The sequence below is a fragment of the Streptomyces sp. NPDC048612 genome, from assembly GCF_043199295.1.
GTDB lineage: Bacteria > Actinomycetota > Actinomycetes > Streptomycetales > Streptomycetaceae > Streptomyces.
In genome coordinates, this window is record NZ_JBICVV010000039.1 from 1 (window position 1) to 44,491 (window position 44,491).

41 protein-coding genes and 1 pseudogene are annotated in these 44,491 nt (G+C 71.3%); 27 read left to right on the forward strand and 15 right to left on the reverse strand.

Going from position 1 to position 44,491, the window contains the following annotated elements; translation table 11 throughout:
- Both ACGFN2_RS34385 and ACGFN2_RS34390 read left to right on the forward strand, forming a co-directional pair.
- Positions 1-225, forward strand: a pseudogene (locus ACGFN2_RS34385) (hypothetical protein); the annotation flags it as partial.
- Between the two features lie 225 nt (positions 226-450).
- Complete coding sequence (locus ACGFN2_RS34390; RefSeq protein ID WP_393366777.1) at positions 451-1,449, forward strand: serine hydrolase; 999 nt, start codon at positions 451-453, stop codon at positions 1,447-1,449.
- Between the two features lie 120 nt (positions 1,450-1,569).
- Here ACGFN2_RS34390 and ACGFN2_RS34395 read toward each other — a convergent pair whose 3' ends face one another.
- From ACGFN2_RS34395 to ACGFN2_RS34415, 5 genes are all read right to left on the reverse strand, one after another.
- Positions 1,570-1,806, reverse strand: a complete 237-nt coding sequence (locus tag ACGFN2_RS34395; RefSeq protein WP_393366779.1) for a hypothetical protein — start codon at positions 1,804-1,806, stop codon at positions 1,570-1,572.
- 252 nt (positions 1,807-2,058) lie between these two features.
- A complete protein-coding gene (locus tag ACGFN2_RS34400; protein WP_393366781.1) occupies positions 2,059-2,940 on the reverse strand; it encodes a hypothetical protein in 882 nt (293 codons plus the stop codon).
- Between the two features lie 101 nt (positions 2,941-3,041).
- The gene (locus ACGFN2_RS34405) at positions 3,042-3,491 is read right to left on the reverse strand and encodes a hypothetical protein (protein ID WP_362614283.1); all 450 of its coding nucleotides are present in this window, start codon (positions 3,489-3,491) and stop codon (positions 3,042-3,044) included.
- Between the two features lie 212 nt (positions 3,492-3,703).
- A complete protein-coding gene (locus tag ACGFN2_RS34410; protein ID WP_393366784.1) occupies positions 3,704-4,465 on the reverse strand; it encodes a nucleotidyltransferase domain-containing protein in 762 nt (253 codons plus the stop codon).
- Between the two features lie 65 nt (positions 4,466-4,530).
- Positions 4,531-6,069, reverse strand: coding sequence for a hypothetical protein (locus ACGFN2_RS34415; RefSeq protein ID WP_393366786.1), 1,539 nt, complete (start codon positions 6,067-6,069; stop codon positions 4,531-4,533).
- 222 nt (positions 6,070-6,291) lie between these two features.
- Here ACGFN2_RS34415 and ACGFN2_RS34420 point away from each other — a divergent pair, with 222 nt between their 5' ends.
- The 4 genes from ACGFN2_RS34420 to ACGFN2_RS34435 all read left to right on the forward strand — a co-directional run bounded on the left by ACGFN2_RS34420 (position 6,292) and on the right by ACGFN2_RS34435 (position 10,242).
- Positions 6,292-7,347, forward strand: a complete 1,056-nt coding sequence (locus tag ACGFN2_RS34420; RefSeq protein ID WP_393366788.1) for an NUDIX domain-containing protein — start codon at positions 6,292-6,294, stop codon at positions 7,345-7,347.
- A 206-nt stretch (positions 7,348-7,553) separates the two neighbouring features.
- Positions 7,554-8,747: a DUF418 domain-containing protein gene (locus tag ACGFN2_RS34425; RefSeq protein ID WP_393366790.1), complete on the forward strand. Its 1,194-nt coding sequence runs from the start codon at positions 7,554-7,556 to the stop codon at positions 8,745-8,747.
- A 174-nt stretch (positions 8,748-8,921) separates the two neighbouring features.
- Positions 8,922-9,944, forward strand: coding sequence for an alcohol dehydrogenase (locus ACGFN2_RS34430; protein ID WP_362614271.1), 1,023 nt, complete (start codon positions 8,922-8,924; stop codon positions 9,942-9,944).
- A 1-nt stretch (position 9,945) separates the two neighbouring features.
- Positions 9,946-10,242 (forward strand): hypothetical protein, encoded by a 297-nt coding sequence (locus ACGFN2_RS34435; protein WP_393366793.1) that lies wholly within the window; start codon positions 9,946-9,948, stop codon positions 10,240-10,242.
- A 41-nt stretch (positions 10,243-10,283) separates the two neighbouring features.
- Here ACGFN2_RS34435 and ACGFN2_RS34440 read toward each other — a convergent pair whose 3' ends face one another.
- The gene (locus tag ACGFN2_RS34440) at positions 10,284-10,589 is read right to left on the reverse strand and encodes a hypothetical protein (protein ID WP_362614267.1); all 306 of its coding nucleotides are present in this window, start codon (positions 10,587-10,589) and stop codon (positions 10,284-10,286) included.
- A gap of 307 nt (positions 10,590-10,896) precedes the next feature.
- Here ACGFN2_RS34440 and ACGFN2_RS34445 point away from each other — a divergent pair, with 307 nt between their 5' ends.
- The 3 genes from ACGFN2_RS34445 to ACGFN2_RS34455 are packed head-to-tail and all read left to right on the forward strand — an operon-like array spanning position 10,897 to position 12,322.
- Positions 10,897-11,079 (forward strand): CopG family transcriptional regulator, encoded by a 183-nt coding sequence (locus ACGFN2_RS34445; protein ID WP_362614265.1) that lies wholly within the window; start codon positions 10,897-10,899, stop codon positions 11,077-11,079.
- Position 11,080: 1 nt separating this feature from the next.
- Positions 11,081-11,425 (forward strand): VOC family protein, encoded by a 345-nt coding sequence (locus ACGFN2_RS34450; RefSeq protein ID WP_393366795.1) that lies wholly within the window; start codon positions 11,081-11,083, stop codon positions 11,423-11,425.
- A gap of 39 nt (positions 11,426-11,464) precedes the next feature.
- Complete coding sequence (locus ACGFN2_RS34455; RefSeq protein ID WP_393366797.1) at positions 11,465-12,322, forward strand: class I SAM-dependent methyltransferase; 858 nt, start codon at positions 11,465-11,467, stop codon at positions 12,320-12,322.
- A 75-nt stretch (positions 12,323-12,397) separates the two neighbouring features.
- Here ACGFN2_RS34455 and ACGFN2_RS34460 read toward each other — a convergent pair whose 3' ends face one another.
- Positions 12,398-12,724 carry a plasmid stabilization protein gene (locus ACGFN2_RS34460; protein ID WP_362614258.1) on the reverse strand — a complete coding sequence of 109 codons (327 nt, stop codon included), beginning with the start codon at positions 12,722-12,724 and terminating at the stop codon, positions 12,398-12,400.
- A gap of 273 nt (positions 12,725-12,997) precedes the next feature.
- Here ACGFN2_RS34460 and ACGFN2_RS34465 point away from each other — a divergent pair, with 273 nt between their 5' ends.
- Positions 12,998-14,236 (forward strand): SpoIIE family protein phosphatase, encoded by a 1,239-nt coding sequence (locus tag ACGFN2_RS34465; protein ID WP_362614255.1) that lies wholly within the window; start codon positions 12,998-13,000, stop codon positions 14,234-14,236.
- A 63-nt stretch (positions 14,237-14,299) separates the two neighbouring features.
- Here the strand turns inward: ACGFN2_RS34465 and ACGFN2_RS34470 are convergent, their stop codons facing one another.
- On the reverse strand, positions 14,300-14,491 hold the full coding sequence (locus ACGFN2_RS34470) for a hypothetical protein (protein WP_393366800.1): 192 nt from the start codon (positions 14,489-14,491) through the stop codon (positions 14,300-14,302).
- A 270-nt stretch (positions 14,492-14,761) separates the two neighbouring features.
- Between ACGFN2_RS34470 and ACGFN2_RS34475 the strand changes: the two genes are divergently transcribed.
- Positions 14,762-15,895, forward strand: coding sequence for a glutathione-independent formaldehyde dehydrogenase (locus ACGFN2_RS34475; protein WP_393366802.1), 1,134 nt, complete (start codon positions 14,762-14,764; stop codon positions 15,893-15,895).
- A 204-nt stretch (positions 15,896-16,099) separates the two neighbouring features.
- On the opposite strand, the gene ACGFN2_RS34480 is transcribed toward ACGFN2_RS34475, so the two are convergent.
- Together ACGFN2_RS34480 and ACGFN2_RS34485 are read right to left on the reverse strand one after the other, a co-directional pair.
- Positions 16,100-16,957 carry a calcium-binding protein gene (locus ACGFN2_RS34480; RefSeq protein ID WP_362613210.1) on the reverse strand — a complete coding sequence of 286 codons (858 nt, stop codon included), beginning with the start codon at positions 16,955-16,957 and terminating at the stop codon, positions 16,100-16,102.
- A gap of 258 nt (positions 16,958-17,215) precedes the next feature.
- Entirely contained in the window at positions 17,216-17,821 is a 606-nt protein-coding gene (locus tag ACGFN2_RS34485; protein WP_362613208.1) for a TetR/AcrR family transcriptional regulator, read from the reverse strand.
- 66 nt (positions 17,822-17,887) lie between these two features.
- Here ACGFN2_RS34485 and ACGFN2_RS34490 point away from each other — a divergent pair, with 66 nt between their 5' ends.
- The 3 genes from ACGFN2_RS34490 to ACGFN2_RS34500 are packed head-to-tail and all read left to right on the forward strand — an operon-like array spanning position 17,888 to position 20,819.
- Positions 17,888-19,861, forward strand: coding sequence for a fumarylacetoacetate hydrolase family protein (locus ACGFN2_RS34490; protein WP_393366805.1), 1,974 nt, complete (start codon positions 17,888-17,890; stop codon positions 19,859-19,861).
- On the forward strand, positions 19,858-20,544 hold the full coding sequence (locus tag ACGFN2_RS34495) for a DUF2867 domain-containing protein (RefSeq protein ID WP_393366807.1): 687 nt from the start codon (positions 19,858-19,860) through the stop codon (positions 20,542-20,544). Before ACGFN2_RS34490 ends, ACGFN2_RS34495 begins: the two co-directional genes overlap by 4 nt.
- On the forward strand, positions 20,541-20,819 hold the full coding sequence (locus ACGFN2_RS34500; RefSeq protein ID WP_393366809.1) for an antibiotic biosynthesis monooxygenase: 279 nt from the start codon (positions 20,541-20,543) through the stop codon (positions 20,817-20,819). Before ACGFN2_RS34495 ends, ACGFN2_RS34500 begins: the two co-directional genes overlap by 4 nt.
- 13 nt (positions 20,820-20,832) lie before the next feature.
- Here ACGFN2_RS34500 and ACGFN2_RS34505 read toward each other — a convergent pair whose 3' ends face one another.
- Together ACGFN2_RS34505 and ACGFN2_RS34510 are read right to left on the reverse strand one after the other, a co-directional pair.
- Positions 20,833-22,872, reverse strand: a complete 2,040-nt coding sequence (locus ACGFN2_RS34505; protein WP_362613198.1) for a M36 family metallopeptidase — start codon at positions 22,870-22,872, stop codon at positions 20,833-20,835.
- Positions 22,873-22,892: 20 nt separating this feature from the next.
- A complete protein-coding gene (locus ACGFN2_RS34510) occupies positions 22,893-24,818 on the reverse strand; it encodes a M28 family metallopeptidase (protein ID WP_393366811.1) in 1,926 nt (641 codons plus the stop codon).
- A 349-nt stretch (positions 24,819-25,167) separates the two neighbouring features.
- On the opposite strand from ACGFN2_RS34510, the gene ACGFN2_RS34515 reads away from it, so the two are divergent.
- Positions 25,168-25,338 (forward strand): hypothetical protein, encoded by a 171-nt coding sequence (locus tag ACGFN2_RS34515; protein ID WP_362613192.1) that lies wholly within the window; start codon positions 25,168-25,170, stop codon positions 25,336-25,338.
- 33 nt (positions 25,339-25,371) lie between these two features.
- Here the strand turns inward: ACGFN2_RS34515 and ACGFN2_RS34520 are convergent, their stop codons facing one another.
- On the reverse strand, positions 25,372-25,839 hold the full coding sequence (locus ACGFN2_RS34520; RefSeq protein WP_362613190.1) for a hypothetical protein: 468 nt from the start codon (positions 25,837-25,839) through the stop codon (positions 25,372-25,374).
- Between the two features lie 199 nt (positions 25,840-26,038).
- On the opposite strand from ACGFN2_RS34520, the gene ACGFN2_RS34525 reads away from it, so the two are divergent.
- From ACGFN2_RS34525 to ACGFN2_RS34570, 10 genes are all read left to right on the forward strand, one after another.
- Positions 26,039-26,794 (forward strand): dienelactone hydrolase family protein, encoded by a 756-nt coding sequence (locus tag ACGFN2_RS34525; RefSeq protein ID WP_393366814.1) that lies wholly within the window; start codon positions 26,039-26,041, stop codon positions 26,792-26,794.
- Between the two features lie 172 nt (positions 26,795-26,966).
- On the forward strand, positions 26,967-28,391 hold the full coding sequence (locus tag ACGFN2_RS34530) for an FAD-binding oxidoreductase (RefSeq protein WP_393366816.1): 1,425 nt from the start codon (positions 26,967-26,969) through the stop codon (positions 28,389-28,391).
- On the forward strand, positions 28,388-29,356 hold the full coding sequence (locus ACGFN2_RS34535) for a cyclase family protein (RefSeq protein ID WP_393366818.1): 969 nt from the start codon (positions 28,388-28,390) through the stop codon (positions 29,354-29,356). The genes ACGFN2_RS34530 and ACGFN2_RS34535 overlap by 4 nt, the downstream gene beginning before the upstream one ends.
- A 263-nt stretch (positions 29,357-29,619) precedes the next feature.
- Positions 29,620-32,484 (forward strand): SpoIIE family protein phosphatase, encoded by a 2,865-nt coding sequence (locus tag ACGFN2_RS34540; protein WP_393366820.1) that lies wholly within the window; start codon positions 29,620-29,622, stop codon positions 32,482-32,484.
- A gap of 168 nt (positions 32,485-32,652) precedes the next feature.
- Positions 32,653-34,191 (forward strand): sugar ABC transporter ATP-binding protein, encoded by a 1,539-nt coding sequence (locus ACGFN2_RS34545; RefSeq protein WP_393366822.1) that lies wholly within the window; start codon positions 32,653-32,655, stop codon positions 34,189-34,191.
- Entirely contained in the window at positions 34,188-35,228 is a 1,041-nt protein-coding gene (locus tag ACGFN2_RS34550) for an ABC transporter permease (RefSeq protein ID WP_362613179.1), read from the forward strand. The genes ACGFN2_RS34545 and ACGFN2_RS34550 overlap by 4 nt, the downstream gene beginning before the upstream one ends.
- 38 nt (positions 35,229-35,266) lie before the next feature.
- Entirely contained in the window at positions 35,267-36,418 is a 1,152-nt protein-coding gene (locus ACGFN2_RS34555; protein WP_393366825.1) for a substrate-binding domain-containing protein, read from the forward strand.
- Between the two features lie 386 nt (positions 36,419-36,804).
- The gene (locus ACGFN2_RS34560) at positions 36,805-38,109 is read left to right on the forward strand and encodes an AMP-binding protein (protein ID WP_393366827.1); all 1,305 of its coding nucleotides are present in this window, start codon (positions 36,805-36,807) and stop codon (positions 38,107-38,109) included.
- A 203-nt stretch (positions 38,110-38,312) separates the two neighbouring features.
- Complete coding sequence (locus tag ACGFN2_RS34565; RefSeq protein ID WP_393366829.1) at positions 38,313-39,530, forward strand: cytochrome P450; 1,218 nt, start codon at positions 38,313-38,315, stop codon at positions 39,528-39,530.
- Positions 39,531-39,639: 109 nt separating this feature from the next.
- On the forward strand, positions 39,640-40,734 hold the full coding sequence (locus tag ACGFN2_RS34570; RefSeq protein ID WP_393366831.1) for a Gfo/Idh/MocA family protein: 1,095 nt from the start codon (positions 39,640-39,642) through the stop codon (positions 40,732-40,734).
- Between the two features lie 64 nt (positions 40,735-40,798).
- Here ACGFN2_RS34570 and ACGFN2_RS34575 read toward each other — a convergent pair whose 3' ends face one another.
- Entirely contained in the window at positions 40,799-41,674 is an 876-nt protein-coding gene (locus tag ACGFN2_RS34575) for a menaquinone biosynthesis family protein (RefSeq protein WP_393366833.1), read from the reverse strand.
- 370 nt (positions 41,675-42,044) lie between these two features.
- Between ACGFN2_RS34575 and mqnE the strand changes: the two genes are divergently transcribed.
- A complete protein-coding gene (mqnE, locus tag ACGFN2_RS34580; protein ID WP_393366835.1) occupies positions 42,045-43,208 on the forward strand; it encodes an aminofutalosine synthase MqnE in 1,164 nt (387 codons plus the stop codon).
- A gap of 66 nt (positions 43,209-43,274) precedes the next feature.
- The gene (locus tag ACGFN2_RS34585) at positions 43,275-43,580 is read left to right on the forward strand and encodes a ferredoxin (RefSeq protein WP_362615280.1); all 306 of its coding nucleotides are present in this window, start codon (positions 43,275-43,277) and stop codon (positions 43,578-43,580) included.
- A 248-nt stretch (positions 43,581-43,828) separates the two neighbouring features.
- On the opposite strand, the gene ACGFN2_RS34590 is transcribed toward ACGFN2_RS34585, so the two are convergent.
- Positions 43,829-44,491, reverse strand: a 663-nt coding sequence (locus ACGFN2_RS34590; RefSeq protein ID WP_393366838.1) for a radical SAM protein, incomplete at its 5' end; no start/stop codon positions are given.

The following is a 44,491-nucleotide window of genomic DNA, read 5'->3' on the forward strand; positions in this document are numbered from 1 at the left end:
AACCGGGCGCCGTTCTTCGTCGGCAACCACTTCGAGCAGTGGAACGGCGGCATCTACATGGACGCCGTCGAGGAGGCGATCAAGCACATCGCCGACGACAAGCACAAGGACGTCCGGCTGGTCTCCTTCCGGCAGCTGTGCGACTGGCTCGACGCCCAGGACCCCGAAGTCCTCGCCGAACTGCGCCAACTCGGCGTCGGACAGAAGTTCACCGGACGCGGCTGACCGGGCCGAACGGTGTGGCCCCTGCCGTTGGTGACAGACGGCTCGCCCGCAAGGAGCAGGGAACGCCTCGTAGAGGACCTCAAGCGCCACCGGCTTCCTATCGACGTGTACTCAGCTCTTTGATGCCGCCCCGCACACCCCCTCCCCTTCACCACCCACATAACAGTCACAACTCCCGCTCCCCACAAACCAATTGCTCAGCCCCCGAAAGGACTGTGAACACATATGACATGGGCTTCGGCCGTCACCGCGGCGGCCATCGGAGTGGGAGCGGTTGCGGGGCCCCTCGCAGCCGCCACACCATCCGTCGCGGCGCCGCAGCGTGCCGCCGAGAAGACCACGTCAACGGTTCAGTGCACCTCGTCTGACCAGAGGCTGGCCACGAAGCTGGAGGACGATATCGCCACGGCGCTGGAAGGCCGGAAGAGCATGGCCTCGCTCTCCTTCTTCGACCGGCCCACCGGCACCAGTTGCACCTCCGACGCCGCCAAGAAGTACGACTCCGCCAGCGTGGCCAAGACCATCATTCTCGGGGCCCTGCTCTACCAGGGGAACGGCACCCTTACCGATGCAGAGGACACCCTCGCACGCAAGATGATCATTGACTCGGACAACTCCTCCGCCACCACACTGTGGAAGCAGTTGTCCGATCTGCGCGATCCCGCGAAGCCGGACCCGGTCAAGGTCCAGGAATTCCTCGACAAGGCCGGGATGGACCACACCGTCCTCGACAAGGAGGGCGTCTGGGGCCTCACCCAGGTCACCGCGGCCGACCAGGCCAAACTCCTGCGCCTCTTCACGGGTAACGACGACTCGGTCCTCGGCGGAAAGGCTCGTTCTTACGCGCTTGACCTCATGAATCAGGTGCAGAGCGTCCAGCGGTGGGGGGCCACGGCGGGCGCTCCGCTCGACTCCGTGGTCCATGTCAAGAACGGCTGGTTGCAGCGCAGCCAGAACCCTGACGTCGACTCCTTCGACAGGGGTGACTGGAAGGTGAACAGCATGGCGGTTCTCACGGAGAACGGCTATGGCTCCGGGCTGGTGGTCCTCACGGAGAACAACCGGGTTCCCGAAGGACGCCCTGCGGAGGAGGGGTGGGACTACGGCATCGAGACGATAGAGACCGTCTCCCGTGCCATTTACCGGGACGTCTATCCGGATGCCGACGGTTACCACCCCAGCAGGCCGACCTCTCCGGCCGGCGCACCGTCCGCTGCAGGGTAGACGACTCCAACCGCACGCGGATCGGGGTCTTAGTCTCCCCGGGCCCGGCACAGGTGCCCGCCGTGCGCAAGCCGAGCCCGGGGAGACAGCACCGTGTCTCCCCGGGCTCGGCCGGGACGGTCAGGCCGGCTTGTGTTCAGGAGCCGGGGCGGCGTTGACGTCCAGAAGGTCGCGGAAAGCAGTCATGCACGGCGAGCAATAGCGTGCCGTGGGGTCGTCCTCCTGGTCCGACGGCCGGGGGCCATGGGTGGCCAGCTTGCGGCCGCACAGGGTGGAACGAGCGTCGTGCTTGGCCATGACGTGCCACACCTGTCCTGAGCTGCCGGTCGTCGAGGGGCCGGCGCGCATCTCGTACATGGGCCTCTCCCTGATACTGGTGGGGGCGGGCTGGACGGCAGGGAACAAGCCGCCGCCAGCGCCGTGGGTGCGGTTCCATCCGTTGCTCATGGAACACCGGGGCACTCTGCCGGGCCATCGCGGAAGGGCCGGACGGGTGAACCGGCCCCGCATCGCGTTCGATCGTCGGCGGGCAGGGGAAGAGATGCGCGCCGCATGCCGCGCCGACGGCAGGGTGTGGCGGACCGGGCCGTTCCGGGGCGGCGACTCCGCTCAGGTGGCGGCGTCGCGGATGACCCGGCGGGCGGCTTTGAGCCAGTCGGATTTCTGGGCGGCGAGCTTCCGGAACTCCGCGGCGTGGCGGCGCACCACACCGTGTTGCAGCCGGGCCTCCGCCTTGTCCCAGACCGTCACGAGGCGGGTCTGCTGTTTGCACCGTACGTCGGCCTGTGCCGTGGCGATCTCATGGCGGGACGGCCGGGGGGATTTCGCCCAGCGGTCGTCGCCGGCAGCGGCGAGCGGGTCCGCGGCGCGGTATCCGTTCCGCTTCATGCAGGCACTCCAGGAACGGACGGCGGCGCTGACCGCACGGTCCTTCCGGGAGGCCGTGAACTCCTCACGGATGCGCCGGTTGAACAGCGCCGTACTGACCTTCGGAACACCTCGCAGCAGCTGGCCGTGGGCCTTCTTCCAGCACCCGCTCACGCCGTCCTTTCCATAGGCGGCGAGCTGCGCGGCACGTGGCATCTTCTCCCGGGCCCGCCAGATCTCCTCCCGTCGAGCCGTTTCCGGCGCGGGCGGCGGCAGGTGGTAGCCGAACCGGCGGGCGACATCCGGTTCGATGACCCCGTAGCGGCGTCGCTGCGGCGGGTCGGGGTCGACGGCGCTCGGCCGCGGAAGCGCGGTCCATCCTCTTCCCCGGTCACGCATGCAGTCGCGGATCAGGACGTCTTCGGCCGCTTCGATGGTGTGGACATCGGGGCCGGAGAGCGCGTAGGCGTCGAAGGGCAGGACCAGGCGGCGTACGTCCTCCGAAGGGGGCGGTACGGCGAGTGGCCGCGCGCTGTGGCGCGGCGGGGACGGCATCACCCCGGACGAACAGCCGGTGACCAGCGCCAGCAGTGCCAGGACGGCGGCGATATGACGGAAGGGCATGGTGGCCTCTCCTGCGCACGGCGGCGCGGTGGGGCGGTGGAGCGGTGAGGCGGTGGGGCGGTGGGCGGACCGCTGCCGGGCGCCCCACCGCACTGCTCCTGCTACCGGAACGTCACACAACTGGCCTTGTTGTCGAAGCCGTTGTTCGACAGGTCGTTGTCGGAGCTGTGTGCGTTGGAGTAGTAGTGCGGCCCGACGCAGCTGCCGGGGTGGTCACTGAGCACCACGAAATGGGACGTGGTGTTGTTGACCGAGCTGGTGCCGTTGTCGATCGTGCGGCCCTTGTGCGGTCCGCTGAGCCAGCGGTTGTTCCGCAGGTCGCGGTCGGAGCCCGTGACATAGGCGTATCCGCCGTGCCGGTCGTCGTCCTTGAAGAAGTAGAACTTGGCTGCAGCGAGGCCCACCTCGGTGGAGGCGGAGTCGTCTGCCGTCGTGGTCGTCGCCGTCGGAGTGGCTGAGGTGGTGGCGTCCGCGGTGGCCGCGCCGATCCCGACCAGTGTCACCGTGCTCAGTGCTCCCGCGGCCACCGTCCGCACGAAGTTGCGCTTCATCTCTCTTCTCCCCCTTGAATCAACGGTGTTGCCGACTTGGGCGAGGAGTCTTCCCGGTCACGGAAGGCCCCTCATCCCCCGGGCTCTGCCCGGCGTCAGGGTCGATTCAAGCACTTGTTGCACAGTGGTGACACGGGATTCGAAAAGGTTCGAAAGTGCGGCAGCACGCAAGCGCAGGTGGGGCCCGCGCGGGGCTGTCGCCTTCGAGCCGGTCACACGTCCCAGTGCTGGGTGTATCCCTCGCGCAGTGGACCGCCGAGCAGGTCGAGCAGGCTCTCGGCCGCGGCGGCCAGTGGGGCGGGGTCACCGTGTTCGGCCACGGTCTGATGGCCGTCCAGCAGGGCCCTGCCTCGTTCCGGATCGGCGCTGAGCAGTCGGCGCGGCAGCCATTTGCCGATGCCCGTCCAGGCGTTGTGGTGAGCGGTCAGCAGATGCGCGGCCTCGCGGAGGGTGGAGTCGGCGAGGGCGAGTTGTTCGTGACGGTCGGCGGGCGGGGTGTCGGTCAGATCGTCCATGAAGCAGGTGAGGAGGTAGCGGCCGCGTTCCCACTCGGCCGGGGTGAGCGGGGGCGGTGCGGACGCGAGGACCGCTCGGGCCTGTGCGCGGGCTCGGGCCACATGGCCGTGCGGGTCCAGCAGCGGTACGCCCTGGTCGTAGACGAAGAGGACGGTGCCCCGGCGGCGGGCTCTGTCCCATGCGAAGAATTTCGTGAGGTCCGCGAGGGTGTGCAGGAACATCTCGGCCAGGCGGCCGTCGTGGCGGATCACCTCGCGTCGGCTGGTGTCCTCATCCGGAAGCAGCACGGCCACATCGAGATCGCTGGTCGGCGTCGCGCGGCCGCGGGCGGCCGAGCCACCGAGGATCGCGCCCAGGGCGTGCGGGTAGCGACTGGTGACGAGGCGCAGAGCTTCGTCTGTCGGTGCTGCTGACGGTGCTGTTGTCGGTGCGGTTGTCGGTGCGGTGTGATCCTTCATGGGCGTTCATGGTGCCAGCCCGGAGGCGGCCGTCCTACGCCGACGGCGGGCTCACAGGGTCCCGCTCAGTGGAGATCCAGGCCGAGTTCCTTCTCCAGTACGGAGGCCTGTTCTGGTGTGGCGAAGACGTAGTAGCTCTCGTAGCCGCCGTTCCTGAGGCGCACGAAATCGACGAAGTAGAAGCGGCGCGGATTCTCGCCGGGGTCGGGATCGGCATGGCCCATGAGGTGCATGACGGCCAGATGATCGAGGTAGTCGTGCGACTGGTGCTCGGTCTCCTCGGTCACCAGGACGCCGTTGCGGGCGAACTCCAGGTGGTCGCCGTACTCGCCGCCGTAAAGCCTGACACCGGTGAACGTGACCGCGCCGTCGGTGAGTGCCGCGGCCTCCTCCAGGAGGTGCGTGTAGCTTTCCTCCAGGTCGTCGACATCATCCGCGTGGGCCGAGACCGCCACGCCGAACGCTTCGAGCGCATCGGGCACTTCGTGGGGCGGCAGCTCCTCGTGGGCGAACTCGGCGTACCTCGTGAGAACGCTGCCGGCCTTCTCCCGGGTCACCATGCCCATCCGCGTCAGGAGCGCTCCCACGTGTGCGTACGAGGACGCCCTGAACGGGAGCAGCTCGTCCCGCAACGCGGCCCGCCGTTCCTGCGGCCCGACGTCCGCCTCCGTCCCCGGCCCCGCCTGCGCCTCGGGGAGCAGCTCGCGCAGGCACCCCAGCGGAATCGCCGCGCCTCCGACCCGCTTGTCCGGCTGGTCCACGAACGGCACCTCGGTCCACACGTTCTCCCGCGAACCCAGCGCCCACGGCTCGGCGTCGGGATCGTAGGGGACGTACTGCCACACCGCCCCCTTGTTGCGCCGGATCACCTCGCCCAGGTACCAGCACGCGCCCTGGACGAACGGCTCGTCCCGCGCGGCGTCGAACTCCGCAACCGTGGCGAACCGCTGTCGTATGACGGCTTCCAGCCAGCCCAGCGTGCGGGGATGGAAATTCGATCGCCACGCCCCGTCGAACGCCTCCTTGGCCCAGTCCGCGAGTGCCTCGCTCCGCTCGGCCAGCCAAGCCGTCAGCACCGGATGCTCCGGCAGTGGCTCGCCGGGGTCCACATGCGGGGTGTGCTCCTTGACCGGCGCCCACCCCGGTATCGCCCGCTGCCGCGCCGTCACGGCCTGCCGCAGCCGCTCCAGCTCCCCGGCGAACGCGGTCCCCGTGCGCACCCGGAGGGCGTACGAGATCAGCAACATCGGTGCCACGGGCGAGAGATGCAGGTCCGGGTCCGGGCAGACCACGGGCTGTCCGGGGAGATCACCGACCGGCCGGGTGTGCCAGCCCCAGGCACCGCCCGCCACGCCGAGCAGGACTTCGCCGAGGTACGCCGTCGCGCTCGCCACGAACTCCGCCCGGTCCCCGTCCTCTTGCACGGAGTCGTCGTGCTCCAGCAGCCGGGCCTCCAGCGCGTCCAGCGACTCGGGGCGGTAGTCGACGGGGAACCCCTCGGGCAGGAGCGCCTTCTCCAGGAGCAGCAGCTGATACGGCAGGTCGTCGAGCCAGGTCTGCAGCAGGCGCTGCGGGGAGTTCTCCGGCGGTGTCTCAGCCATCATGCGGACACTGTAGGGGCGGGCACTGACACCGGCCCCCGCCCCGCCCCCACCTGCACCGATCCCTCCCCCAGCGGCGCCAAACACCGCCACCCGCACCTCACTTGGCCGGACGGTGCGGCGCCGCCACGGAACGAGAGGACACAATCCCTGGCACGATCCTTGGCACGCGGCCGGCACGTCCGGTCGGCTCCACTCCCCCACTACGCGGAAAGGCAGTGCGCGATGGGACACGTCACGCAGGACGCATGGGACGCCCACTACGGAGCGGGCCGTTCCTTCCGCCCGCTCGGCGACGCCGAACACACCCTGCTCCGTGCACACGTCCCCGCACCGCCCGGCGGCCGCGCCCTGGACGTGGGCTGCGGACTGGGCGAACTCGCCCGCCATCTCGCGGCTGCCGGCTACACCGTCGACGCCGTCGACCTCGCGGTCACGGCCCTGGACATCGCCGAGCGGACACCGCCGGTCTCCGGCACCGTGCGCTACCTGCGGTGCGACATCGAACGCGACTCGCTCGACGACCTGCACACCTCGTACGACCTGATCGCCCTCCGGCTGAGCTACGCGTTCATCGGAGACCGCACCCGGGTCATGCACCGGCTGCGCGAACGACTGCGTCCCGGCGGCGCGATCGTGGTGATCACCCCGCTCGCGGCCGCGGTGCCTGCCGACCGCCGCCGGACCGCACTCGACGAACACGAGATCACCCTGCTGTCCGCCGACTGGCACACGGTCGAACGCCACGACACCGACGGGCTGGCGTGCCTCGTGCTGCGCGATCCCGCCTCGGGACCGGTGGCCTATCGCGGCAAGGGACGCCCGTCCCCGCATGCGCTGACCGGTGCGGGCCTCGTGGTGACCGACGCGGCGGGCCATGTGCTGCTGGGCCGGTCGCTGAAGGGGACATGGGAGCTGCCCGGCGGCAAGAACGACGCTGACGAGTCCTTCGCCGAAGCCGCCGTGCGCGAACTCGCCGAGGAGACCGGCCTGCGGGCCGAGGCATCCGCTGCCCGGCTGCTGGCGCTCCTGATGGACTCCGTGCACGGCATGCCGCGGGTGACCGCCGCCGTCCGCGTCGTCGACTTCCGAGGCACCCCGGAAGTGCGCGAGCCGCACCTCATCCACCGCTGGGAGTGGCACGCCCTCGCCGACCTCCCAACCCTGACCGCCGACCTGTTCACCCCCAGCGCCCACGTCCTCGACGTCGTCTGGCCCGGCCTGCTACCGGAACTGCCGCCCGTGCACCGGTATCCGCTCGCCTCAGAGCCGCGCCCGTAAGCTGCCCGCCTTCTGCACCCTGCCAAGTTTGCCGCCGGGAACCGGAGTTCGGGCAGGGAAATGATGTCGGGGTGAACGAAGCACCAAGGCGTCCCTCCGTCCGACCACAGAGGGAAGCCCTCTTCCCGGCGGGTGCATCTTTCGATGTACGACAGTTCGTCTGCGCTTACGAGGAATGCCGGCCGGAGCGCATCAATGATGAAGGCATGACTCTGGCACTGCGCTCACCAGCCCATTCATCCGATACCGGGGGTGGCCGGCTCCCCCTGCTCGACGTACTGCGCGGCACCGCGATCCTCGGCACGCTCATGACCAACGTCTGGGTCTTCACCAGTCCCGGCGCCGAATGGGGGTTCCTGCAGAACGGCTCCGGGCACGCCGGATACGGGTCCGTACCGGCGGCGGCCGAGAGCCTGTTCCAGCTCGTGGCGAACGGCAAGTCGTTCTCCATGCTCACGATCCTGTTCGGGGTCGGCCTGGCCATCCAGTTCGACTCCGCCGCCCGGCGCGGAGAGCCCTGGCCGGGCCGCTACCGGTGGCGGGCGTTGTTCCTGTTCGCCGAGGGCACCGTGCACTTCGTCCTCGTCTTCGCCTGGGACGTCCTGATGGGCTACGCGGTCACCGCACTCCTCGTGGCCTGGCTGCTGGCCCGATCGATACGCACACAACGGCGCGTCATGTGGTGGGCGGCCGGGCTGCACCTGACCATGATGTGCGCGCTCACCGCGCTGCTGATCCGGACCGGAGAGAACACCGGCGGCGGCAGCGGAGGCGGCGTGTCCCAGCGGGTCGTCGACCTGTACGCGGAGGGAAGCTACCTCGACCAGATCGCGTTCCGGCTGGAGACCGCCATCGTGCTGCGCCTGGAGCCGGTGCTGGCCTTCGCGCTCATGGTCTTCCTGTTTCTGCTCGGGGTGCGGCTGTTCCGGGCGGGCGCGTTCGCGATGGACGCGACGGGCCGGCGCATCCGGGTGCGGATGCTCGGCTGGGGCCTGGGCCTGGGGGCACCGCTCTCCGCTGTGAGCGCCGTGGGCGGAGGGGACCTCATCCTGCTGGAGCGGTACTGTGCCGCTCCGCTGGTGGCCGTCGGGTACATCGGTCTGATCGGCGCGGTGGTGAGCCGGATACGCCGCCCGGGCCCGTTGACCACCGGCCTCACCTCTGTCGGCCGGACGGCTCTCTCCGCGTACGTGCTGCAGAACCTGATGTGCATGCTGCTCTGCTACGGCATCGGACTCGGCCTGACCGCCCGCTGGGGGGACACGGGCCGCCCCTGGTGGGTGATGGGGCTGTGGGCCGGAGTGTGCGCTGTCCTCATGGTGGGCTCCACGCTCTGGCTGCGCCGGTTCTCCGCGGGTCCGTTGGAGTCCGTGCAGAAGTGGGCACTGCGCCGGCGCTGAGCCGGCCCGGGCTGAGCGGTCGGCCGCCGCACGTCAGACAGCTCCACGGCCGCCACCCCACCCGAACGGCGCAGCCGTCTCCGCCGCACCACACCGGCCGGTCCGCCCTCGCCGCGCGTGATCGTGGCCGAGCTGGTCTGCTGGCCGGGAGCCGTCTACCCGGAGAGAACCCCCATGAGCACGTATCGAGCCGCGCAGGTCACCACCGCCGACGGGCCCCTGGAGATCGTCGAGCGTGAGGTGGTGCAGCCGGGGCCCGGCCATGTCCGGGTGGCCGTGGAGGCCTGCGGGGTCTGCCACAGCGATGCCGCCTTCATCGGCGCGCTGTTTCCGGGCGTGCGGTTTCCGGTGGTCGCCGGGCACGAGATCGCGGGACGTATCGAGGCGGTCGGCGAGGGGACGTACAGCGGCTGGCAGGTGGGTGACCGGGTCGTGGTGGGCTGGTTCGGGGGGAGTTGCCACCACTGCACGCCCTGCCGGCGGGGCGACTTCATCGTCTGCGAGAGCCTGAAGGTCCCCGGCTGGTCGTACGATGGGGGCTTCGCCGAAAGCATGATCGCGCCGGCTGACGCGCTGGCCCGGATTCCCAACGGGCTGGCGGCGACGGATGCGGGCCCCATGGCCTGCGCGGGGGTGACCACGTACAACGGGCTGCGGCGCAGCTCCGCACGGCCGGGGGACCTGGTCGCCGTGCTCGGCGTCGGCGGACTCGGTCACCTGGGGGTGCAGTACGCGGCCGCGATGGGCTTCGAGACCGTGGCCATCGCGCGCGGAGCCGACAAGGCCGACTTCGCCCGGCAGCTCGGTGCGCACCACTACATCGACAGCACGGCGGGCACGCCCGTCGCGGAGGCGCTGCGTGCCCTGGGCGGCGCCAGGGCGATCCTCGCCACCGCCGCCAACTCCGAGGCCATCACGGCGACCGTGGACGGGCTCGCCCCGCGCGGTGAGCTGGTGGTGGTCGGTGTCGACGCCGAACCGCTGGGTTTCAACCCCACCCAGCTGATCCTGAGCGGCAGGGTCGTCCGCGGTCACCCGTCCGGGACCGCGCAGGATGTGCGGGACACCTTGGTGTTCAGTGCCCTGCACGGGATTCGGCCGATGGTCGAGATCGTGCCGCTGGACCAGGCCGACGAGGCCTACCGGCGGATGCTGGCGGGCGCCGCCCGCTTCCGGATGGTGCTCACGACACGCTGACGTGCGCGTGCCGCCGGCGGGGGCGCGGCATGGCTGCCGTACGAAGGCGAAGGAGCGGGTGTTCGGCGGCCTGGTGGAGGTCCGTACCGCATCCGGCGCCCCGACCGAGGAGCTCTTCGACGAGGTGCTGCGCAACACCGCGTCACACCACGATCAGCTGGCCTTCGACCAGGTGCGCGCCGCCGAGCAGCCGTCCTCGCCGCGCTACGCCCCCGGGCCGAATCCTGCCGCTCCTGGGTTCCTGACCACCCCACCCCGCGGGCACGCTCATGTCCCCCGCCCAGGACGGGGGACATGACTCAGCGTCAGTTCAGATCACGGACCACATGAAGACCGGACTCAGTCGCTGTCCTCGCCGGTGGCGAAGCGGCGTGCCGCCCGCCGGCCCGCGTAGCGCTCCTTGCGGTTCTCTTCCTTGACCATCTGCTGACGTTCCCTGACGCAGGCGCGCGCATGGCACCCCGCACAGCAGGTGCCGCCGAACAGCAGCACGCCGGGGTCTTCCCACCGGCAGCGGGTGTCCGTCTTCTCCTGCGTCGGGCGCGGCGGCAGATCGCAGGCACCGTAGCGGTGATCGTGGACCGGCCGGGGGCGGTGCTCCGCGTGGCGCACCCACAGGGGTTTCGTCTTGTCCGTACGGGACATCTCGTTCCTTCTGGAACCGCCGCCCGGGCTCCCGGACCTTCCGGGCGGGCGGCTGGGTTCGGAACTTCACCGCCACCCGCACCCTCCTCGGTCCACAGCACCTGCCGGACGGAATCCAGCACCCCGGCGGGCAGGGATGTCTCCCGCCGGAACCACCGGAGTCACCGCACCCTCAACGGGTCGGCTCGGACGGCACTGTAGGTCACGCCCGGCGAGAGCGATATGCATTTTCGGCCCGCGCAAGCGGGAGCACGAGCGGGAGCGCGACACTCGCATTGCTAGCTTACTAGCGTGCTAGCATCCGTCCGTGGGTGATGAAGAAGTCAAACAGTTCAACGTGTACCTGCCGATCGGACTGATCAAGCAGGTCAAGTACCGCGCCATCGAGTCGGGCATGTCGCTGTCGGCGCTGGTCGCCGAGGCACTGCGGGCCTACCTCGACGATGCCCATGAACCCAGCAAGCAGCGACCGGCCGAAGAGGAGAGCTGACATGGCGACCGAGGGAATCGAGGCCCTGTTCCTGACGACCCACAACTGGGGGAAGGCGGCGAAGTTCTTCCAGTCACTGGGCTACGAGCTGGACTTCGCGACGGACCACAACTCCGGCCGGCTTCGCAACGGCGACGGCCCGTCCGTGTTCATCGCCGAGGTCCCCGAGGACCAGGAACCCCAGACGCGCGTCGTACTGAAGGTGCCGGATGCGGAGGCGTTCCGTCCCGATCCTGCCGTCGAGGTGGTCACGGCCTTCGAGGACACCCACTACGGGACCAAGGAGATGACCGTCCGGGACCCCGACGGGCGCCTGTGGAGCCTCCAGGCTCCCGCCAAGGACTGACCGCAACGCCGAGGAACGACCACAACGAGGGGGAACACCATGGCAGATGAGCAGAGCGAGGCACCGGACAGCACCGCGGTACGGACCGCCCTCTGGCGGGCGATGCATGTCCGGACCGACCCACCGCCGCATGTGGTCGAGGACGAGATCGGCCTGCGGATCGCGGCTCCCGGCGCGGACTGGCGCGATCGCCCGGACATGGACCCGCACGCCACCAGCGCGTTCCGGGCCGCCATGGTGGCGCGTGCGCGCTTCATCGAGGACCTGATCACCGAGCAGGCCGACCGCGGCGTCACCCAGTACGTCATCCTGGGGGCCGGCCTGGACACCTTCGCCCAGCGCAAGCCGGAGATCGCCGCCCGCCTGCAGATCTTCGAGGTCGACCGGCCCGGCCCCCAGGCCTGGAAGCGCCGCCGTCTGGTCGAACTCGGTTACGGCATCCCGGAATGGCTGCACCTCGTGCCGGTCGACTTCGAGGTCGGTGCGTCCTGGCCGGATCAGCTGGCGGCCGCCGGCTTCGATCCCGGCCGCCCGGCCGTCGTCGTCTCCACGGGCGTCACCATGTACCTCACCGAAGAGGCCACCGTGGCCACCCTGCGCCAGGTCGCGGCGCTCGCCCCCGGCTCCACCCTCGCCATGACCTTCCTGCTGCCGGCCGAACTCGTCGACGCGGCCGACCGGCCCGGCCTCCGGGCAAGCACGGAAGGCGCGCGAGCCTCCGCGACACCGTTCATCAGCTTCTACACCCCGCAGGACATGCTGACGCTGGCCCGCGAAGCCGGTTTCAAGGACGCCCGGCACGTCTCGGGGGCCTCGCTCGCCGGGCGCTACTTCGCCGGCCGCACCGACGGCCTCCGCCCGTCAAGCGGCGAGGACTTCCTGCTGGCCGCGACCTGATCTCTGAGTCATCCGGTACCGGAGAGTGCGTCCCTGGGCACCTGCGTCAGTCGGTGCGCACGTACGGGGCGGGCCTCATCGCCCGAGCGCCCTGCGCAGCTCGTCCTTGGTCATGTGGGAGCGGCCGTCGATGTTCTTCCTCCGGGCCTCCTCATAGAGCTGGTCCTTGGTCGGGCCCTGGGGGCCGCTGTGGGAGTGTGCGCCGCCGCGCTGGGGGGCGGATCGGGGGTCGCGGAGGGAGGCGTTGCCGGCGGACTGCGCCTCGCCGGCGCGGGCGCGCTCCTTGTTCACCGTGCGGGCGGCGATCTCCTTGGCGCGCCGCTCCGAGACTCCGTGGTCCAGCGCGTTCTGCTTGATGTGCTCGTACTGCCGCTCACGCTTCCGGTCCGAACCTGCCGGCATGGTGCCACTCCTTGATCGAGTGGGGCGTCGGGCGTGTGCTGAGTGCCGTGTCCCCACGGCCGGACGCCTCCACGGGCTGCGCTTGTGTCTCTCTCACTCCACTCGCAAAGGGCGCCGTGCGCGACAGGAGGGAGCCGGTCAGGAGGCGTCGGTGCCGCCGAATGGTGGAGGCGGGGTGGAGCCGACGGCGTGGGCGGGCGGGTGCGGCGGGCGGACCGTAGCGTGAGGAGGCGGGGTCGACGGCGCGCTGAGAAGGGCAGGGAGGCGACGGCGATGTCAGGGATCGACTACGCGGCGCTGTTCGCCGCCACCCCGAGCCCTTACCTGGTGCTGGGGCCGGACCTGGTGATCGTGGAGGTCAATCAGGCCTACCTGGAGGCGACCAGGCGGACCAGGAACGACCTGATCGGACGGCATATCTTCGATGCCTTCCCGGACAACCCCGCCGATCCCGAGGCCGACGGGGTACGGAATCTGAACGCCTCGCTGCACCGGGTCCTGGCCTCGCACGAGCCCGACACGATGGCTCTGCAGAAGTACGACATCCCCGTCATGGGCAGGCCCGGGGCGTTCGAGGAGCGCTGGTGGTCCCCGGTCAATACGCCGATCGTGGGGCCGGACGGGTCCGTGGCGTGGATCATCCACCGGGTCGAGGACGTGACCGCGTTCGTCCAGGCCCGTGCCGGACGCGATGAGCAGCCGACCGGGCAGCTCACCGAGCGCGAAGCCCTGGAGGCCGAGCTGTACGCCAGGGCGCGCGAGCTCCAGCGGCTGAACGAGGAGCTGCGCCTGGCCCACACCCGTGAGCGGCAGGTGGCGGTGACCCTTCAGGAGGCCATGCTGCAGTCACCCGATCTGGCCCGGCACCGGGATGTGGCGGTGCGCTATCTGCCCGCCGCCGGCTCGCTGAACGTGTGCGGCGACTGGTACGACATGGTCGACCTGCCCGACGGCCGCTTCGCGGTGGCGGTCGGTGATGTCGTCGGCCACGGCCTGGAGGCCGCCGCGGCCATGGGCATGCTCCGCAGTGCCCTGAGTGCGGCGATCCGTGCGCTGGAGCGGCCCGCCCAGGCGCTGGAGGTGCTGGGGCTGTACGCCCGGTCGGTCGAGGGAGCGTTGAACACCACCGCCGTCAAGGCGCTGGTCGACCCCCGCAGCCGCCTGATCATCTACAGCAACGCGGGCCATCCGCCCCCGGTCCTGGTGCACGCGGACGGCAGCCATGAGCTGCTGGACCAGGCCACCGACCCGCCGCTGGGCGCCCGGCCGCAGCACGTTCCCCGCCCGCAGGCCGGGGTGGCGTACACGCCCGGGGACACCCTCGTGCTGTACACGGACGGGCTGATCGAACGCCGTGACGAGGACATCGACGCCGGACTCGCCCGGCTGACGGAGGCCCTCAGCAGTTTCCGGGCCCTGAGCCCGGAGCGGCTGGCCGACGCCCTGCTCGCCCACCTCGGCCTCACCGGCGGCGCCCGCGACGACATCGCGTTGATCATCACCCGGCTGTGAGGGCTGCTGTCGTCCCGGCCACACCAGGTCAGCGGCCTGTACGGCGAGGTCGCGGAGCCCGGGTCAGCGGTCGGCGATGTCCTCGCGCAGGCCGTCGGAGAACTCCCACCACGACAGGGGGAGCCAGTCTCCGTTCACAAAGGCATCGACGGTCGCGCCGCGACCACGGACGGTGACCGTGGTGCCCGGCGGGTAGGTGGTGCCGGACAGGCCGGGTACCGGGACGAGCAAGGTCCCGAGTCGCTGCGCTACCACGTGCCGCCTCCCTCTTTCATCGCCCAATACAACGCTGCATCGTCCAATACAACGCTGCATCGTCCAATACAACGCTGCATCGCCCCATGCAACGCCGCATTACTCAATGCAACACTGCGACGCTCGACGCGACATTGCGATACCGAAGTGGATATTCCCCTCACATTAGCGGCTTGCCCCGCCCAGTAGACCGGAGAATCATGAGTGATAGGTCACGTCAAAGGGGCGGGAAGCCATGCGCATTCTTCGCTGAGCGGGAGGTGGCAGCAGATGAAAGCCGTTGTCTACAAAGGACCGTTCTCGGTGGCGGTCGAGAATGTCGACAAGCCGCGCATCCAGCACCCCAACGAGGCGATCGTCAAAGTCACCTCCACCGCGATCTGCGGCTCTGACCTGCATATGTACGAGGGACGTACGGCGGCCGAGCCAGGCATCGTCTTCGGGCACGAGAACATGGGAATCATCGAGGAACTCGGCCAGGGCGTCACCTCCCTCAAGGAGGGCGACCGGGTGGTCATGCCCTTCAATGTCGCCTGCGGATTCTGCAAGAATTGCGTCGAAGGATTCACCGGGTTCTGTCAGACCGTCAATCCGGGATTTGCGGGCGGCGCTTACGGATACGTCGCCATGGGGCCCTGGGCGGGCGGCCAGGCCGAATACCTTCGGGTACCCTACGCCGACTTCAACTGCCTGAAGCTGCCACCGGGAAACGAGCACGAGAGCGATTTCATCCTGCTCGCCGACATCTTCCCCACCGGCTACCACGGCTGCGAACTCGCCCAGGTACGCCCCGGGGAGAGCGTCGCGGTGTACGGCGGCGGGCCGGTCGGCCTGATGGCCGCCTACTCGGCGCTGCTGCGCGGGGCGAGCAAGGTGTTCGTAGTGGACCGGGTGCCCGAGCGGCTGGCGAAGGCCGAGGAGATCGGTGCGGTGGCGGTCAACTTCGCCGAGGGTGACCCGGTGCAGCAGATCAAGGACCGGACGGAGGGCGCCGGCACGGACAAGGGCGTGGACGCCGTCGGCTACCAGGCGATGGCACACGGCGCGGCACGCGAGGAACCGGCGACCGTGCTGAACTCCCTCGTCGACACGGTGCGGGCCACGGGTGCCCTCGGGGTTCCGGGCCTGTACGTACCGGCGGACCCGGGCGGACCGGATGAGCAGTCCCAGCGGGGCATGCTCCTCGTCTCGATCGGCAAGCTCTTCGAGAAGGGCCTCCGGATGGGGACAGGGCAGTGCAACGTGAAGCGCTACAACCGGCAGCTGCGCGACATGATCATCGAGGGCCGGGCGAAGCCGAGCTTCGTCGTCTCTCATGAACTGCCCCTGGACCAGGCCCCGTCGGCGTACGACAAGTTCGACAAGCGCATCGAGGGCTACACGAAGGTCGTGCTGCATCCATAGACGGGCCGCACGCAGCCCCCGCCTGCCACACCGCCGCACCCGGCAGGGACGGCCGAGGAACGACGCACCGACCACGCCGACCGCCCGGAACGGACCGTTTGCTCGTCCGTTCCGGGCGGTCGGCGCTGGACGCGTCAGAGGCCGAAGTTCCCCCTCGGGCCCCAGACTTCACGTCATGGCATGTCCTGCTTCTTACTTCACTTCCTACTTCACATCGAGGAAGTCGCTCGTCGAGTTCACCGACGAGGTCGTCGACGTACCGGCGAAGGCGTAGCGCCAGGAGCCGTCCGCGGACGCCTTCACGGTCGCCTTGAGGTTGCCGCGGCTGTCCGACCTGACGGTCTTGACGGTGCTGTAGGCGGCGGCGCCCTTCTTGCGGAACTGCAGCTGCACGGACTGCTGGGTGTAGCCCGCGTACTTGTCGGTGTCCCAGTTGGCGCGCTTCAGGGCACCGGTGACCGTGACGGTCTTGCCCTTGACCACGGGCTCCGGTGCGGCGTTGGTGGTCAGCTGCGCGGCCCGCTTGACCCAGGAGGACTTGTAGCTGTCCTTGCGGGAGTAGTCGCCGTCCTTGCCCACGGCGGACGCGAAGACATGCCACCGGCCGGCGAGGATGTTGCCGTAGACGGTGGTCTTCGGGTCGGCGACAAGGGTGACCGAGCAGGTGGAGGTGGTGGCGTTGACCGTCTTGCAGGTGCCGTGGTCGACGCTCGGCGTCATGGCGCCGTCGACACCGTTCTCCAGGTCGGTGCCGTGCCACAGGAAGGCATAGCCGTCGTAGATGCCGGCCGGGTCGGTGGCGGTCACGGAGACGGTGTACGTCTTCTTCAGGCTGGTGCCGACGACTATGTCCTTGCCGCCGTTGACGGTGACGTTCGTGATCTTGGTGTCGCCCTTCGCGGCGTCCGCCACGGCCTTGCCGGGGGACTTCGCGACGAACGGCGAGAGCTGCGCCTTGGCGGCGCGAGCACCCGGGGCGTCCGCGGCCTGGGCGGCCGGGACGCTGAGAGCGGAGAGAGCCAGGGCGCCGGACAGTGCGGCAACAGTGGCGCGAGTTCGCATGTATTCCTCGAAAGGGAAGGGGCCCCGCGGCGTGGGACACGGTCGACGGGACCCGAATCGGTCTGGAGTCCGCTGACTCCAGTGACCAGACCTCGGAGGGATGTGAATGGTTGTACATCCACGTGGATTTTTCGTGAACATCAGTCAGGCGGTGGTTGTTGGCGAGTTGACCGGTGTCCGGCATGAGCGCGGCCCGGGCGGCCTGCCGCGATGGCTCGCGGGGGGAAGGACACCCTCCGCTGAGTTTGTGGTCCGCGCTCACCCCCCGGCCGTGCGCAGCGCTCCCACCACCAGTGTGCGCAGGGCGGCCAACGCCTGTTCGGGGTCGACCCGGTCGGGTGCCAGGAGCCACTGCTGGTGGATGCCGATTCCGGCGCCGATGAGGGTGACGGCCAGCGTCTCGGCGGACAGGCCGGGCGGGAGCGGCAGTCGCTCCAGCCATTGCCGGCAGTGGTCGCGCAGGGTGTGGTGGATCTCGACGTAGCGGCCGTGGATCGGCGAGCCCGGTTCCAGGGCCTCCACCAGGAGTGTGACGAAGAGCTTGGTGGTGGGCTGGGCGAACAGGGCTTCGGCGCCCCGCATCAGGCGGTCGTATCCCGCCTCCACCTCCTTCGGGACCGTCAACTCCGTTGGTGCGTCGCCGAGTTCGGTGCGGATCAGGTCCACCGAGCTTTCGAGGACAGCCAGCAGGAGGCCTTCCTTGCTGCCGAAGTGCCATGGGATCGATCCCCGGCTGATGCCGGACCGTTCGGCCACATCGGCGAACGTGGTCTGCCGATAGCCCTTCTCCGCGAACAGCTCCGCCGCCGCCCGGAGGATCAGCTCGCTGCTCTCGCGGCTGGTCCGCTCTCGTCGCGTGGTCACGCCACCTCCTCTATGCTGGCAATAATATTCTATGCTGGCCAACATAGAGACTCGCGGGAGGTTGGTTTGCGCTTCGTCACCTATGCCTCGGCCGACGGCGACCGGGCGGGCGTCCTCAACGGCGACCTGATCCATGCGTTACCGGACGGCACATCCCTGCTCGGCCTGCTCGGCCCCGCACTGCGGCCGACGGGCGAGCGCGCACTCGCCGAACCCGCCGAGGTCGTCGCGCTCGCCGACGTCACGCTCAAAGCCCCGATCCCCAGGCCACCGTCCATCCGGGACTGCCTGTGCTTCCTCGACCACATGCGCGCCTGCCGCAAGGCCGTCGGCGACACCGAAGTGCTGGAGCCGGCCTGGTACCAGATCCCGGCCTTCTACTTCGCCAACCCCGCCACCGTGGTCGGCCCCTACGACGAGGTCGCCATCTCGCCCGGCAGTGCCTGGTTCGACTTCGAGCTGGAGATCGCCGCGGTGATCGGCACAGCCGGCCGCGATCTGACGCCCGGACAGGCCGCGGACCACATCGCCGGCTACACCCTCTTCTGCGACTGGAGCGCCCGCGATCTCCAGGGTCTGGAGGGCCGGCTCAGGATCGGCCAGGCGAAGGGCAAGGACGGCGCCTCCACGCTCGGACCGTGGCTGGTCACGCCCGACGAGCTGCCCTTGGGGCCGGACGGCGGGCTCGCGGTCGCGGTGCGGGCCGAGGTCAACGGCGAGTTGGTCGGGGCGGGCCGTACCGACTCCATGGACTGGTCCTTCGGTGAGGTCATCTCCTACGCGTCCCGGGGCGTGGAGATCCGGCCGGGAGAGGTGTTCGGTTCGGGCACCGTTCCCGGCTGCTGTCTGCTCGAACACCTCGACGTCGGGGACCTCGCGGCGTTCCGCGGCTGGCTCAAGGACGGCGATGTGGTGTCGCTGCGCGCCGAGGGGCTGGGTGAGGTACGGCAGACCGTACGGGCCAGTGCCCCTCCCCCGCCGCTCGCCGCCCGGCCCGACCCGGCCGCGTCGCCCCGCCGGCCGCGGGTCAACCCGGCCGCCTCCGCGGTGCCGTACACCAAGGGGCTGCACCAGGTCGGTGACGGCGTCTGGGCGTGGCTGCTGCCCGACGGCGGGTACGGCCGGAGCAATGCGGGGCTCGTCGCGGGCGACGGCGCCTCCCTGCTCGTCGACACGCTCTACGATCTGCCGCTCACCGCCGAGATGCTGTCCGGCATGCGGCCGGTCACGGACCGGCACCCGCTGCGCCATGCGGTGCTCACCCACGCCAACGGCGACCACACCCACGGCGGACAGCTGCTCCCCGGCTCGGCGTGTGTCATCGCCGCGGAGGGGACGGCGCACGAGATGCGCGCCGAGATGGCGCCCGAACTGACCGCGGCTCTCCAGGTCATGGACCTCGGGCCGACGCTCACCCCCTATCTGCGCGACCGCTTCGGGGCGTTCGACTTCGGCGGTATCCGGCTGCGCACGCCCGACCGGACCTTCGACCGGCGGCTCACCCTCGATGTGGGGGGCCGCGAGGTGCGGCTGCTCGATCTCGGGCCCGCCCATACCGAGGCCGACACCGTCGTGCACCTTCCGGACGCCGGGGTGCTCTTCGCGGGCGACCTGTTGTTCGTCGGGTGCACCCCGATCGTCTGGAGCGGCCCGCTCGCCAACTGGACCGCCGCCTGCGACACGATGCTGGGCCTCGGCGCGTCCACGGTGGTGCCGGGCCACGGCCCGGTGACGGACGCCGCCGGAATCCGCGCCGTCCGCGACTACTTCGGCCATGTCATCGAGCAGGCCGACGCCGCGTACGCCAAGGGCCTGGACTTCCAGGAGGCGGCGTTCGGGGTCGATCTGGCCGAGTACGGCGGCTGGCTGGACGCCGAACGGGTCGTCGTCAACATCTACCGGCGCTACCGCGAGATCCACCCCGACCAGCCGGTGCTCGACAGGTTCGCCCTGTTCGGCCTGATGGCCGAGTGGGACAAGCGGAGGCAGCCGTCGGCCCACGGGCCGCGCGGCGCCCAATCGAAGGCGGTCCACCGATGAGACTTCCCGACAGCGCGCACACCGCCCGTCCCTGGCTGATCCACGCCCTCGCCTCCGACTTCCGGCTGGAGGACGTCTGGGCGCTGCCGACGCCCGGCGGCCCTGACGACCTGCCGCGGCTCGTACGGCAGATGACCTCCGGCGACGGGCGGTTCTCCAGTGCCACCCGCGGACTCTTCGCGCTCCGCTGGAAACTCGGACGGCTGCTCGGGTGGGACCGGCCCGGCTCCGGCCTCGGCGTACGGGTGCGGACCCTGCGCGACCGCTTGCCGGCGGACCTCCGCGACGCCCCACCGGGACCGGGCTTCCGGGCACTCCCGCTCACCCCCGTCTATCTGACGGACGACGAGTGGGCGGCGGAGGTGGCCAACCGGACCGTGCACGCGGTGATGCACATCGGCTGGGTCCCGGACGGGGCCGGTGGCCACCGGGGGCAGATGGCCGTACTGGTCAAGCCGAACGGCCGGTTCGGCGCGGCCTACATGGCCGTGATCAGGCCGTTCCGGCATCTGCTGGTGGACCCGGCGCTGATGCGCATGATCGGACACGCCTGGCAGAACCGGGCCGACAACGTACCCGCTGGACAACCGGATCGGGCCGGGGCCGACATCCCCGGCTCGGGACCCGGCCGGCGCCCCTCGGCAAGACCCGTCACTCGACAACGCTCAAGGAGAGCATCATGAAGGTCGGAATGATAGCCAGTCACTATCCGCACGCCGCGCACCGCGAGGAGTTCATCGCACGCGTCCACCGCGTCCGCGAGGTGATGCTGCGGACACCGGGATGCCTGTCGGCCGCCTGCTGGTTGTCGGCGGACGCGGTGATCTCCATGGTGCAGTGGGAGTCCGAGGAGGCCGCCGCCGCATCCATGGCCGCCGTCGAGGCGGCGGAGCTGGACGTCGCCTACGACGAGCGCGAAGCCCGCCCGCGCGAGATCGTTCAGGTGGTGGCGGGCTGAACCGCTTCCCTTCCTAGTCCTCGTGCCCGGCCGGCGGCAGCGCCGTGCCGCCCCGGCACCCGGTGAAGGTGGCGTTGGGGCTGAAGGCGTCGAAGCCCAGCTCGTAGCGGGCGAAGGCCTGCCAGGCGGCCTTCCGGACCGCGGTGTACTCGGACGCGGTCAGCCGTCCGCCCTTCATCGCCTTGAAGGCGCGCAGGATGGCGTCGCGGGCGCCGAGGAACGAGGGGTTCTTCGGGGTGAGCTTCATGCCGTCGACGACGGCCTGCCAGGTCACCTGGTAGCCGCGCTCCTTGTTGTGGAGTGCGGTGGTGACCTGGCGGGTCAGTTCCATGAGCGCGGCGCACCAGATCTCGCCGACGTCATGGACTTCCTGGTAGCTCAGGTCGTCGTTGCCGGCGCCGGAGACCTCGCCCGCCCCCTTGCCGATGTCCCCGAAGGTGCCGGGGTACTCGGCGTCATAGGGCCGTTGCCGGATGCCCTTCGAGCGGTTGACCACCCAGTTGCCGAGCACCTCGCGTTCCTGGGGGCTGGAGAAGTTCCTGGTGCTGAGGGCGAAGTAGTCGCCCCAGCCCTCGCCCATCGCGACCGACTGGTCCTCCTCCAGGCCATTGGCGTCGAAGAGGCCACCGACGAGACGGTTCGACACCCCGTGGCAGAACTCGTGGAGGACGACATCGAAGTCGTCGGCCGTATGACGGCCGGTGCTGGTGACCAGCCCCATGTTCATCTCGGCTTCCAGGCCGTCGGCCCGGGTGGCCATGTTGGCCGTCCCGAACACCGCACCTGGATGCGCGAGGGCCCTCACGGGGTCCGCCCCCTGGCCCAGGCCCGTCACGTTGGTGGTCTGGAAGTTCCCCTGGTCCTCCGTGAAGCCGAGCATCATGAACAGGTCGTGGGCGAAGTTGCAGAAGTAGAAGATGTTGGTGACGAACTGCTCGGGGCTGTCCTGCGCGGGGTCGAAGACGCCGTTGCCCGCGGCGTCGACGGGGACCTCGACGGGGCGGCGGGTCGTTCCGTTGAGCGCGCGGACGTTGTTGCCCTGGGTCGACACCTTGCCCTGGTGGGGCTCCGCCCAGGGGAGCGGGAAGCCGGCGGGCAGCCCCTCGGGGACGACGGTCGGGTAGCCGTTCACCGGCAGCGGGAAGGGAACGGTGTCGAAGGTGCTCTCGGCCGGGTTCCGCTGGAAGACGCGTCCGGCGACCGCGTGCCGGACGGTGTCGTAGAAGTAGAGGATCTCGGGCTCGTCCGGGTTCGCGGTCCGCTCGTCGGCCTCGACGAACGCGTGGTACTGAGCGGCCAGCTTCTCCCTGGAGAGGGTGAACATCCAGGTGAGGCGGGCGTCGTCGCCCATGTAGAGGTACACCAGCCGGGCCGGGACGGCCTCCTCGAACGGTCCCTTGCTGAACGTCATCGGCTGGTCGTTCCGCGCCTGGTGCGACAGGCGGGCGAAGCCCTCCGACACGTCGAGGCGCGGGAGTTCGTCGTCGCCGAAGACCCCGCGGAGCGTGACCGGCTCGGCGGCCTTCGCGGCCGCCACCCGCAGCGCCACCTCGGCGGGGACCGTCGGCCTGGTCGGCAGGCTCGCCGGTGCGCTCACGGTGTCGCCGACGACCCGGTCGACGGTGCCGTCCTCGAACAGCCACACCTTGGGCGCCATGGCCCACACCTCGATGCCGTTGAGCACCTGTTGGAGGCTGACCACGCGCATGCCCTCGCTCGTCGTCGTCACGTTCGGGTCGGCCTCGAACTCCACCGGCTCGCCGGCCGCGAAGCCGATCGCCGGGGCGACCGAGGTGACGTACTGCTTGGCACGGGCGATATAGCCGGTGTCGGGCATCGCCACCGACTCGTTCAGGCCCGTGAAGCCGGGCGCACCGGCCACCCGCAGCTCCGTCAGATGCCCGGTGAAGCGGTTCACTTTGCTGCGGTCCGCCACGAGGGTGCTGTCGACCTCAGCCGCCACCCGTTCGGTGTCCTCCAGGAAGGCATCGGCCTCGGCGACGCTGGCCAAGCGGTCGTAGTTCTTGTTCCGCCTGTCGATCATTACGCTCATGGCGTGCTCCTTGGGAGGGGTCAGAGGCCCGCGAGCGTGAGTGCCGCCGTCGCGACCGTACGGGCGATCGCGGCGGCGTAGTCCGTGTCGTGGTCCTCGTCGAGGAGGGTGTCGCCCGGCAGGTGGTACTGCCGGGTGCCGGTCGCGGGCGTGGTGTCGTCGAAGAAGTTCTCGCAGACGGCGGCAGCCGCCCAACCGCGTTCGTGGAAGCTCGCGTGATCGCTCCGTCCGGCGGCCGGGTCGTCGGAGCCCGCGAGCGTCTGGAGCGAGAAGCCGGCCGCGACCGCGGGGGCGGCACGGGCGACGAGTCCCCCGAGTGCGCCGGAGGCGCCCACGACCGGGCCGGGGACCGTGGAACCGGTGTGGATCTCCATCGTGCGGGTGCCGCCCCGGAAGCCCGCGATCATGTCCATCTGGAGCACACCGGCGATCCGGTCACCGGCCGCGGCCGCCGCGCGGGCGTACGCCTTGCTGCCGACGAGGCCCTGCTCCTCGGCGTTGAAGAGCACGAAGCGCACCGTGCGGGACGGGGCCCGGCCGGCGGCGAGCATCGCGCTCAGACACTCGGCCGCGGCGAGGACCGCCGCCGTACCGCTCCCGTCGTCGTCGGCGCCCGGTGCCGGGTCGACGGCGGGGTCATAGGGGCGCGGCCGGCCGTCGCTGTCGAAGAACTCGCCCCGGGCCGCTGTCGAGTCGAGATGTGCGGTGACAAGGACGGCGGAGTCCGCCGCCGGGACGCGGAACTCCGCCTCGACGTTGGCGAGTCGGCGTCCCCGCCAGGAGAACTCATGGCGTCGGACGGTCAGGCCGAGATCCTGGAGCCACCGGGCGAGTGCGCTGACGACGAGGGCGTTGTCGGGGCTCGACACGTCACGGCTGCGTACCTTCAGGGGTTCTCCCTCGACGAGCGGGTCGATGCCGGAGATCCGGGCGACATGGCCGCGCATCGCCGCCGGGGTGATGGCGGCGCGGACCGCGGCCAGGGTCTCCGGGGAGGGCTCCCCGTCCGCGAACGCGTCGGCGAGGCCTTCGACGCGGGCCTCTCCCGGCCGGGACAGGAGAGCCGGGTCGGGGAGCAGCCGTTCCGTGTGCCCGGGTTTGGCGTCCGCGCAGTGCAGGTCCTCGACGGGAGTGCCGGCCGCGGCGGCCACATAGACGCCGCCCGGGGCCGGGCCGAGCGGGACGACGGAGGGTCGCGGTTCGTCGAGTGCGCGCGCGAGGAAGGCGAACGCCGCCGTGGCGCGCAGGGCGTCCTCCGCGGTCGCCCTGACGGGCGCGGAGGCACGGGTGAGGCCTTCCGGGAGCGTCACCGGACGGTCGTCGCGCATCAGGAAGGCGGCGGTCTCCGCCACCTGGCCCCGGAGGTCGGCCGGGAAGCCGCCCTGTTCGAGTGCGGTCACACCGCGCGCGGTCGCCATGACGAGGACGAGCTGGGCGGAGGCCACATGGACCGGCACGACCTCGGCGGCCCGCGCGATCGACTCCACCTCGGCCACACTCCGGCCGGCCGGAATCTCGATCCGCGCCCAGAACACCGGGCGGCCCTCGACGGCGGCGAGGGTGAAGACCGGGTGTGCGGCGGTGCGCATCCCGGCTTGGTGCGCGAACGCCCGCTCCTCGGGTGCTTCGCCCACGAAGACGCACTGACCGGCCGCGACACCCGCGCTCGCCACCGCGTCGTCGAAGAGGGCGCGCGAATTCTTCGCGCCCCAGTGGAGGAGGCTGTCGTCCGGGAAGCGGTCGGCGAACGCGGTGTGCAGCGCCGCCACCGCGCGGGCGCGGGCGGCCTCCCCGCTGCCCGGGTTCGAGAGGATGCCCTTCCGCATGCCCGCCAGCGCGTCGAGGACCTCGACGACGCGCGGCCGCGGGCGGAGCGTCAGGGAGCCGTCGGCCTCGATGCTCGCGTCCGCGAGCGTGTCACCGATGTCGAAGAACAGCACGGCCATCTCGGCGCCTCCGGAAGAGCGCGCCCCCGGACCGGCCTCCGCAGTACCCCGGGCCGAGGCCCCTGTCCACGGGGGGCGTACAAGGCGGGTCACGGCGGCGTGCGTGCCGCTGTGACGGCCCACCCCTTTCATTGTCCGTGGGGCGCCGCGTTCCCGCATCCTGGGCGGGCTCCTCCTCCGCAGCGGCCAGGACGGCGTTCGCCGGTGGTCTCGGACGCGCTGCGCAAGCAATCCTGACGCACCGTCAGACATGGTACGGATCGGCGAAGGGTCGCCGACATGCACCGGCCGTAGGCGCGTGCAAGTCTGGTACCGGTTCCTCGCTCGAGATCCTCCAGGAGGCACGATCGTGGGCAAGAAACAGAGTCGGCAGAACCGCGGCGCGCGCACCGGCGGCCATGAGCACGGTGCCGCCGCGGAGGCGAAGAAGCCGAAGGCATCGACCCCGCATCCGCCGGAGGAGCAGTCGATGTCGAAGCATGTGGCCCACAAGGCGCAGCGGAAGTTCGGCCACAACTGACCTGCGGGCGCGCCTCAGCCGGGCCCCGCACGGTCACGCACCGGGCGGGTGGTCCTCCCCCTCGTACGCCGCCAGCGCGACCTGGCGGCTCTCCAGCACCTCGCCGAGATCTCCGGGTTCCAGCCGGTCCTGCGCCAGCTTCATGCGGGCCGTGGCCTCGACGGAGGCCCAGGCCTGCCGGGCCCGCTTGTTGGCCACCCGGCGGCTGTCACCCCGCAGGAAGCCGGCCCCCGCCGCACACCCCGCGGCGGTCAGCGCCACCAACGCCGCGGGAACGCGGGCGTCCGCCGAGGCCAGCCCCGCGGCGCCGGAGACAGCCGCGAGCAGCGCCGCCGGAAAGCCCAGTGCGATATCGGCCCTGGCCCAGAAGTCGGCTCTGCGGTGGGCGAGGTCCTTCTGCCGTGTCGCTTCCTCGCACAGCCGCTCCACCTCGGCGCGCAGCCGGCCGGAGGGCTCGTTCCTGGCGGGTGACACGGAGGGTCCGGCAGCGGAAGTGACCATGCCTGGATTCCAACACAAGGGAAACGCAAGGGACTTGTGCGTGCGTACACAGTCTTGCGGGGCGTCCGTGGTGGGCTCCCGACAGTTCGGACGGAGCCGGGCGTGTCAGTGCCGGCCCTTAGTGTGGACACGGTCGGCCTGATCACCGGCGGACGGGTGGCCGGCCTCGCGCACCCCGAGCCCGAGCAAAGGAGCGGACATGACGAGCGTGCAGGGCACCCACCTGGACCTCCCCACCCCGGACGGTGTCGCCGACGCGTACCTCGCCCACCCCGACGACGGCAGGCCGCACCCCGGGGTGCTGCTGTACATGGACGTGTTCGGACTGCGGCCCGCGCTGGAGGAGGCGGCCGGGCGGCTGGCCGGGCACGGCTACACGGTGCTGGTACCCAACGTCATGTACCGCGCGGGACGCGCTCCCCTCGTCGACCTGCCCGGCTTCATCGACCCCGCCGAGCGGCCGGAGATCATCGAGCGGCTGCTGCCGCTCGCGCAGGCGCTCACCCCGGATCTGGCGATGCGGGACGCCGGCGCCTACCTAGACTGGCTGGCCGCCTCCCCGCTGGTCGCCGACGGCCCGATAGGCACCGCCGGTTACTGCATGGGCGGCGTGCTCGCCGTCCGCACCGCGGCGGCCCACTCCGACCGGATCGGCGCCGCGGCCGCCTTCCACGCCGGGCGCCTGGTCACCGAGGCGGAGGACAGTCCGCACCGGCTCGTCGGCCGCAGCAGGGCGGAGCTGTACTTCGGCCATGCCGACCAGGACCATTCGATGCCGGCCGACCAGATCGCGGTTCTGGAGCGGGCCCTGGAGGCCGCAGGCGTGCCCTACCGGAGCGAGCTGTACGAGGGCGCGCAGCACGGTTACACCCAGAGTGACACCGCCGCGTACAACGCCGAGGCGGACCAGCGTCATTGGCGCAGCCTGCTGGAACTCTTCGAGCGCCGCCTGTGACCCGGTCCCGCCGTCCCCGCGGGCGCCCCGCGCCTCAACCGGCCCTGACCGGCGGGTTCGAGGCGTACGGCCGTCAACTGGAGGGGCCGATCACCCCGTGTTAGCGTGACAGTGTCCGTTCGAAACGGACAATTACCCGCTTTCCTGGCCTCTCCAGAAGGAGATGGTGACCATGGCGCGGGACCCGCTGTTCCACGCGTCCGGGACCGGCGCCGGGGCCCGGGGCAGCCCCCGGACCGGCGGACACACCGCCGTCGTCGGCGACACCGTGGACTGGGACGGCCTCCGGCGGCGGATGAGCGGAACGCTGCTGCGGCCGGGAGACGCCGGGTTCGACAACGCCAGGAAGCTCTTCAACCCGCTCAACGACGACCGGGTGCCCGCGGCGGTGGCGCAGTGCGCGTCGGTGGCCGATGTCCGCGAGGCGGTGCTGGCGGCCGCGCGCCGGGTGCCGGTGGCGGCCCGCAGCGGCGGGCACTCCTATGTGGGGTACTCGGCGCCGCCCGGCGGCCTCACCCTCGACCTCCGCCGCCTGTCGGCCGTGCGGGTCCGGCCGGACGGCGCCGCCACGGTCGGTGCCGGCGCGACCCTGGAGAACGTCTACACGGCGCTCGGTCAGGCCAACCGCTGTCTGCCCGGCGGCTCCTGCTTCACCGTCGGCATCGCCGGGGTGGCCCTGGGCGGTGGAATCGGCGTGCTGCAACGGAAGTTCGGGCTCACCTGTGACCACCTGGTGTCCGCCGAGGTCATCACCGCCGACGGGCGGACGCTGACCGCCTCGGCCACCCGGGAACCGGACCTGTTCTGGGCGCTGCGCGGTGGTGGCGGCGGCAACTTCGGGGTCGTCACGGAGTTCACCTTCGCGACCGACCCGGCTCCGGCCCTGACGGTGTTCGCGCTGGGCTTCCCGGCGTCGGCGGGGAACGTGACGAAGGTACTGACCGGATGGCAGCCGTGGATCACGGCCGCGCCGCGCGCGCTGTGGGCGAACCTCAACATGGCCGGCGGCACCGCCCCGAGCTGCCGGGTGGCGGGCTGCTTCGTGGGGCCCAGCAGCGCCTGCAACACCCTGCTGAACGACCTGGTCGCGCGCGCCGGGGTGCTCCCCACCCAGCGCCGGGTCGAGGACCGCGACTACTTCAAGGCCATGCGCTTCTTCTCCGGCAGTCCCGACCGGCAGTCGTTCGTCGCCTCGTCCCGCGTCCTCGCCACACCCACCGCCGGCCCCGCTGCCGTCGTCGCCCTGCTCACCGGCCGTCCGGGCATGGCTCTCATCCTCGACGCACTCGGCGGCGCGGTGGCCGACGTCGGTGTCCAGCAGACCGCGTTCCCGCACCGCAAGGCCTTCGCCACCGCACAGATCTATGCGAGCGCGACCACGGCGTCCGAGGCCGCGGTGACCCGCAGCGTCGGCCAGGTCGTGGCGGGCCTCGCGGACCTGGGCATCAAGGACGGGTACGTGAACTACATCGACCCGGCCCTCCCCGACTGGGGCACGGCCTACTACGGACCGAATCTGGACCGGCTGCGCCGGGTCGCGTACGCCTACGACCCGGACCGGGTCTTCGACTTCCCCCAAGCGGTCACCCGGGCGTGACCAGCGGCTCCGGCGACGCACCAGTCTCCCCGCCGGCCGGTTCCGGCGCGGGGCCGGCCGTGTCCCGCCCGGAGTTCGACGCGCTGTTCGCCACGCTCCGTACGTGGGGCCGCTGGGCCGCCGCCGACCGCGGCGCCTGGAACCGGGTGACGCCGGACCGGGTACGGCAGGCCACCGCGCTGGTCCGGTCCGGCACGGTGGTCCCGCTGGCGCGCCCCTGGGACACCGCGCCCGGCCCGGACAACCACAAGCCCGCCCTGCACCACATGTCGGACCTCGGTGACGTCGAGGCTCCGGAGCCCGCCACGTACAAGGACTTCATCGGGGTCGACTACCACGGCAAGGCGGTCAGCCATCTGGACGCGCTGTCCCATGTCGCCTATCGCGGGCAGCTCTACGACGGCCGCGCGGCGCAGGAGTGCGTGGACGCCGGAGGTGCGCGGTTCGGTGCCGTGTCGGCACTGGGCCCGCTGGTGACCCGGGGGGTTCTCCTGGATCTGCCCACCGTGCTCGGGGTGGCCTGGCTGGAGCCCGGACGGGCCGTGCACGCGGCGGATGTCGTGGCCGCGGAGCGGGCGCTCGGGGTGTCGGTCGGCGAGGGCGATGCGGTGCTGCTGCGGTCCGGCGGTCTCCGCCGTCGTCGGGAGCGGGGTGCCTGGGACACCGGTGCGGCGAGCGCGGGGCTGCATGTGGACGCCATGCCGCTGCTGGCCGAGCGCGGGATCGCGCTGCTCGGCGGGGACGGCGACAGCGATGTGCGGCCCTCGCCGGTGGACGGGGTGCACTCTCCGGTGCATGCGCTGGCGCTCGCCGCGATGGGGGTGCCGCTGCTGGACAACCTCGACCTGGAGGCGCTGTCCGCGGCGAGCGCCGAGACGGGCCGTTACGCGTTCCTCCTCGTGGTGGCGCCGCTGAACATCCCCGGCGGCACCGGCTCACCGGTCAGTCCGGTCGCGGTGCTATGACGACCGGGCGGTCAGCGGGACTCCTGCCGCGCGACCGGTTGAAGGGCAGGTCACGGGCATGATCATCGCTGGGGGTGGGTGGTGGTCCCGATCCCGGGCGGACCGCGGGGCGGGGCGCGGGAACGCCTCGGCCGCCCGGTTCCCTTCCGGGGCAGCGGCCGGTTCCACCAGAAGTACAAAGCTCTACAATTGGATCAAATGAGACAGCTGCTCCGACGTACGGGTGGCCCTCGCGGCATGCACCCCTGTGGGAAGTGATTGGGATGGGGCTGGCGGGAGAGGGCAGCGGTCCCGCACGCGCCCGTGAGCAGTTCCTTGGGGGTGGGCCGGTCGAGGGAGCGGTCCGGGGGTCGATCCTGGATTCCTGGCAGCGGTCCCGGTCGCTGGGGCTCACACCGGAGCGCTGCGAGCTTCCCTACAGCCAGGATCTCGATCTGGACGGGCGGCTCGTCCGCGCCGCGGCACCCGTACTGGACCGGCTGCAGACCCGGTTCGCGGGCCGGCAGATGAATGTGTCGCTCGCCGACGGGCGCGGCGCGGTGCTGCAGCGCCGCTTCGGCGAAGCCTCGCTCGTCCGGCGCCTGGCCCCGATCCAGAGCGTCCCCGGCTTCGTCTTCGCCGAGCGGTTCGGCGGGACCAACGGTATCGGGCTGGCGCTCGCGGAACGACAGCTGATCAATGTCTACGGGGCCGAGCACTTCGCCGAACGCTCGCAGTCCAGCGCCTGCTCGGCCGTTCCCGTCCGGGACCCGCTCAGTGGGCGCATCGAGGGCGTCCTCTGTCTCGGCTATCCGCTCACCGACGCGGACACCGCGCTGAACACCGTGGTCCGCAAGGCGGCCGGGGCCATCGAGCGGCGACTGCTGGAGCAGAGTACGTCGCGGGAACGGGCCCTGCTGGAGGCCTACCTCGACGCCAGGCGCCATGCGCCGGGCGGTGGGACGCGCGGCAACGGGCAGCTGGGCGAACTCGCCGAGAGCGGGCTGGACTGGCGGGATCAGATGATCCTGAAGGAGAAGGCCACCGAACTGATCACCTCGGCCCAGCGCGCCGCGGTCGAGGTGTCGCTGCCCGGCGGGCGGCACGTCACCCTGCTCAGCCGCCCCGTGACCACCGCCTCCGGGGTGGAGGGCCTCGTCGTCGAAGCGGTCCTGCCCGCGGCTGACCAGCGGATCGCCGTGCCCTCCGACGCCGGGACGCCCGCCGCGCCGCTCACGGAGCCGGCGCTCGCATCCGCCGCCCCGCCGCCGGAGCACCGTCCGGACGCCGTGCCCGGCCGGGCGGTCGCGACCGTCCGGCCGCCGGACGCCGCCGGGCCGCCCGGCTCCGAGGGAGGCAGCGCGCCCGGCGGTGCGGCCAGTGGGCTGGTGCTGGTGGGCGAGCCGGGGGTGGGGAAGTACGCCGTGGCGGCGCGGCGCCGGCTGGAGCTGCTGTCCGAGGCCAGCACCCGCATCGGGACCACCCTGGACGTGAGCCGTACCGCCCGGGAGCTGGCCGAGATGGCGGTGCCGCAGCTGGCGGACTTCGTCACCATCGACCTGCCCGAGGCGGTGCTGCGCGGTGAGGAGCCGACCGACCCCCGCTCCGGTCTGCACCGCACGGTGGTCCACGGCATCCGCGACGACTGCCCCTTCTACCCGGCCGGCGAGCCGGTGGACCTCCGTCCTTCCACGCCCCAGCTCCGCTGTCTGGCCGCCGGTGAGCCGGTCCTGGAGCCCGAGCTGCGGACCGCCGGCGGGTGGATCGCCCAGGACCCCGAGCACGCCCGGCGGCTTCTCGGCCATGACGTCCACTCCCTCATCGCCGTCCCGCTCCTCGCGCGCGGGATCGCCCTGGGCGTGGCGAGCTTCTACCGCTCGGCGGACCCGGCGCCGTTCGGGGACGACGACCGTTCGCTGGCCCAGGAACTCGCCACCCGTGCGGCCATCTGCATTGACAACGCGCGCCGTTACACCCGCGAGCACACCATGGTCCTGGCGTTGCAGCGCAGCCTGCTGCCGCACAGCTTCCCCGAGCAGAACGCCGTCGAGGTGGCCTACCGCTATATGCCCGCCGAGTCCGGGGTCGGCGGGGACTGGTTCGATGTCATCCCCCTGTCCGGCACCCGTATCGCGCTGATCGTCGGGGATGTCGTCGGTCACGGGATGCATGCCGCCGCCACCATGGGCCGGCTGCGGATCGCCGCGCGCAACTTCGCGGAACTGGACCTCGGCCCGGACGAGGTCCTCAGCCACCTCGACCGGCTCGTGGGGCGCCTCGACCTGGACGAGGACACCGCGGAGGACCGCGCCGACAGCCCCGGCATCATCGGCGCCACCTGCCTGTACGCCGTCTACGACCCCACCTCTCAGCAGTGTGTGATGGCCCGGGCCGGGCACCCGCCGCCCGCGCTCGTGCGCCCGGAGGGCACCGTGTCCTTCCCCGACCTCCCGGCGGGCCCGCCGCTGGGCCTGGGCGGGCTCCCGTTCGAGACCGCCGCGTTCCACCTCCCCGAGGGCAGCCAGCTCGTCCTCTACACCGACGGGCTGCTCCAGGACCGCGAGCGCGACTTCGACACGGCCCTCGACGAGCTGCGGCAGGCCGTGGCACACCCGGACCGCTCGCCGGAGGACACCTGTGAGGCCGTGGTCCGGTCCGTGGTGCCGCAGCGCCCCACCGACGACATCGCCCTGCTCGTCGCCCGCACCCACGCCCTGGACCCACGGCGGATCGCCACCTGGGACCTGCCTGCCGACCCCGCGCGGGTCTCCGGCATCCGCACCGCCGTGACCGGACGGCTGGCCGCATGGGGTCTGGACGAGGCCGTCTTCGCCACCGAACTGCTGCTCAGCGAGCTGGTCACCAACGCCATCCGCTACGGCGCCGAGCCCATCCAGGTACGGCTGCTCCATGACCGCACACTGATCTGCGAGGTCTCCGACGCCGGCAGCACCGCCCCGCATCTGCGTCATGCGGCCACCACCGACGAGGGCGGCCGCGGCCTGTTCCTCGTCGCACAGCTCGCCCAGGCCTGGGGCACCCGCTACACCGCCGACGGCAAGGTCATCTGGGCCGAGTGCGCCCTGGAGGCTCCCACCGCACAGCTCGGCGGCGCCATGGCCTCCTTCGACGACATTCCCGCCATCTGACAGCCCATCCGGCATCACGGGCAAAGCGGGCCTTAGCATGACGGGCACCGGGCGGGCCGCTGACGCGACGTCAGGACCGCATTCCCCGGCGCCCGCACCATCGCGCAGCGTCCAGCAGCAGTGACCTTCCGTCGGGAGGAACCACGAGGCCGGCCCCTGGAGAAGTCCGTGCATCACGCTCCTGACAGCACCGCTCCCCCACGCCACGGCACGGAGCCGCTCGTCCGCATCCGCGGTCTCTGCAAGCGGTTCGGCGGCACCCTCGCACTGGACGCGGTCGACCTCGACCTCCACGCCGGCAGCGTCCTGGCCCTGCTCGGCCCCAACGGTGCCGGGAAGTCCACCCTCATCAAGGTGCTCGCGGGCGTCCACCGCGCGGACCACGGCGAGGTGACCGTGGCCGGGCATCCGCTCGGTACCGAAGCGGCCGCCCGCACCATGGCCTTCATCCACCAGGACCTGGGGCTGGTCGAGTGGATGACGGTCGCCGAGAACATCGCCCTGGGCACCGGCTACCCACGCCGTGCCGGTCTGCTGTCCTGGCGGCGGACCCGCGAACGGTGCGCCGCTGCCCTGGACCTCGTCGCCGCGCACCTCGACCCCCGCACCGTCCTCGGCGACCTCCCGCGCGCCGAACGGTCGTTGGTGGCCATCGCCCGCGCCCTGGCCACCCGTGCCGCACTCCTGGTCCTGGACGAGCCGACCGCCAGCCTCCCGGCGGCGGACTGCATCCGGCTCTTCGAGGTGCTCCACACGCTGCGCGACCAGGGGCACGCCCTGGTCTTCGTCACCCACCGGCTCGACGAGGTGTACAAGGCCGCCGACGCGTTCGCCGTCCTCCGCGACGGCCGCCTCATCAGCCACGGCCCGCTCGCCGGCCACAGCCCCGCCCGGCTGGTGCACGACATCGTGGGCGAGGAACCGGCCGGCATCCGCTTCGCACCCGCCACCGGGCAGGCCGTGCTGAGCCTCGACGGCGTACGGACCGGGAACACCGCACCGGTCAGCCTGGAACTGTGCGCCGGGGAGATCCTCGGCATGGTGGGCCTCACCGGCGCCGGGCACATGGAGCTGGGCCGCGCGCTGGCCGGTGCCCTGCCGGTCGCCGGCGGACGGGCCCGGCTCAACGGGCGGCCGTACGCGCCGGGCTCGGTCGCCGACGCCGTGCGCCGCGGCGTCGGCTTCGTGACGAGCAACCGTCAGGAGGAGGGCTGCGCCGCCGAACTGACCGTACGGGAGAACTTCCTGGCCAACCCCCGCGCGGACGGACTGCCGGCCCTGCACTGGATCAGCCCCCGGCGGGAGCGGGCCCGGGCCAGGGCCCTGGCCGAGCGTTTCTCGGTGCGTCCCCGGGACAGCGAGGCGCCGATCGCCACGCTGTCCGGGGGCAATCAGCAGAAGGTCATGGTCGGGCGGTGGCTCCGGACGCGGCGCAGTCTGCTGATCCTCGAAGAGCCGACCGCCGGGGTGGACATCGGCGCCAAGACGGCGGTCTACGGGCTGCTCCGGGACGCGCTGGCCGACGGCCTGGCCGTGCTGCTCCTGTCCACCGACTTCGAGGAGGTCGCCCACGTGTGCCACCGCGCCCTGGTGTTCGTCCGCGGGGCGGTGACGGAGGAGCTGGGCGGCGAGGCACTGACGGTCACCGCGCTCGCCCGCGCCTCCTCCGCCATGGCCGCGCTCACGGGGGAGACGAGGAGACCATGACGCACTCCCCGCACTCCGCGCCGGTCCGCCGGCTGGGGCACCTCGTCGGCGCCTACGGTCTCCTGGCCCTCGCCGCCCTGCTGTTCCTGGCCTTCTCGCTCGCCCTGCCGGACACCTTTCCCACCCTGGACAACATCTCCGAGATCCTGTCCAACCAGTCGATCCCCGCGCTCCTCGCGCTCGGCGCGACGCTCCCCATCGTCACCGGCAACTTCGACCTCTCCATCGGCTACGGTCTCGGCCTCGCGCACGTGATGACGATGCAGCTCATCGTGCAGGAGGCATGGCCCTGGCCGCTCGCCTGTCTCGTGGTGATCGCCGGCGGGGCGGTCGTCGGCACCGTCAACGGTGTCGTCGTCGAGTTCGCGAAGATCAACTCGTTTATCGCCACCCTCGGCACCGGCAGCATCCTCTACGCCCTCACCGGCTGGGTCACCAACGGGGCCCGGATCGTCCCCGGCCCGCAGGGCCTGCCGGCCGCGTTCACCGACCTCTACGACTCCCGGTTCCTGGGTCTGCCGGTGTCCGCCTGCTACGTCCTCGCCCTCACCGCCGTGCTGTGGCTGCTCCTGGAACGGCTGCCGCTCGGCCGCTACCTGTACGTCATCGGGTCCAACCCCCGCGCCGCCGACCTGCTGGGCATCCCCGTCCGGCGCCATGTCGTCCAGGCCTTCGCCGGATCGGGCCTGGTCGTCGGGGTCGCCGGGGTCCTGCTCGCCACCCAGCAGCGCATCGGCAACCCCAGCGTCGGCCTGGACTATCTGCTGCCCGCCTTCGTCGGTGCGCTCCTCGGCTCCACCGCGATCCGGCCCGGCCGCCCGAACGCGCTGGGCACCCTGGTCGCCGTCGTCGTCCTCGCCATCGGCCTGGCCGGAATCGGCCAGTTCGGCGCCCAGTTCTGGGTCACTCCGCTGTTCAACGGCGCCACCCTGCTCCTCGCCGTCGGCATGGCCGGCTATGCCGCGCGCCGGCAGCTGCGCCACCGGTGGGCGGAGCCGCCCCGGACGCCCAAGGATCTCTCCCGGGCCGCCTCGTGAGGTGTCGTCACCGCGCCGTCCCGTCACGAGGAGCGCCCGTGCACCAGCGCCGCCAGACCGCCCTGAGCAGCGCCGTCGCGGTGGCCTTGGCGGCCGCCGTCCTCGCCGGCTGTGAGCGCGGCGCCTCGACCGGTGGCGGGCCGTCAGCGACCGGTCCGGTCACGGACGGCTGTCCCGCCGTACTGGCCGGTGCCGAGAGGGCCATGCGACGGGCCATGACGACCCATCCCGTCGGGCACGGTCCCACACGTGGGCCCCGCGCGGTCCCCGGCAAGCGCGTCGTCTTCGTCGCCCAGACCATGACCAACCCGGGGGTCGCGGGCGCCGCCAACGGGGTGCGGGAAGCCGCGGAGGTCCTCGGCTGGGACGTCCGGGTGATCGACGGCCAGGGCACCCCGGCCGGCATCCAGGCGGCCTTCAGCCAAGCCCTCGCCCTCCGGCCCTCGGGCATCGTCATCGGCGGCTTCGACCCCCAGCTGACGTCGCAGCAGGTCACCAGGGCCGGCGCACGGCACACTCCGCTCGTCGGCTGGCATGCGGTCGACACCCCCGGGCCCAGCAGGGACCCCGCGCTCTTCAGCAACGTCACCACCCGCGTCCAGGACGTCGCGCGGATCAGCGCGGACTGGGTCATCGCACACTCCCACGGCCACGCCGGAACCGTCGTGTTCACGGATGCCTCGATCCCGTTCGCCAGGAACAAGTCCCGGCTGATCAAGAAGGGACTGGCCACCTGCCCGGATGTGCGGCTGCTGGCGGAGGAGAACATCCCGATCCCGGACACCAGCAGCCGGACGCCCCAGCAGGTCTCCTCGCTGCTCTCCCGGTTCGGGGACCGGTGGACCCACTCCGTCGCCATCAACGACGTGTACTTCGCGGACGCCGCACCGGCCCTGCGCGCGGCCGGGAAGAAGGGTGCCGGCGCCCCCTTCAACATCGGCGCGGGCGACGGCGATCCCTCCGCGTTCCAGCGCATCAACAGCGGGGAGTTCCAGGCGGCCACCGTCCCCGAGCCGCTCTCCCAGCAGGGCTGGCAGATCCTCGACGAGTTCAACCGCGCCTTCTCCGGCGCGCCTCCCAGCGGCTATGTCGCCCCCGTCCACATCTCGACGGCCGCCAACAGCCGCGGACGCACGACCTGGGACCCGCCCGGCTACCGTGCGGCGTACCGGAAGATCTGGGGTAAGTAGGCCCCGGCGCACAGCACTCTCAGGTGGCTTCCGGAGCCCGCCACCGGCCGGGGCGGTGCCCGGCGTGGCCGGGCTACCAGCAATTCTCCTAGTTCCGTCCCCTCGGCCTTGTCGGCATCCCGAAGGTGCGGTGAAGCTGTCGGGCGGGCGGTGGTTCGCCCCGGTGGGAAGGGTGCTGCTGACGCGGCACCGCTGCCCCGATGTCCGGACGGCGGAGCGTCCGCGGTCGCGCCGGCCCGTCCGTTCCCACCGCGGCCGACGGCAACTCCCCCTCCGGCCTCCGCGGTGAAGGCACCTGACCGGGTCGGGCGCGACCGCGTCCGGGATTTCCGCGCGGCGGCCACTCGGAAAGTTCTTCGTGGAAGCCGACACGAAAGAGGGACGTCGTGGTCGCTCAACAGACACTGTCCGACGGCGGCAGGGCCGGGCACCGGGAGCCGAGGGCGTACCGGCGGCGGGTGCCGCAGCCGCTGCCGCTCACCCTGGACGGCATGTTCAGCAGCATTGCCGGCAGCTTCCCGATGGCCAGAGCCGTCCAGGAGGGGCGGCACCACCTGTCCTACGGCGAAGCCGAGAACCGGGCCGTGCAGCTGGCGTCGGCGCTGGTACGCGGCGGAGTGCAGCTGGGCGACCCGGTGATCATCCACTGCGCCGACCACCGGCAGGCGGTGGTGGCCCAGCTGGCGGTGCTGAAGGCCGGAGGGGTGTGCGTACCCCTCCCGGCGGCCTCGCGTGGTGCGCGGCTCGACCGGATCACCCGGATCAGCGGGGCCCGGGTGGTGCTGTGCAGCACCGTGACCCGCCCGGTGTGGAGCTACCGCCTGATGTCCTGGGTGCTGGACGACCCGGCCACCTGGAGCGGGATCGCCGCCCAGCGGCCGGACCGCTCGCTGCCGCGTTCCGGACACACCGAAGCCGCCTACCTGCTGGTCTCCGCCACGGACCGCCAGGGGGTCAGCGGGTACCTCACCGACCATCGCGCGTGGCAGCAGACGCTGTCCGCGAGGATTCGCCGGGTCGGCGGTGCGCACGACGGGGTGATGGTGCACCATCCTCCGGTCCGCACGACGACACTGCCCGCGATGTGGTGGGCGTTCGCCTGCGGCGGCACTCTCCATGTGCCGTCCCGCCACGGCGGTGCCACCTGCTCACCTGCTCCGGAGCGGCAGGCCGCCGCGGTCTTCGGCCCGGAGGAGTACGCGCGGCTCCTGCCGTCCCTCGCCGGGGCTTCGCACCCCGATTCCCGGCGGCTGACCGTGCTGATCGGCGGCCCCTGTCCGCGCGCGGTGATCGACCGGCACTTCGAGGTGCTGCCGCGGGCACCGCTGTGGGTGGAGTTCGCCGCCGCGGACGGCGCCATGCCCTGGACGGTCGAGGAATTCAGCCCCGGCGGCCCCAGGCCGGACCATCCCGGAGCGAGCCGCCCGGTGCCCGGCGTCCAGGTGCAGGTGGTGGCCCCGGACGGCAGCCCCGTACCGGCCGGGCAGACCGGTGAGGTCCGTGCCCGGGGGACGTCCCTGCCCTACGGCAGCATCCGCAGCGCGGACGGGGCCTGCCTGGCCGAGGACACCGCGCCGGTGCTGGCTTCCGGCAGGTTCGGGCGCTGGAGGCACAACGGCACCCTGGAGTTCTGCGACCCGTCCCCTCCCGGCGCCGTTCCACCAGGCCCTCCCCGACCGGCAATTCCCTAGAGTTCCCCCGCCGGGCTGGCTCCCTCTCACCGGTCCGTGCTGGGCTGTGGCTGTTATCGGGCTCGGTCCACACCGCGTCCCGCTTCCCGAACCGGACCGGATTCTTCGGTCCACGACGGCCGCCCGTCGTCCCCGGTGCGGCCCCGCCTCGCACGGGCTCGGAGCGCGGCGCCCCAGTGGCCACCAACAGCAACGGAGGAGTCATGGTGTACGAGCCGAAGACGCCGGTGATCCCCTACAAACGCACCTGCCCGTTCGACCCGGCGGCCGACTACGCCCGGCTGCGCGAGGAGGACCCGATCAGCCCGGTGGCCTTCGCCCTGGCGCCGCGCGAGAAGGACGGCTGGCTGGTCACCCGGCATGACCACATCCGCCAGATCATGACCGACCCGCGCTTCAGCCACCGCAGCGAGCTGCTGGCGCTGGTGCACGCGCCGCCGTTCCCCGTCGAGGACTACTCCCCCGAGCCGTCCCCGCCGGGCAACTTCGTGCGGATGGACGCTCCGGAGCACACCCGGTACCGGCGGCTGCTGACCGGCTTCTTCACCGTACGCAAGATCCAGCAGTACGAGCCCACGCTGGCCCACATCATCGACGGTGTGCTCGACGAAATGGCCGCGATGGAGCCTCCGGTGGACCTGGTGAAGGTCTTCGCGGAGCAGATCCCCGCCAGGTCGACCTGCTCCATCATGGGGGTGTCGGAGAGCGATCTGGCAGCCCTGGCGGAGCACTTCGCCGTCATCATGGGCATCGACTACACCCTCGACGAGTTCATCCACCACAACTCCGCGCTCACCGCGACGCTGGAGCGGATGATGGCCGAGCGGTTCGCCGGCGATCCGGCTGACGACCTGCTCGGTCAGCTCATCGCGACCGGTGAGCTGACCGAGGAGGAGATGTCCAACATCGCCTGGATCGCCATCGGCGGTGCGCTGGACACCACTCCCAACATGTTCGCGCTGGGCACCTTCGCGCTGCTGGAGCACCCCGAGCAGCTGGCGAAGGTGCGGGAGCGGCCGGAGCTGATGGAGAACACCGTCGAGGAGCTGCTGCGGTATCTGACGATCTCTCACTTCGGGGCGAGCCGGGTGGCGCTGGAGGACGTCGAGATCGACGGCCGGACCATCAAGGCCGGTCAGACGGTGGTGCTGTCGCTGCCGTCGGCCAATCGTGATCCCCGGTACTTCGAGAACGCGGACGAGTTCGACATCGACCGCCCGTCGCGCCGGCATCTGGCCTTCGGCTTCGGCATCCACCAGTGCCTCGGGCAGCACCTCGCGAGGGCGTCGCTGCGCCTCGGCTTCCAGAAGCTGTTCGACCGCTTTCCTGACCTGCAGCTCGCGGTGCCCGCCGAGCAGGTGCCGCTGCGGGAGACCGCGATGCATTACGGCGTGTACGAACTGCCCGTGACCTGGGGCTGATTCCGTGGGCGGGCTCGCCGAGGCAGGCCCGCCGTCCCGTGGCCGCAGGCCGCCCATCGCTCACCGGCGTGGTGGCAGACCTCCCCGCCTCCGTATCCGAGGAACTCCAGTGGATGACTCCGTGCCCGCCCAGCGCAGCACTCCCCCACAGCCGCTGTCCGCACCTGCCGGCCCGGCTCCCGGTCGTGAGACCGCGGACACCGCCGCGGCGAGACCGGTGCGCTTCGGCGCGTTGGGCACCTCGTCCTTCGGAGGGCGGCGGGTGCTGCCGGCGATGACGGCCTGCCCGCAGACCGAACTCGTCGCGGTGGGCGGCCGCAGCCCGGAGCGCGCACAGCGGTTCGCCGACCGGTTCGGCTGCGCCGGCTCCTCCATGGCGGCGCTCCTGGAACGCGACGACATCGACGCCGTGTACATCTCCCTGCCGCCGTCCCTGCACGGCGAATGGGCGGCCCGCGCGCTGCACGCGGGCAAGCACGTACTGGTCGAGAAGCCGATCGCCACAACGGCCGCCGAGGCCCGTGCGGTGGTGCGGCTGGCCGAGGACCGTGACCTGGTGCTGCGGGAGAACTTCATGTTCCTGCACCATCCACAGCATGACGCGGTCGCGGCCCTGATCGCCGAGGGACGGCTCGGAGGACTGCGCTCCTTCCGCGGCGCGTTCTGCTTCCCACCGCTGCCCGCGGAGGACATCCGGTATGTGCCCGGTCTCGGTGGCGGGGCGCTCCTCGACGCGGGGGTGTATCCGCTGCGGGCGGCCGCGATGCTGCTGGGTCCCGGGCTGCGGGTCGCGGGAGCCACGGCGCGGGTGCGGGAGTCCGACGGGCTCGACCTGTCGGGCCAGGCGCTGCTGGTGTCCCCGTCCGGCGTGCCGGCGAGCGTCGAGTTCGGCTTCGAGCACACCTACGGTTCGTCCTACTCCCTGTGGGGCGAGGGGGCGAGGCTCACGGTGGGCCGGGCGTTCACCCCGCCGGCCGGATACCAGCCGGAGCTGGTGCTGGAGGAACAGGACCATGTCGAGAAGTTCACGCTCCCGGCGGCGGACCAGCTCAACGGGTCGCTCGCCGGGTTCGCCGCGGCCGTGGCCGCCGGTGGCGCCGGGGCCTCGCCCCGGGAGGCCCGGTGGCGGCAGGACGCGGTCGCCATGATGGAACTGGTCGACGCGGTCCGCGCACAGGCCGTGGCGGTGACCGTCGAGGGGTAGCAGCGGACCGGTGGGCAGGGGCCCGGCAGCGGACCGGCAAGGGCCCCGAGGTGACGGGTGCTGCCTAGCGGGCGCCCGGGAAGTCCAGTGCGCCGGGGGTGACGGCCGGGACGAGGCCCTCGGCGGCGGCCCTGCCGAGCAGTTCCCGCACCGCCGCGTATCCGTCCTCGCCGAGATCGGCGGTGTAGGAGTTCACATACAGCCCGATGTGCTGCTCGATCACGTCCGGGGCCATCTCCTGGGCGTGCTCCAGGACATAGGGACGGGATGCCGACGGGTTGTCCCAGGCGAAGCGGACCGAGTCGGCGGCTGCGCGGGCCACCGCACCGAGCTGTTCCGCTCCGAGGTCCCTTCTGGCGACGATCGCGCCGAGCGGGATCGGCCGGCCGGTGTCGGACTCCCACTCCTCGCCCATGTCGGCGAGGCGGTGCAGTCCGTACTGCTGGTAGGTGAAGCGGGCCTCGTGGATGACGAGCCCCGCGTCGGCCGCGCCGTCCCGGACCGCGGGCATGATCTCGTGGAAGGGCATCACCACGATGTCCCCCACACCGCCCGGCACGGCCCGCGCCGCCCACAGGCGGAACAGCAGATACGCGGTCGAGCGCACGCCGGGCACCGCGATCCGCCGCCCCGCCAGCCACTCCGGCCCGGAGCCGGCCGGGCCGTCCCCGGACCGGGTGAGGACCAGGGGACCGCAGCCACGGCCCAGTGCACCGCCGCACGGCAGCAGCGCGTACTCGTCCAGCACGTACGGCAGGGACGCATAGGAGATCTTCAGCAGATCGGCACCGCCGCGTTCCGCGAGACCATTGGTGATGTCGATGTCCGCGAGGGTCACCGCGAGTCCGGGAGCCTCCGGAAGCAACCCGTGCGTCCAGGCGTGGAACACGAAGGTGTCGTTGGGGCACGGTGAGTGCGCGATCGTCAGCCGCTGGGCCATGGGTCCCCTCCGGGGCTCGTTCGGGCTGTCGGCGCGGGGTTCCCGGCGCCGTACCCACCAGCAAACCCGTTGTAGGTATGGGGATTTCCCCACACTGGCCTCGGCGAGTATGAGAGGGGCCGTCGGCGTTGCCGGGTCGGACTGTCACCCCTGTGCCGGTCCGGCCGGGTGGCACGGGCGGCAGACCGGCTCCCGCAGATCCGCGCGCGCCTTCCCTCACCTCGTCCGACCGGCCCTTGCGACGGAGTGGCGAAGGTGCGGCCGTTGCAGGTCTCCCGGGCCGCTCCCGGAGGAATTTCACCGAGGCGATGGCGTCAGCGCCTGAGAGCACTTTTCAGCCAGGGTCAAGCACTGAGGAAGGTAGTTGGGGATGGACGCAGGACTCAAGCGTGAGCTGGAGGAGAAGGTCCGGGCGGGAGAGCGGCTGTCCCGCGAGGACGGTATCGCCCTCTACGCGTGCGACGATCTGGCATGGCTGGGCGGTCTCGCCCACGAGGTGCGCACGCGTAAGAACGGCGATGTCGTGCACTTCAATGTCAACCGGCACCTCAACATGACGAATGTGTGCACCGCGTCGTGCGCCTACTGCTCCTTCCAGCGCAAGCCGGGCGAGAAGGACGCGTACACGATGCGCATCGAGGAGGCCGTCCGCCTCGCCAAGGCGATGGAGAACGAGAACCTCACCGAGCTGCACATCGTCAACGGCCTGCACCCCACGCTGCCGTGGCGCTACTATCCGCGCTCGCTCAGCGAGCTGAAGAAGGCCCTGCCGAACGTCTCCCTCAAGGCCTTCACCGCCACCGAGATCCACCACTTCGAGACCATCTCCGGGCTCTCCGCCTCCGAGATCCTCGACGAGCTGATCGACGCCGGACTGGAGTCGCTGACCGGCGGCGGCGCCGAGATCTTCGACTGGGAGGTCCGGCAGCACATCGTCGACCACCGCACCCACTGGGAAGACTGGTCGCGCATCCACCGCCTGGCCCACGAGAAGGGCCTCAAGACCCCCTCGACGATGCTCTACGGGCACATCGAGGAGCCCCGCCACCGCGTCGACCACGTGCTGCGGCTGCGTGAGCTGCAGGACGAGACCGGCGGCTTCCAGGTCTTCATCCCGCTGCGCTACCAGCACGACTTCGTCGACATGCAGGACGGCAAGGTCCGCAACAAGCTCCAGGCCCGCACGACGATGGCGACCGGCGCGGAGGCCCTGAAGACCTTCGCGGTCTCCCGCCTGCTCTTCGACAACGTCCCGCACGTCAAGGTCTTCTGGGTCATGCACGGGGTGTCGACGGCCCAACTGGCCCTGAACCACGGTGCGGACGACATGGACGGCTCGGTCGTCGAGTACAAGATCACGCACGACGCGGATGACTTCGGCACCCCGGACAAGCTGACCCGCGAGGACATTCTCGACCTGATCCGGGACGCCGGCTTCCGCCCTGTCGAGCGCAACACCCGCTACGAGACCATCCGCGAGTACCCGGGCCCGGACCCCGACCGCCGCGAATCCCCGCAGCCCATGCGGGTCTGAGACCCACCGGCCCGAGCACCCGAAACCACAGCCCAAGACCACGACCACGATCGGCAGGCAGGCGGTATGTCCACCAACGCGAACGTGAACGACGACAAACTCGAGGTCTGGATCGACCAGGACCTGTGCACCGGAGACGGCATCTGCGTGGAGTACGTGCCGGAGGTCTTCGAGCTGGACATCGACGGTCTCGCCTATGTGAAGGGTGAGGACGACGAGTTGCTCCAGGAGCCCCGGGCGACCGTGCCGCTGCCCCTGGAGCTGATCCGGGATGTCGCGGACTCGGCCAAGGACTGCCCGGGCGAGTGCATTCACGTACGGCGCGTCAAGGACGCGGTGGAGGTCTACGGGCCGGAGGCCGAGTCGGCCTGACCGCGGCCGGCGGGCCCGCAGGACACCAGGACACGCAGCGAACAGGCTGGTTCCCGGAAGGTGCTTTCGGGGGCCGGCCTGTCGGCATGGGCCGGTCGGCCGGGGTTCCGGTGGGCCGGGGTTCTTCGGCCGGGGGGCCGCGCCGCCGGGGTCTCCGTACACAACACGGCGGTGACCGGATCAGCCCAGTGATCCGGTCACCGCGTGGGTGGCAGCTATGAGAGGCGTGGCGAGGAAGGCTGAGCCGGTCAGCTCGCCCCGATCACCTTCAGCTCGGGGTGGCTCCTCGCGTCGTCCGGGCCGTCCAGGGCGGTGGAGGACAGGTGGGAGACGACATGGTCGTCGACCGGGTCGTTGGCCGGGTCGTCATGGACGACCAGGTGGTGGTAGGTCGTGTCGCGCTGCGCCGGGGTCCGCTCGGCCGAGCGGATCAGCTGCAGCAGTTCCATACGGTCCGAGCGGTGCTTGGCGCCGGCCGAGGAGACCACGTTCTCCTCCAGCATCACCGAGCCGAGGTCGTCGGCGCCGTAGTGCAGCGACAGCTGTCCGGCCTCCTTGCCGGTGGTCAGCCACGAGCCCTGGATGTGCGGGACGTTGTCCAGGAAGATCCGCGCGATGGCGAGCATGCGCAGGTACTCGAAGACCGTCGCCTGGGTCTGCCCCTTCAGGTGGTTGTTCTCCGGCTGGTAGGTGTACGGGATGAACGCCCGGAAGCCGTTGGAGCGGTCCTGGACATCGCGGATCATGCGGATGTGCTCGATCCGTTCGGCGTTGGTCTCGCCGGTGCCCATCAGCATCGTGGAGGTCGACTCCACACCCAGCTCGTGGGCGGTCTCCATGATCTCCAGCCAGCGCTCGCCGGACTCCTTCAGCGGGGCGATGGCCTTGCGGGGCCGCGCCGGCAGCAGCTC

Bases quoted from the DNA above. Each gene is read 5' to 3' on its own strand.
- ACGFN2_RS34390 (WP_393366777.1), top strand. From the start codon at position 451: ATGACATGGGCTTCGGCCGTCACCGCGGCGGCCATCGGAGTGGGAGCG.
- ACGFN2_RS34395 (WP_393366779.1), bottom strand. From the start codon at position 1,806: ATGTACGAGATGCGCGCCGGCCCCTCGACGACCGGCAGCTCAGGACAG.
- ACGFN2_RS34400 (WP_393366781.1), bottom strand. From the start codon at position 2,940: ATGCCCTTCCGTCATATCGCCGCCGTCCTGGCACTGCTGGCGCTGGTC.
- ACGFN2_RS34405 (WP_362614283.1), bottom strand. From the start codon at position 3,491: ATGAAGCGCAACTTCGTGCGGACGGTGGCCGCGGGAGCACTGAGCACG.
- ACGFN2_RS34410 (WP_393366784.1), bottom strand. From the start codon at position 4,465: ATGAAGGATCACACCGCACCGACAACCGCACCGACAACAGCACCGTCA.
- ACGFN2_RS34415 (WP_393366786.1), bottom strand. From the start codon at position 6,069: ATGATGGCTGAGACACCGCCGGAGAACTCCCCGCAGCGCCTGCTGCAG.
- ACGFN2_RS34420 (WP_393366788.1), top strand. From the start codon at position 6,292: ATGGGACACGTCACGCAGGACGCATGGGACGCCCACTACGGAGCGGGC.
- ACGFN2_RS34425 (WP_393366790.1), top strand. From the start codon at position 7,554: ATGACTCTGGCACTGCGCTCACCAGCCCATTCATCCGATACCGGGGGT.
- ACGFN2_RS34430 (WP_362614271.1), top strand. From the start codon at position 8,922: ATGAGCACGTATCGAGCCGCGCAGGTCACCACCGCCGACGGGCCCCTG.
- ACGFN2_RS34440 (WP_362614267.1), bottom strand. From the start codon at position 10,589: ATGTCCCGTACGGACAAGACGAAACCCCTGTGGGTGCGCCACGCGGAG.
- ACGFN2_RS34450 (WP_393366795.1), top strand. From the start codon at position 11,081: ATGGCGACCGAGGGAATCGAGGCCCTGTTCCTGACGACCCACAACTGG.
- ACGFN2_RS34455 (WP_393366797.1), top strand. From the start codon at position 11,465: ATGGCAGATGAGCAGAGCGAGGCACCGGACAGCACCGCGGTACGGACC.
- ACGFN2_RS34460 (WP_362614258.1), bottom strand. From the start codon at position 12,724: ATGCCGGCAGGTTCGGACCGGAAGCGTGAGCGGCAGTACGAGCACATC.
- ACGFN2_RS34465 (WP_362614255.1), top strand. From the start codon at position 12,998: ATGTCAGGGATCGACTACGCGGCGCTGTTCGCCGCCACCCCGAGCCCT.
- ACGFN2_RS34475 (WP_393366802.1), top strand. From the start codon at position 14,762: ATGAAAGCCGTTGTCTACAAAGGACCGTTCTCGGTGGCGGTCGAGAAT.
- ACGFN2_RS34480 (WP_362613210.1), bottom strand. From the start codon at position 16,957: ATGCGAACTCGCGCCACTGTTGCCGCACTGTCCGGCGCCCTGGCTCTC.
- ACGFN2_RS34495 (WP_393366807.1), top strand. From the start codon at position 19,858: ATGAGACTTCCCGACAGCGCGCACACCGCCCGTCCCTGGCTGATCCAC.
- ACGFN2_RS34500 (WP_393366809.1), top strand. From the start codon at position 20,541: ATGAAGGTCGGAATGATAGCCAGTCACTATCCGCACGCCGCGCACCGC.
- ACGFN2_RS34505 (WP_362613198.1), bottom strand. From the start codon at position 22,872: ATGAGCGTAATGATCGACAGGCGGAACAAGAACTACGACCGCTTGGCC.
- ACGFN2_RS34510 (WP_393366811.1), bottom strand. From the start codon at position 24,818: ATGGCCGTGCTGTTCTTCGACATCGGTGACACGCTCGCGGACGCGAGC.
- ACGFN2_RS34520 (WP_362613190.1), bottom strand. From the start codon at position 25,839: ATGGTCACTTCCGCTGCCGGACCCTCCGTGTCACCCGCCAGGAACGAG.
- ACGFN2_RS34525 (WP_393366814.1), top strand. From the start codon at position 26,039: ATGACGAGCGTGCAGGGCACCCACCTGGACCTCCCCACCCCGGACGGT.
- ACGFN2_RS34530 (WP_393366816.1), top strand. From the start codon at position 26,967: ATGGCGCGGGACCCGCTGTTCCACGCGTCCGGGACCGGCGCCGGGGCC.
- ACGFN2_RS34540 (WP_393366820.1), top strand. From the start codon at position 29,620: ATGGGGCTGGCGGGAGAGGGCAGCGGTCCCGCACGCGCCCGTGAGCAG.
- ACGFN2_RS34550 (WP_362613179.1), top strand. From the start codon at position 34,188: ATGACGCACTCCCCGCACTCCGCGCCGGTCCGCCGGCTGGGGCACCTC.
- ACGFN2_RS34565 (WP_393366829.1), top strand. From the start codon at position 38,313: ATGGTGTACGAGCCGAAGACGCCGGTGATCCCCTACAAACGCACCTGC.
- ACGFN2_RS34575 (WP_393366833.1), bottom strand. From the start codon at position 41,674: ATGGCCCAGCGGCTGACGATCGCGCACTCACCGTGCCCCAACGACACC.
- mqnE (WP_393366835.1), top strand. From the start codon at position 42,045: ATGGACGCAGGACTCAAGCGTGAGCTGGAGGAGAAGGTCCGGGCGGGA.
- ACGFN2_RS34585 (WP_362615280.1), top strand. From the start codon at position 43,275: ATGTCCACCAACGCGAACGTGAACGACGACAAACTCGAGGTCTGGATC.